Origin of the sequence: Halomonas sp. DP8Y7-1 (assembly GCF_019801685.1) — a bacterium.
Taxonomy (GTDB): domain Bacteria; phylum Pseudomonadota; class Gammaproteobacteria; order Pseudomonadales; family Halomonadaceae; genus Halomonas; species Halomonas litopenaei_A.
Window position 1 is genome coordinate 57,672 of record NZ_JAHVIN010000004.1, and the last position, 56,509, is coordinate 114,180.

Below are 56,509 nucleotides of genomic sequence, written 5' to 3' on the forward strand. Positions count from 1 at the left end.
ATTCACGGTTTTGCCAGCTTTCATGGCGGTCTCGACACCCCCGAGGGCCAGGGCTACTCTGCCGACACCCCGCCGCTGCTGATCGCCCATGGCGGCGCCGATACCTCCATCAGCATGGATCAGGTGGCCGCCCTATCACAGGAACTGGAAGCCGCCGGCGCCCCTTACGAGATTCAGGTGTATTCCGGTGCACCCCATGCCTTCACCGTGTTCGACAGCGAGCGTTACCAGCAGCGGGCTGACGAGGCATCCTGGGCCGCCTTCCACGACCTGCTCTCGCGGACATTGAGCAATGGCCAAGGCAACAGCGAAGGGTAAGACGCACACGGTAAGGTTCAGCAGCGAAAAACGGGGCTGCCCAATTCACGTCGCCGAGCGCTTGGGGTCCCAGGGATGAAAACGCGGCAGACGTTTTTTCGATAGAATCCGCATCCATCATGTCGATCGCCTGATAGGAACGGCCCAACGAGACTATCTTGCTAGGCCGTTCCGGGCGCCGATGCTCGATTCACCTTGAGGAGGCAGGCGGGTGTAGCCTCCCCCTTCCCTGGAGACGTTTCATGTCCCACACCAGCAGCTCCCCCGGCCTCTGGCGGCGCATTCCGCTGTGGCAGAAGATCCTTGTTGGTCTCGCCCTGGGCGTCCTCGTCGGCACCCTGATGGGCGAAAGTGCCAGCGTGTTCAAGCCCATCGGCGATATCTTCATCAGCGCCATCAAGATGCTGATCGTTCCGCTGGTGTTCTCCACCCTGGTGGTCGGGATCACCGCCATGCGTGATCCCCAGAAGATGGGACGCATTGGCGCCCGGACCATTGGCCTGTATCTGCTGACGACGGCCTTCGCCATCGCCATCGGCCTGGCTGCCTCCTGGCTGTTCGAGCCTGGGGTCGGCCTGGACATGTCCTTCGAGGCGAATCCTGAAGCGGCCAAGGAAGCGCCCAGCCTGATCCAGATTCTGGTCGGTCTGGTGCCCCAGAATCCCGTTGACGCCCTGGCCAGCGGCAATATTCTGCAGATCATCGTATTTGCCATCGGCCTCGGTGTGTCGCTGACCCTGATCGGCGAAAAAGGCGAGCCGGTGGTCAAGGTGTTCGAAAGCTTCGCCGAGGCCATGGTCAAGCTGACCAGCCTGGTGATGGCGCTGGCGCCCTTCGGCGTGTTCGGCCTGATCGCCCACGTCGCCGGCAGCTACGGCGCTGAGGTCCTGCTGCCGCTGGTCAAGGTGATCGGCGTGGCTTACCTTGCCAGCGTGGTCCATGTGCTGGTGGTCTACTCGGGACTGCTGTCGCTGCTCGGCCGTCTCAACCCGATGCGCTATCTGCAGGGCATACTCGACGCCCTGGTGGTGGCCTATTCCTCGGCGTCTTCTTCCGGCACGCTGCCGGTGTCGCTGCGCTGTGCGACCAAGAACCTGGGGGTCTCGGAGGGGGTTGCCGGCTTCGTACTGCCGGTGGGCGCGACCATCAACATGGACGGTACCGCCATCTATCAAGGGGTGGTCGCGGTGTTCATCGCTCAGCTGATCGGCGTGGACTTGAGCCTGGCAGACTACGGCATGATCATCGTCACCGGCACCCTGGCCTCCATTGGCACCGCCGGCGTGCCTGGCGCTGGCCTGGTCATGCTGTCCATCGTCATGGCCCAGATCGGCCTGCCCCTGGAGGCTCTGGCGGTGGTGGCAGGCGTCGACCGAATCCTCGACATGGCCCGTACCAGCGTCAATGTGGCGGGGGACCTGATGGTCACCACCCTGGTCGGCAAGAGCGAAGGCGAGCTCGACGAGGACGTCTACAACGCCGCCAACAAGACCTGAGCGTCGCCATAACCTGCTACGCTGACAGTAACCACACAGCGTCAGGACAGGGACGATGCAGCTCACTCGACTATCCGGCAGTCGGCTCGAGATCGGGCGAGAACATGGCCGTCAGCATCGCGAGGCGATCCTCGCCAGTATCGATGTGTATGATCGCCTGTTCCACGATCTGGCAGGACTGAGATGGCATGAAGCCCGGCGCGATGCCGAGCGCTTCATGCCGATGATCGAGTCACGCTTTCCCGCGATCCTCGAGGAAATGGATGGCATTGCCCAGGGGATCGGGGGAGAGCTGACAGATGTCCTGACCCTCAACTGTCGCAGCGAGATTTCGCTGACCCGTGCCAGCGGCGGCTGTTCGGCCTTCAGCCTGGCCCGGGGGGGACATCAATGGCTGGCCCAGAACTGGGACTGGCGCGCTGACCAACTCGACCACCTGGTCGTGCTGGATGTTCAGGCGCCGGGGGTACCTGCCTTCATCAGCATTGGTGAAGCTGGCATGGTCGCCAAGATCGGTCTCAACACTCAGGGCATCGGCGTCGGCCTCAATGCCATTCGCTCAGCCACCTGTGGCGAGGGACTGCCCATCCACCTGGCGCTGCGCAAGATGCTCGAGAGCGAAGACTTCGACAATGCCCTGGCCGTGGCCCAGGACGGCGTCTGCGCCCCGGCTCACCTGCTGCTGGCCGACGGCGATGGTCGCGCCCTGGGGCTTGAAGTTCATCCGGGCCCGCCGGGGCAGCTGTCTCCTCGCCGCGGTGCCATCACCCACACCAATCACCTGGTCAGCGATGCCGCGACCCACTGGGTCGAGGACTTTCCCAAGCCCGACTCCTGGTCCCGCTTGACCCGCCTTGATCAGCAGATCGACCACCTGGTAGCAGCGCAGCCGTCTGCCGATGACGATGCGCCAGGGCTCGATCCCGATCGTCTGTTTGACCTGCTGGGCGACCACTCCCCGGGGGAAGAAAGCCTGTGTCGCCACTTCGACCCCAGCGTGCCCGAGGCCGAGCGAATGGAAACCCTGTTCAGCGTGGTCATGGACCTGACCGACAAGGTGCTGTGGCTTCGTCATGGCAAGCCATGTCAGCCGCTGGCGTCCATGCAGTTGGCACCCCGTTCGCACTGAGCCGCTGCGATACTGCGCCGGGCAGACACTTCACGAAACAGATGCCTCACTTACCAGAAGCCCCCTTGCCAAGCTCACCCTTCAGATACTGTTCGGTGGTCAGCAGAAACAGTCGCCGAAACAGCTCGTGAATGGCCTCTTCGCGACGCATGGCGGCGAGCTCTGGATCGGTGTCTGCGTTCGCCATCTCCTTGGGGTACTCCCAGGCCATACGCATGGAGCCGGAGCTGACGTCGAAGATTTCCAGCGTCGGATTGGCGCCGTGAAGTGCAGTCTTGATGCGATAGGACATGACGACCTCCTGCAGACGGACAACTCAAAACAATGAGAATCATTACCGTTTGAAATATGGTCGTGTTCTTAAAGACTGTCAAGAAAGCCCTGATCTCCGTCCTGCCCACCGCCAGCAGTGAGCGATCACAACCCCCTCGCTGCTGATGGCCCCGCCATCCAAAGTCAACGCCATCCAAGGACAACGTCATCTAACGCCGCCATCCTGGGTCTCTCCCCCGGCTCTGCCATCGCCCACTCCAGCTGTGCTGAACCCACTGCCAGCTAACAGGCAAGGGAGATAGGCTTGTGCAAGGGAATGAGCATTGATATCTTATGCGAAGAATTATCATTTACAACGTATGAGATGATGAAACACCCCTTGAGACCCAGTACCACGCCCAGCCCCGCCCGGGAGTCTGCCGCCACGTCACGTCAGGTGACCGTGACCGACGACTATGTCTCGGCTGAGCGCCTGCTTGGTGCTGATGGTCGGTTGTTTATCGTTCTGGACGGGCGCCACTACCAGCTCACCAGGACACGTAACAACAAGTTGATCCTGACCTTGTAACGACCGAAGCCGCCAAGGCGGCGTAATACCGTTCACACATCGACTCACCCATTTCTCTATCCGCTATCTGCCAGCCAGGGCCATCGCCCAAGCCAGCAAACTGACCAGGAAAGCCCATGAAACTTGTCTCGACGGGCGCTGGCTGGCTCCCCGTGCTCTTGCTGGCACCTACGCTTGCCCTCGCCGACAGCGCCGACGCGCCCACGCCGACCCGATCACCGCTATCGGCTCAGCCTCTCGTTTCCCCAACGAGTGGCAACGGGGAGGATCACCCTGCCTTCGATCCCATGGTAGTCACCGGTACGCGCCTGCCTGGCGACGTCCACCGGGCGCCGATGATCATTGACGTGATCGAGCGCGATGACCCGGCACTGTCGACGGCAACCCGCTGGGAAGACGTCATTGCACAGCAGCCGGGCGTTCATGTTGCCGGGAGCGGCCGCCGCAACGGCCAGTTCCTGACCATGCGAGGCTTCGATGAAAACGGCGTTCAGATCCGGCTGGATGGGGTGCGCCAGGACATCGATACCGGCCATATTGGCAACGTCTTTCTCGATCCCGGGCTGATCCAGCAGGTACAGATTGCCCGTGGCTCACTGTCCAGCCTGTATGGGGGCAACGCCATGGGGGGTGTGGTCAGCGTCACCACCGTCGACGCCGAGGACCTGCTCGCACCAGGGGACGACAGCGGCGCTCGGCTGTCGGTCTCCGGCGCGACGGCCTCCCATGAGCTGGGCTCTCAGCTAACCCTGTTTGGACGGCAGGGTAGTGGTACAGGAGCGCGTCAGGGGCTGGTAGCCATCGGCTATTCCGACTCTGGCGACATTCGCCGTGCCGGCGGCCAGCAGGCAGAAGAAGATGCCGACTTGACCAGCCTGTTGGCCAAGGGCAGTTGGCAGTTTGCCGACCACCAGGAGCTGTCCGCCAGCTGGCAGCATTACGACGAGGACAGCCGCCAGCCATCGAATCCGCAGGTCATCGATCCTGACCCCAGCAATCCACTGATCGACCGTGAGGTCACCAGTGACAACGCCCAGCTGGCCCACCGCTGGACACCCAGCGAGACAAGCTTCCTCGAAACACGCCTCAGCCTCAGCCGCCAGGACATCGATGACGAAAGTGATCGTACCCTTGAGCGCTATGGCATCCAGAGCGATGGCGTGCACCACCTGAGCCATGGATGGCTCGATCAGACCCTGGCCTTTGGCATCGAGTTCGAGCGCGCCGAACAGGACCCGTCAGGCGGTGCGACGGGCTTCCCCGATGCCGATATCGATACGTCGTCGGTCTATCTCGACGATACCTTGACGGTCGGGCGCTATTTGCACGACGGCGGCATAGGACAGTTCGACCTGGGCCTGGGCCTGCGCTACGACAGCTATGACGCCGAGGATAATGCTGGCCGAGATAGCGACGAAGACGAGCTTTCCCCCAAGGTCCGTCTGTCCTGGCGTCCGACCGACGCCTGGGTGATCTATACCGGCTATGCCGAGGCCTTCCGCGCCCCGACACTCAATGAGCTATATGCCAACGATCGCCACTTCGCGGGCTTTTGCGGTGGTCCTTTCTTCTGCGTACCCGACAATTTCTGGATTCCCAACCCCGACCTGGACCCTGAGACCAGCGATACCTGGGAGACCGGCTTTGGCTGGCAGCAGGGTGACTGGTCGGTGCGCGGCAGCTATTTCGATATCAAGGCCGACGACTTCATCGATACCAGCGTCGACCTGTTCGCCGGGACTACCCAGGCCGTCAACGTCTCCCGCGCGCACCTGTGGGGCTACGACCTGAGACTGGGCTATCAGCCCAGCGCCCTGCCGCCCCTGGACACCTTTGTGTCGGTATCACGCGTTTCGGGCAAGGACCGTGATAGCGGCGAAGACCTGGAGCGCCAGACGCCGCTGGAGGCCACCCTCGGCGCCGACTGGCACTTTTCCGATGCTGACCTGACAGTCGGCTGGCGAGGCCGCTTTGCCCGCGACTTCGATGACACCGGAGACGGCAGTCGCCTGCCTGGCTATGGGCTCAACGACCTGCAGCTGGCCTGGCAGCCAAGTCACGCGATATCGACCTCGCTGCGTCTGGCCAACGTCGCCGACCAGCAGTGGTATCGCCCCGACGGCAGTCTCGGCGACGGCCGCAGCCTGCTCGCCAATATCAGCTATCAGTGGTAGGAGATGCGCCATGAGTGATGATCAACGCAACGCCATTCTCGATGCCTTCCGCGCACTGCGAGAGACCAACCCACGCACCCCGGCGATCAGTATGGCGGAGTGTATCGGCGTCAGCGAAGGCGCCCTGCAAGCCTCGCGTCTGGGCGAGGACGTCATGACCCTGCCCTACGCTGCGACCACCGTCGCCGGAATGCTGCACACCCTGGGCCCGGTCAAGGCGTTGACCCGCTCCCGTCTCGCGGTACTGGAACAGACCGGCGAGTACCCCCGCTTGCAGGGCGGCCCCCATGCGGGACTGCTGTTGGCGCCGCGTGGCCTCGACCTGCGCTTGATCTTCTCCCGCTGGCACTGGGCCTGCCTGATTCGTGATGAACTGCCGGAGGGTGAGCGCTGGAGCCTGCAGGTATTCGACCAATCCGGCCACGCCGTGCACAAGGCCTTCTCGGTCAGCGAACGTCATCTCTCGCGCTGGCAGGAGATATGGGAAGAAGGCACCAGCGACGCTCCCTGCTTCGTCGACGAAGCGACACCCAGCGCGAGCGAGATCCCGGCGGCCGCGCGCGAGGGCCTCAAGCAGGACTGGGGCAGCATGACCGATGTGCACCAGTTCTTTGCCTTGTTGCGTCGTCACCACCTCAGCCGCCTTGATGCCAACCGCCTGATGGAAGGGGAATTTACCCAGGCGCTGCCAACATCCTGCGTCGCTAGCCTGCTCGACCTGGCAGCGGCTGAAGCGCTGCCGCTCATGCTGTTCGTCAGCAGCCGTGGCTGTGTGCAGATTCGCACCGGCGATATTGTGCCCCCCCAACGCATGCGAGGCTGGCTGAACCTGTTCATGGATGACGCCACCCTACACCTGAACGACACCTGCATCGACCAGGTCTGGACGGTGCACAAGCCCAACCGGGACGGCGGTGTGACGAGTCTCGAAGCCTTTGACCAGCACGGTGAGCTGGCCCTGCAGATCTACGCCGAGCGCAGTGAAGGTGAGCCCGAATCTCGCCTGTGGCGCACCCTGCTTGACCGCCTTGTCCATCACCAGGCCGCCTGAAGGAGCGCATCATGTTGACGCCTGTCCTGCCCCGGCGATCCCCTGTCTTGTTTAGAGCCTTGTCGAGCGCCTTACCCAGAGCATTGCTAAGCGCAGCCCTGGTGTGTTGGCTAGGCGTTTTCAGCCAGGCCAAGGCAGAGCCCCCCGCCACCTTGGTGCTGGGAGGTGACGTGGCGGAGATCGTGGCGGCGCTGGGCGCCGAGGCGTCGATCATCGCTCGGGACGACACTGTCAGCTACCCACCCGCCCTCGCCGACCTGCCATCGGTGGGCTACCTGCGCAGGCTATCGGCGGAGAGCGTGCTCGGTCTTGGCGCCCAGCGCATCATCGCGGCACATGCCGCCGGCCCCGAGCAGGCCCTGGCTCAGCTCGACGCCAGCGGTGTCGAACTGATCCGCGTACCCGGCGAGAAGGGACTTGCCGGTATCGCCCACAAGGTAGACGCCATCGCCACGGCGCTGTCCCGGGAGGAGCAGGGTCAACAGCTGACCCAGCAACTCGACAAGGACCTTGAACAACTGGCGGCGCTGCCGCCATTAAGTGGTCTCAAGGTGATGTTTCTACTGCATCACGGCGGCATGACACCCATGGTCGGTGGCCACGATACCCTGGCCCAGACCCTGATCGAGGCGCTCGGCGCCACCAATGCCTTCGCCGCCATGTCCGGCTACAAGCCGGTCTCGGCGGAAGGCATTATCCCTGCCGCGCCGGATGTGGTCATCGTGCCCCAGGCGGGGCTCGATGCGCTGGGCGGCGACGAAGGACTATGGCAACTGCCGGGGCTCGCACAGACACCGGCCGGGCGTCAGCACCACCTCGTCGCCATCGACAGCAGTGCGCTGCTGTCGATGGGGCCGCGCACCCCTGCGGCGCTAGTGCAACTGCACGGCGCGCTTGAGTCACTCACGCCAGACCACCAGCCATGAGATCCATACCCTGGCGTACCGTCACCGGTGGTCATCGCAAGTCAGCGGTGACATCGGCCAGGAGCACCGCTGCCGTCACCCCGGCCCCGGCCCCGGCCGCCAGCGCGCCTCAACCAGGACCCCATAGAAACCCGCACCGGGCCATCACCGGCCTGGCCCTGGCCGTGCTGCTGGCCTTGGTGATCTTCTCCTGTACCGGCCCACTGGGGCTGTCACTGGACCAGCTGATACCTGCCGTCGATCAGCAGGCCCTGACCATCTGGTGGCAGCTACGGCTACCCCGGCTGCTGCTCGGGCTGGGGGTGGGCATGCTGCTGGCGGGAAGCGGCGCGGCGATGCAGGGCCTGTTTCGCAACCCCTTGGCAGATCCGACATTGCTCGGCATGGCCAGCGGCGCGGGGCTGGCGGTGTCGCTATGGATCGTGTTGCTGGAGGCTGAAGGCTCGCCCTTTGGCCTCTATGGCCATTGCATCGCGGGCTTTGTCGGTGCCTTCACCGTCGGCCTTCTGGTCTTCGCCATCAGTCAGCGTGGGTTGATGGGCGCGGCCTCCAGCAGTGCCCTGTTCACCCTGCTGCTGGCGGGCCTGGCGATCAACACCCTGGCCGCCGCCGGAGGCGGCGTGCTGGCCTTTATCGCCAACGATGAACAGCTTCGGCAGTTGAGCCTGTGGGGCATGGGCAGTCTGGCCAATGCCCTGTGGCCAGCGGTCATTGGCCTGTGGCTGGTGGCGCCGGTCGTCATCATCATACTTCTCAGAAGCGCCCGTGATCTGGACCTGTTGCAGCTGGGGGATATCACCGCCCACGCCGCTGGACTCGACAGTTCGCGCCTGCGTCGGCGGGTGGTGGTGGCCACCGCGCTGGGCGTCGGAGCCAGCGTGGCGCTGGCCGGCATCATCGGCTTCATCGGCCTGTTGATCCCCCACTGCCTGCGGCTGTGGCTGGGCCCAGGCCACCGGCTGTTGATTCCGGCCTCGATGCTGGGGGGCGCGCTGCTGCTTATCGTGTCCGACGGACTCGCGCGGGGACTGGCCAATCCGGCCGAAATTCCGGTAGGCCTGCTGACCAGCCTGATCGGCGGCCCTTACTTTCTCTGGCTACTGATCCGGGAGCGCCCCTCATGCTGACACTGCATGCTGCCAGCCTGACCACACCGCCACTGGTGGAACGCCTCAGTGACAGCGTCGCCAGCGGTGACTTTCTGGCCATTCTTGGGCCCAATGGCGCGGGCAAGAGTACCCTGCTGGGGCTGTTAAGCGGTTTTCGCAAGCCTGCCCAGGGCAGCGTGACACTGGATCAGCGCCCGCTAGATGACTGGCACCCCCACGACTTGGCCCAGCGTCGCGCCCTGGTGGCCCAGCAGGAAAGCCCGGTGTTTGCCTGGCGGGTGGATCAGCTGGCCGGCCTTGGCGCCCAATGTGACGAAGATGAGGTCGCGCGATGGCTCGAACGACTCGAGCTGAGCGACCTGGCACAGCGCAATGTGCAGACGCTGTCTGGCGGGGAGCGGCAGAGAGTGATGATTGCCCGCGCCCTGTGCCAGTTGGCGGGCCCCAGTCAGGGCACTCGCTACCTGCTGCTGGATGAACCCACCAGCGCATTGGACATTGGCCAGAGCCAGGCGCTGATGCGCTGCCTGGAGCGGCTGACGCAACAGCAGGACCTGGCAGTGATCTGCGTGCTGCACGACCTCAACCTGGCCAATGCCTACGCCGACCGGGTGTGGCTGATGGACAGGGGCACTCGCATTGCCAGTGGCGCACCGTCGGAGGTGTTGCGGGCAGACGCCCTGTCAGAGCTCTACCACGCCGAGCTGGATGAACTGGACCATAGTGGGGGCCACTGGCTGGCGCTCAAGCACTGACGTTGCACCCGGCACTCAGGGAGCCAGCAGGGCGCTGATGGCCACCCCGGTATGCATCACGTGATCGTGCATGCGCCGTCGCGCAAGATCCGGATCACGTGCGTGAAGCGCGTCGAGGATCGCGCGGTGCTCGTCGGTGGATTCCTGCCAGCGGCCAAGCTTATCCAGGGCGAGGTAGCGCGCCCGCTCCAGGCGACCGAGCAGGCGCTGATGGGTCTCCACCAGCACCGGGTTACGCGCCGCCGCGACCAGCAGTGCATGGATGCGGGTGTTGGTCGCGAAGTAGCCGTCCCGGTCCCCCTTGGCATGCTGCTTTTCGAGACGCTCCTGCAGGTTGGTCAGGCGCTTGAGCTCGGTCGCCGTCATCCGCAGGGCGGCCAGCTCGACGGCCATGGCTTCAAGCCCGGCTTCGACCTCGAACAGATGACGTAACTCGGCGCCGTCCAGCCGGGTCACCAGCGCATTACGATTACGCCGCAAGGTCACCAGTCCCTCACCGGCCAGCTGGTTCAAGGCATCGCGCAGCGGCGTGCGCGAGATACCCAGGCGACGGCACAGCGCAGGCTCCAGCAGGCGCTCACCCGGCGCCAGCTCGCCCTGAACAATCAGCCCCTTGAGCAGTTCGTAGGCTTCATCCGCCAACGATGGCGCCTGTATCCTGCGCCGGTGAAGCGCGCTTGAGCGTGCTGGCGCGGTGGAGCTGTCATCCTGGGTCGCATCCATTGACCGATGTCCGAAGCAGGTGGAGAGATTGGCCGAGCGAGGAGTATAGCGAGCGACCCGACGCCAAGGCGAATGACGTCAGGACGCCCGAGGGGCTGCTGGAAGGCAGCCGCAGTGCTGCGCGACCAGTCGGGCTGTCACGTCGGCTGCCGTCCGATCAGAGCCGTCATCGCGTCACCGAGCCCGAGGCTCGCCTTGCTCGGCGGCGGGGCATAGCTACCTGCCTTGGCGACACCACCCTTGCCCCGACCAAGCTCGACCAGCGCCTGGGCCTGGACGATGGCACAGCTCACTCCATCCAGGGCCGGCACAGGCAGTCGGTCGGCGACGTCGCGGGCCAGTCCGGCCAGCGGGGCGCCCGCCAGTATCAGGACATCGGCACCGTCGTCCCTGACCGCCCGTTCTGCCAGCTCGATCAGGCGCGTGCCCTGATCCAGCTGCACGTTGCCGATATCCGGCAGCGGCTGGTCCAGGGCGCGGATGCTGGCCAGCCGCGAAGACAGGCCGTGGCTCTCCACGGTCTCGCGATACCAGGCCTGAATGCGCTGGGAAATGGCGATGATGGAGAAGCGTCCCCCCAGCTGGCAGGCGCTCATCAATGCCGCCTCGGTCAATCCCACCACGGGCACTGGCAGCGCTTCACGCAAGGCGGCAAGCCCCGGATCACCAAAGGCCGCCACCACCACGGCGTCGTGGCCAGGGTAGCGCTCGGCGGCAACTCCCAGGGTCGCATAGCCGCCAATCAAGGCCTCTGCACGGGTTTCGATATAGGCCACGCCGAAGGGCGCGGTGGCCATGCTGAGCTGGGCGCCAGCCCGCAGGCTGAGGCGTGCTTCTCGCTCGATCAGCGTCGTGACGCTTTCGGAGATGTTGGGGTTGATGACCAGCAGTTTCATAGCAGTCTCTTGTTGTTGTCACGCATGGCCATGGCCACAGCGATCACCGGCAAGGGTGACCCAGCGTGGCCGTAGGCCGGTCAATAGCCCAGCGTTCGCGGCAGCCAGGTCACCAGGGAGGGGAAGGCGATGCAGGCCACCAGGACGACGTATTGAAAGACGATGAAAGGCCAGGCGCTCTTCATCAGCTCGTGCAGACTGATCTTGGAAATGCCGCACATCACGAACAGCAGCACGCCCACCGGTGGCGTCATCATGCCTACCACCAGGTTCATCACGAACAGAAAGCCGAACAGCAGCGGGTCGATACCGTAGGACAGGGCGATAGGCGCCAGCAGCGGTACCAGCATGATGTAGGCGGCGTTGGACTCGACGAACATGCCGACCAGGATCAATAGCCCCATCACCAGCAGCAGGAACATCAGCGGGTCGCTAGTCAGCCCCTGCAGCGCGCTGGTCAGGCGCATCGGCACCAGATCAATGGTGAAGGCAAAGGTCATGGTCGAGGCAAAGGCGATCAGCGCTCCCACCATGGCTGCCGTTACCGCGGCGTTGAACATGGCCTTGGGCAGATGCGATAGGCGTAGCTGTCGGGTGACGAAGAAGCCGATGAGCAAGGCGTAGAGCACCGCGATGCCGGCCCCTTCGGTGGGAGTGAAGGCGCCGGCCACGATGCCGCCCACCACCACGATTGGCATCAACAGGATGGGCAGCGCCCGCCAAGTCTGCACCAGCACATGTCGCAGGCCGATGACTCCCCCCGCCAGCGGATAGCCCCGTCGCATCGACAGCCAGCTGGCCAGGCCCATGAATCCCAGCGCCAGCACGACGCCAGGCACGATACCGGCCATGAACAGCCCGCCCACCGAGACGCTGGAGCCCGCCATCAAGGCGTAGACGATCATCGCGTTGCTGGGGGGAATGATGGCGCCGAGATTGGCCGCCGAGGCGACCACCGCACTGCTGTAGCCCGTGTCGTACTGCTGGCGCATGGACGGCACCAGCGAGCTGCCCAGGGCGCTGGCACTGGCGACCGCGGCGCCACTGACCGCTGCCAGTACCATACCGGCCACGATGGCCACATGGGCCAGACCGCCGTGCACCCGGCCGATCAGGGAGTTGGCGAAATCGACCAGGCGCTGGAGGATGCCTGCAGCGACCATCAGCTCCCCTGCCAGCATGAACAGCGGAATCGCCATCAGCGGAAAGCTGTCCACCGAATGCATCATGCGCTGGGGCAGCACCGCCAGGTCCATGCCGCCCACCAGCAGTCCCACCAACGAGGCCAGCCCCAGGGCAAAGGCCAGCGGCATCCGCAGTAGCGCGAGCAGCGCAAAACTCACCAGAATCGCGGTCGTCATGGGCGCGTCTCCTGATTCGGATCAGCCGATGAGCGCTGCCCATCGATCACCTGCGAGGGCTGCTCCGGCGACGCCCCTGGCAGCGCCTGCAGGGGCGTCAGTTCCAGTACCTGAGCCAGCAGGTGCAAGGCACAGTGGATCGCCGAGACCAGCACCGCGACGTAGAACACGGCTGCCGTGACCGGCATGGTGGGCATCAGCTGAGGCCACTTGTCGATCACGGCTCCCAGACTGACCACCCCCAGCACCACCATCAGCAGCACGCCGAGGGCGGCCATAAGCCGGCCCAGCCGGCGCTGTGCGCCGGTGGGGAGGTGGCTGACCAGGGCATCGATGCCGACATGCACGCCGCGCGGGATTCCATGGGGTATGGCCAGAAAGATCGCCCAGACAAAACACAGTCGCGACAGTTCATCGGCGGAGTCGATACTGGTGCCCAGCAGGTAGCGTGCCACCACCTGGGCACACACCAGGATCGTCATCAGCCCCATGGTCAACAGGATGGCGTAGTAGGAGCCCCGATCCATCCAGGCCAGCAGTTGCAGCAAGTGGCGACGGCCGGATGCAAGGGCGTGGGCCTCCGGACGTTGCCAGGCCCGTGTCATGCCCCCAGCTCCTCGATGACCTTGTCGACCAGCTCGGCGCCGATCTTGTCTCTCAACTCGTCGACTACGCCCTGGCTCGCTTCGCGCAATTGCTCACGGGTCTCGTCGCTGATGGGAGTGAACTGCATGCCCCGCTCGATCAAGGTCTCACGGGCCTGGTCGTCTTCTGCCGCGGCGGTTTCACGCTGCCAGGCGACCGCCTCGTCCATGGCGCTCATCAGCATCTCGCGCTGGTCGTCGCTGAGGCCCTCGACCTTGTCACGGTTGGCGACCACCACGATGTAGTCATAGAAGTGTCCGGTGTCGGACAGGTAGGACTGGACCTCGTCCAGACGCTTGGTCTCGATAATGCTGTAGGGGTTTTCCTGACCGTCGAGCACGCCCTGCTGCAGGGCACCGTAGACTTCCTTGATGTCCATCGACACCGGGTTGGCCCCGATAGCACGGAAGGTATCCAGATGCGTCTGATTGGGCTGCAGGCGAATCTTCAGCTCGGCAAAGTCATCGATGGAGGTCAGTGGGTGCGCGTTGTTGGTGACATGGCGAAAACCAAGCTCCATGTAACCCAGCGCCACGAAACCCGCCTCAGCCAACTTCTCGTTGAGCAGGTCTCCGACCTCACCGTCGATCAGGGCAAAGGCATCCTCGCGGCTGTCGAAGGCAAAGGGCAGGCTCAGAGCCTCAAGTTCCGGCACAGTCCGTGACAGATACGAGATACCGATCCAGCTGCCCATGATGGCGCCGGAGCTGACCTGATCAAGGTTCTCTCCGGCACCCCCTAGCTGCATGTTGGGAAACAGCTGGGCCGTCAATTCGCCATCGCTCTGCTCAGCCAGGTTTTCGGCAAAGCGCTCCATGGCGCGGCTACTGGAGTGGTCGGTGGCAAAGTTACCGCCGAAACGCAGGTTGTCGGCCTGGGCCAGCAAGGGTGTGCACAGTCCCAGCGCGAGTGCGCCAGCGGTCATCAGGGGGGAGCGGAAGATCATCGACATCAGGCAATCCTTTTTATTGGCGTTATTGGCGTTATTGGCGTCATGCAGAAGCACGCTAGCGAAGCAGAGCCACCAGGCAGGCCCACCATGGAGCCTCCCGAGCGACCATGCTTTGACCTTAGTCGAATGTTTTTGAAAATTCCAAATCTTGAATACTATTTTTTTATATTTCTATATTTTTCAATTAATTACTGTTTTAAAAAATTAACCACTACACAGAACGACCCGGTTCACGGACGCCAAAGGGCCGCCATCCCGCAGACCGAAGAGACTGTCTGCAGGAGGCAGGGCGAACGGAGGGGGCGAACGGAGCTGGCCGTGAGGAGCTGGCCGTGAGGAACCAGGAGAGGAACCAGGAAATAGGAGCAGAAAGAGACAAGAAAACAGCGGACGCGCGACGACCGCGCTCAGGGGCTGGCGGGCAGACCTTGCAGGATGGCCTGGCCTGTCTTGCGCATATGCAGGCTCAGCGCCTCCGACAGTGCCTGGGCGTCCCGCGCTTCAAGGGCCTCGACAAAGTAGGTGTGCTCCCTGGCGGATTCTTCCCAGCGGGCCGAATCCAGATTGGCCACGTAGCGTGCGCGGGTGATGCGCAGCGTCAGCGACTGCTCAAGATCCTTCAGCACGCGGTTACCCGACAGCTCGGCCAGGCGAGCGTGGATCTGCTGGTTCAGGGCAAAGTACTGCGGACGACGGTTGGCGTTGAAGTGTTCCATCATCTCATCATGCAGCGCACGCACCTGTGCGATGTCCGTATCGCTGGCGCGCACCACCAGCAGGTTGCCCGCCAGGGATTCCAGCGCCGCCATCACTTCGAACAGGTCCCTCACTTCCTCCCTGTCCACCGTGGTCACCCGGGCGCCTCGATGGGGCAGCATCTCGACCAGTCCTTCACTTGCCAGCACCTTGAGCGCCTGTCGCAGTGGGGTTGGTGACACCCCGAACGCCTCGCACAAGGACTTCTCGGCAATGCGACTGCCCGGCGCCAGCTCGCCTTCCATGACCATGTCACGCAGGCGTTCTGCAACGGCCTCGTACAGGCTGGAACGCTTGAGTGGTGCGGCTCTTGGCGCCGACAGCACCTCCTTTTTCGCGGGCTCGTTCATGCTTACTCCTTGCATTGACAGCGGTCGACGTCACACATCACTTACGCCAGGACATCGCAGTGTACTTGCAAAAACTTGGCGTTGTGCAATGCTGAAAAGGTCGTAGAAATTTGGAATTCCGAATTCCTTAATGACTCTGAGTGTAGCATGTCGCGTCCTGACGGGAGCGTAACGCCAGATGCCAGACCGCATCCGCTGCTGCACGACAATAACAACACCTGGCAATCGCCACTCCCGGCAAGGAACCACCGCCCATGCACCGCACACTCCTGGGGATGCTGACCCCGTCGTCGAATACCGTACTGGAACCCTATACCAGCGCGATTCTTCACGACCTGATGCCCCATGTCAGCGCGCACTTTCAGCGCTTCACGGTCAAGGAAATCTCGCTGAGCGAAGCGGCCCTCGCTCAGTTCGACCCACAGCCGCAGCTGGACGCCGCCCGCCTTCTGCATGACGCCCACATGGACGTCATCGCCTGGAACGGCACGTCATCGAGCTGGCTGGGCTTCGACGCCGATCGTCGGCTATGCGAGGCCATCACCCATGCCACCGGCGTTGCGGCAACGAGCAGCGTGCTGGCACTCAACGAGGTGCTCCAGCGCACCGGCGTCACGCGGCTAGGCCTCGTCACCCCCTACCTGGACGATATCCAGGCGGCGATCGTCGCCAACTATCGGCAGGAAGGCATCGAGGTGGTTGCCGAGCGCCACTTGAACGATCGCGGCAACTTCTCATTTTCCGAGTACAGCGAAGACACCCTTGCCGACATGGTGCGCGACGTCGCCAGGGCCAAGCCCGATGCCATCACCATTCTCTGCACCAATCTGCGTGGTGCCGGCATTGTCGAAGCGCTGGAGGCCGAGATCGGCATTCCGATCTATGACTCGGTCAGCGTCACGGTATGGAAATGCCTGGCGCTGGCTGGCCGCAACCCCGCCGACATCCGCGGCTGGGGCCAGCTGTTCCACGACCCTCGACTGCGCTGACGCCCGTCCTGCGAACCACCCAACACCCTATCCAACAACAACATTGAGGTGCTCCGATGATGACATTTCCCCTGGCAACACGAACCGGCCGGTTGGCGCTTGGTGCGCTCGTCGCCGCCCCCCTATGGATCGCCACCAGTCAGGCTCAGGCCGACACCCTGCTGCGTGTCGCCGGCAACTTTTCCGGCAACAAGCTTCACGTCGACAGCGTGGAGCGCCCCTTCTTCGCCGAGCTGGACGCGCGTGACGACCTGACGGTCAGCTACAACCCGATGGATGCCATCGGAGTGGAAGCCGCCGACGCCCTGCGCAACATCCGCTCAGGCGCCTTTGACGTGATGTCGGTGCAGATCGGCATGGCCTCACGAGACGAGCCTTTCTTCGAAGGTATCGACCTGGCCGGCGTCACCGCCGATCTGGATCAGCAACGCGAGGCGGTGGACGCCTTCCGTGCCGACTTCGACGCCCGCCTGCAGGAACGCTTCAACGCCAAGCTAATGACATTGTGGCCATTCGGCCCGCAGATGATGTTCTGCAATGGCGACATCGACAGCGCCGACGACCTGGCTGGCAAGAAGGTGCGGGTATTCACCCCGTCGATGTCACGCCTGGTGGAAGGGCTCGGCGCGGTGCCGGTGACGCTGCAATTCAGCGAGGTCTACCTGGCCCTCCAGCGCGGCGTGGCCGACTGTGGCGTCACCGCACCCTCCGCCGGCAGCAACGGCAAATGGCCAGAGGTGACCGACCACTTCGTGCCGCTGCCGCTGTCCTACTCGGTCCAGGGGCATTTCATGAACCTGGATACCTGGAACGGCTTCGACGCCGAGCAGCAGGCTTCCCTGACCGAGGCCTTCGCACGCCTGGAGGACCAGATGTGGGAGCTGGCCTATAGCGTCAATGACGATGCCATCGCCTGCAACACCGGCCAGCCGAGCTGCGAAAATCACACCGCCTACGACATGACCCTGGTGGAGATCGACGAGGACTCCCGCACGCGTATCGAGCAGATCACCACCGAGGCGGTACTGCCGGTGTGGGCGGACACCTGTGATGCGCGCTACCCCGAATGTACTGCGCTCTGGAACGCAAGCGTTGGCGAGGTCACCGGACTGACCGCTGAAGCCCCCTGACGCCGTCTCGTCATTGTCCTTTCCTGGTGGTGGGGCCGCCTGGCGGCCCCCAAGGAGCTCCCATGCCTCACCTTCGTCATGCTGATGCGCCAGCGTCGGACAGGTCCCAGGGCCTCGATGCACGCCTTGCCCGCCTGTCTCGTGGTGCCGCCCTGGCGGCCGGATACGGTGCCTTGGTGTTATCCGGACTGATCACCTTCGAGGTGCTGGCCCGCAAGTTCTTCGCCTTCTCGCTACAAGGGGTCGATGAGATAGGCGGCTATGTGCTGGCCATCGGCGTCGCCGCCAGTTTCGCCTTTGCCCTGACTCAGCGTGCTCACACCCGGGTCGACGTGCTGTTGACCCGGCTGCCCCAGGGCATGCGGGCGCTGCTCAACGCCGTCGCGCAGCTGCTGTTATGTGGCTTTTCGCTGTTCATGCTGTGGCGCGGGGCCGCTACCCTGGGCGAAACCATCGAGTTCTCGAGCCTCGCCAGTACACCGCTGCAGACGCCGCTGTGGATTCCGCAGTCGCTGTGGCTCATCGGGCTCTCGATCTTCGCCCTGGTCACGCTGCGCGCCGCCGGAAAGGCGCTGTCCCAGCTGTGTCGCGGACGCTTCTCTCAGCTGAATGCGGACTGCGACCCGCCCAGCGCCGATGACGAGCTCGACCAGGCGAAGCGCCACTACGTGGACGCTGGGTCCGCCAGCAGTGTCGCCGCAGCAGGACAGGCTCGGCACAAAGGGCATTCCCCCCAGATCCATGACCGGGGGACACCGTCATGATATCCATCACCGAAGTGCTGCTGGGCTTTGCCCTGATGATCACCATGATGGCAGTAGGTATCCATGTCGCCGTGGCCATCTTTGTCACCGCTGCCCTCGGTGCCCTGCTCTACCTGGGCACCCCGCTCCTCTATTCCTTCGGCGATCTGCTCTGGGGCACCCTCAACGACTTTATTCTTACCGCGATTCCGCTGTTCATCCTGCTGGGAGAACTGTTGTTGCGTGCGGGCATTACCGAACGCATGTACTCGGCCTTGTCGGTATGGCTCAACCGTCTGCCCGGAGGCCTGCTCCACACCAATATCGGCGCCTCTTCCGTGTTTGCCGCGATGTCCGGCTCGTCGGTGGCCACCGCAGCCACCATCGGCACCGTGGCGCTACCGGCCTTCAATGAGCGCGGCTACAGCGAGCGACTAGCGCTGGGCACCCTGGCGGCCGGGGCAACGCTGGGCATCCTGATTCCTCCCAGCATCAACATGATCATCTACGGGGCCATCACCAATACCTCCATCGGCGCCCTGTTCATTGCCGGTATCGTGCCGGGACTCGCCCTGGCCGCCGCCTTCATGCTGGTGATCATGGCCATCAGCCTGCTGCGTCCTGGCGTGGCAGGCAGCCGCGAGGAACGGGTGCCGCTGGCCCAGCGGCTACGCTCGCTGGTCGATCTACTGCCGCCGGCCTTCGTCTTTGCCATCGTCATCGGCAGCATCTACAGCGGCTGGGCGACCCCTACCGAGGCGGCGGCCCTGGGGGTCATCGCGGCCCTCGTACTGGCAGCGATCAATCGCAAGCTATCGCTCACCATGCTGCACGAGTGCTTTCTCTCGATGGCCCGTACCACCGCCATGATCATGCTGATCATCGCTGCGGCCTTCTTTCTCAACTACATCGTCGGCATCCTGGGCATTCCCTTCGCCCTGACCCAATGGGTGTCTGAGCTAGGTCTGACCTCGCTTGGGCTGATCCTGGCCCTGGTGGTGTTCTACCTGGTACTGGGCTGCTTCCTCGAGACGCTATCGATGATGATCGCCACCGTACCCATCGTGGTGCCCATGGTGGTGCAGTTCGGGATCGACCCGGTGTGGTTTGGCGTCTTTCTGGTGATCATGATGGAAATCTCGCTGATCACTCCGCCCATCGGCATGAACCTCTACGTGGTGCAGGGAGTACGCGGGCGCGGCTCCATCGTCGACGTGATGCTGGGCAGCCTGCCCTTCCTGGCCGTCATGCTCGGCTTTGTTGCCCTGATCACCGCCTGGCCGGCCATCGTACTGTGGTTGCCAGGGGTAATGGGGTAGCGATTTACACCAACAACAATGACCTTTGCCGACCCCGTCGGCCTCGGGAGAACGCAAGATGCAACGCCTCGATACCTTGATCACCAATGCCAACGTGATCACCGCCGCCGACCGTTTCAGCGCCGATATCGGCATTCGCGACGGACGCATCGTCGCCCTGGGCGAAGGGCTCGCCGCCACCGCTGAGGTGACCGGTGACACCATCGATGCTGCCGGGCTGTGGGTCATGCCTGGCGGCATCGACGCCCACTGCCACCTGGCCCAGCCCCTGGGCGACGGCGCGGTAATGGCCGATGGCTTCGCGTCGGGAACTCGCTCGGCCGCGGCGGGCGGGACCACCACGGTGATTCCCTTCGCCGCCCAGTTCAAGGGCCAGTCGCTGCGTGCCGCGGTGGACGACTATCACCGAGAGAGCGATGGCCAGGCGATGATCGACTACGCCTTTCACATGATCGTCACCGACCCCAGCGAGACAGTACTGCGCGACGAGCTGCCGGCGCTGATCAAGGAAGGCTACAGCTCCTTCAAGATCTACCTGACCTACGATGATCTGAAGCTCAACGACCGCGAAGTGCTGGAAGTGCTGGCGCTGGCCCGTCGCGAGGGCGCCATGGTGATGGTGCATGCCGAGAATGCCGACTGCATCGCCTATCTGACCGAGCTGCTGGAAACCCAGGGCCACACCGCCCCGCGCTATCATGCCGAGGCCCACTCTTCCATTGCCGAGCGTGAGGCCACCCACCGTGCGATTTCCCTGGCGGAGCTGATCGACGTCCCGGTGCTGATCGTGCACGTCTCCGGCCCCCAGGCCATCGAGCAGATCCGCTGGGCCCAGAGCCGAGGCCTCAGGGTCTATGGCGAGACCTGCCCCCAGTATCTGATGTTGACCGCCGACGACCTGGACCAGGATGGCTTCGAGGGCGCCAAGTGCGTGTGCAGCCCACCACCGCGCGACCCAGCCGCACAGCAGGCGGTGTGGGAGGCGCTGGAAAGCGGGGTCTTTCAGGTCTTTTCCTCGGACCACGCGCCCTTCCGCTACGAAGACGACAAAGGCAAGAAGCTGAACGGCGAGGATGCCAGCTTTTCCTGCATCCCCAACGGTATTCCCGGGCTCGAGACGCGCCTGTCGATCCTGTTTTCCGAGGGCGTCATCAAACAGCGCATCGACGCCACCCGCTTCGTCGCGCTGACCGCCACCAACCCGGCCAAGATCTATGGACTGTATCCGCGCAAGGGCACCATCGCCGTGGGCAGTGACGCCGACCTGACCCTGTGGGATCCCGATGCCCGCGTCACCGTTCGCAACGCCGACCTGCACCACGCCGTGGACTACACCCCTTACGAAGGGCTCGAACTCACCGGCAAGGTCGTCATGACATTGAACCGGGGCCGGATCGTGGCCCGCGATGGCAAACCCTGTGGCCCGCCGGATGGCGGCGAGTTCCTGCGCTGCGACACTCCCACCCCGGCGCGACCCAGAGGCCAGGCCAAGGGGTTTTGAGGGGGACGCGAAGCAACAGCCCTGGGCGTGTAGATGCGCTCCTGGGGCCTGTCACCGCTGCCGCACGTCGGCACGAGTCATCCGCCTCCTAGCCCAGCGCTTCCTCGACGATGGCGCGGGCTTCGTCGCTCATGGGCAGGCCCAGCGCCAGCTGATGGGCGGCGGGGGACATCTTCTTCCAGGTCATCTGGACGATGCGGATCAGGTGGTCGTGGTCGACCTGGCGGGAAAAGTCTGCGAAGTAATTCTCGAGAAAGACCAGGCAGGCACAGTCCTCTACTGCCTGGGTACCAGGATCACGTCCCAGTCCCTGCTTGCGGATCATCCGCGCCACTTCGTCGGCATCGGCGTCGCTGTAACCGCTGCTGCGCATAACCTCGGCCGCCAGCAGACCTGCACGCTTGCCCTGGTCGCGGCGCCAGGTCAGGTAGCCGATACGACCTTCTTCGTAGTCGCTGCGCGGGACTTCCCAGCGTTTGAGGTGCTGGTTGCGAACCGCTAGCCGGACCAGCTCGGGGGCTTTGGGATCGAGGCGCTCGAGCCACGCCGACATGCGACCGGCGTGCCACAGCTCCTGCGGCTGCTGCTGACCGTCGACCTCGATGCGGCGAGGATCATCGGCATGCATGGCATCGAGTCTGGAACAGGCTAGGTCAAAGGGTGCAGGGCTCATGGGCTACCTCGGGTGACGTCACGACATTGCCCTATGGTAACGACGATGTGCCGATCTCAGTAGCCCTTGTGGCAGGACTGACCGCGCAAGTGGCGGCAGGCCAGCGCCAGTGGCAGCAGGAAGATGGCAAATACCCACATGACCACGGCTACCATCACCGCCAGCAAGGTCCGTAGCCATGACCGTTCCGTCACCGCCGACGAGATACCCAGGCTCTCCAGCAACAGCCCCAACACCGCATCCATGCCGAACAGCAGCATGGCATTGCACATCCCTACCCAGATCGCCACATCGACGACCTCTCCATGGGGGATCAGACCGATGATCGCCAGGAGCAAGAGAGCGCCGAGAGCCACCCGCACACAGACGGCGCGCAGCCGAGGCGCCCCAGTAAAGGAAGAGGGTGAGACAAGGAGCAGGCTAGCCATAAGGACACCAAGTGTGACGAGATACACACTGTATACTGAACGCTACCTACCCCTTTTGACTTAGACATTTGTGCGCGATCACCTACGCGGCTGTCAGCTTGATCCAGATCAAGGTTTTTTGCTGCTTGCTGCTTCCCCAACGCTCTCGCTGCGCCGTACAAGGCCCGCAGTGACGACCAACTACGGCGAAGGGCCGACGCTTTCGCGCCGGCCCTTCGTCAATTTACCGCTCGCCAGGCAGACAAGATGTGTCTGTCAGAACGTGTAGACCACGCTTCCGGTCAGCGTATCCACATGCCCGATACGATCCGCGTCGATGCGTTCCACCTCGAGTCGACCGGTCACATCGAACAGTTGAACCCTGGCGCCAAACCCATACACAGGGTCAGTACCGGAGTAATCCTTGCTCACCCCGCGGCCATTACGGTCGGCATCCCAGTCGGCCATGCCTGCCTTGCCGTAGACGCCGAAGGGGCCAAAGCTGAAGCCTGCGATACCCATGGCCTGCAGGCTTTCAATATCCAACGTGGCGGAGGTGCCATCGACATCGCCGTCGAGCTCGCTGCCGTTCAGGTACGACAGCTCCGCACCAAGGTCCAGGAAAGGCAGCCAGCCAAAGTTGTAGCCCGCAAATACCTTTGCCGCTGACGCTTCATCGTCAAAATCATCGTCGCCCTGAATCTGGCCTGCACCTATCCCCACGTAGAGGCCTGTACTGCCGCCCGCTACACAGTGAGTCGATGCCATCAGTGCCAGTCCCATGACCACCCCTGCCAGCATCATTCGCCGCATGATCCGTGACATGTCATACACTCCCTGGAACCCTCGCCACCCCAGGAGCACAGCGCGTGCGTGCTCGACCAGGTCTGCAGTGCGTCCTTTGTGCGAGGTTTCTCGCACATGACACCTTGTACAAGTTTATCGTGAGACGACATTCTTTGCAGTATCGATTCAGGGAAAGTTCCCTGCGCGGGTGTCGTCGAGGTGCCGGCATCCGGCGATCCAACGCGGTGAAGTCATGGAAACCGCGGTAGTGTTATGTTATACCCTCCAGCCGATTCCGCACGCCCGTCACCACTCCGGAGTTCCGCATGTCCCATCGCCATCGTCCCGAGGGGCCTTGCCATTTCTCATTGATGTCGCTGTCCATGAAGCGTCGCCTCGGCCTGGTCGCCATCCCCTTGCTGCCGCTGTGGCTGGCCGTTAGCTGGTCAGCAGGGTGGTGGCACTGATGTCGCGCCTGACCCTCCATGACCTGCAGCTGGCACGCGGCGGCCGAACGGTGCTCGAGCACCTGGAAGGCCGCTTCCAAGACGGTGCCATCACCGCGCTGATAGGCGCCAACGGTGCCGGCAAGAGCACCCTGATTCAGGCCATCATGGGCACACTGACGCCGGTCGCCGGACGAGTGGAATGTGACGTGCCCGCCGCCCGGCGCGCCTGGCTGCCCCAGCAGCTGGCACTGGACCTCAGCTTCCCGATGAGTGTCGAAGAACTGATCATGACCGGCACCTGGCCGAGCCACGGGGCCTTCAAGGGCTACTGTGGTGCGCACTACCGCAGGGGCCGGGACATCATGGAGCGACTGGGCATCTCTCACCTCGCACACCGTCCCCTCGGCGAGCTATCCGGCGGTCAGCGCCAGCGCGCCTTGATCGGGCGCACGCTGATGCAGGAAGCCGAGCTGCTGCTGCTCGACGAGCCGTTTGCCAACGTCGACGTCGACACCGTGGAAATGCTGATGACGGTGCTTCGCGAAATGGCCGACGCGGGAGCCACGCTGGTCATCGTCCTGCACGACATGACGCAGCTATCGCGCCTGGCCGATGACGTGCTGGTGCTGACCGAGGGACATGGCCGCTGGGCCACCCCCGACGCTCTGGTCGAGCGCCACACCGGCCAGCTGACGCGCCCACCGCGCCTTCCCCTGACGTTTCCTGGATCTGTCTGAATGTTTGACGCACTTGTATCGACCCTGCACGCCTGGATGATTGCGCCGTTTGACTATGCATTCATGAGCCGCGCCCTGGTCGCCAGCCTGGCCCTGTCGCTGGCCGCACCGCCACTGGGGGTCTTCCTGATGCTGCGGGGCATGAGCCTGATCGGCGACGCCATGTCCCACGCCATTCTTCCCGGCGTTGCCCTGGGCTTTCTCATGGCGGGTTTCTCGCTGCCGATCATGAGCCTTGGCGGCATGCTGTCAGGATTGTTGATAGCACTGCTGGCGGGCAGCGTGTCTCAATTGACCGGCCATCGCGAAGACTCAGCCATGGCCAGTTTCTTCCTTATCTCCCTGGCAGCAGGGGTCATGCTGGTCGCCCTGGGCGGCAGCAGCGTCGACCTCACCCATGTCCTGTTCGGCTCCATCCTGGCGGTGGACACTACCGCTCTGGTGCTGATCGCCAGTATCAGTAGCCTGATCGTGATCACCCTGGCCGTCATCTTTCGTGCGCTGGTGGTGGAATGCCTCGACCCGCTGTTTCTACGCAGCCAGGGAGTCAAGGGCGGCCTGGTGCACGGGATCTTCCTGGGCCTGGTGGTGCTCAATCTCACCGCCGGGTTCCAGACCCTGGGCACTCTGATGGCGGTTGGCCTGATGATGCTGCCGGCCACCACGGCGCGCTTCTGGAGCACTCGCCTGGAAGGCCTGATGGGCCTGTCGGTGATCATTGCACTGGGTGCAAGCCTTGGTGGATTGCTGCTGTCGTACCACCTCAGCCTACCTTCAGGCCCTGCCATCATACTGCTGGCGGGGGTCGCCTACCTGCTGTCTGCGGTGTTTGGACGCCAGCACAGCCTTGCCGCGCGACTGCGACGCCGCGCCATGCCGCTGGGTGCCGACGATCGCGCCTGACCTGACCACGCCCATCCAACCGCCACCGGAGAACGACACTCATGCCCCTGTCACTGCCTCACGCTCTCATCAAACGCCACGCCTGGATGGCGTTGGCGGGACTCGCCCTTGGCCCCCAGGCCTTGGCGGCCGAACCTACGCAGGTGGTCACCAGCTTCAGTGTACTGGCCGATATGGTTCGCAACGTCGGTGGTGACAGGGTTGAGGTCACCTCCCTGGTCGGGACCGATAGCGACCCCCACGTCTACTCTCCTCGCCCCACCGATGCCAGAGCCCTGGCAGAGGCCGACCTTGTGGTGCTCAACGGCCTGCAGTTCGAGGGTTGGATGACACGCCTGCTGGACGCCAGTGGCTACCAAGGCACGACCGTTATCGCCACTGAGGGCGTACCAGTGCTGGCCTATGGCGGCCAGTCGCTGCATCAACAGAGCGACCACAGCGAACACCAGGGTCATGACGACCACGCTGAGCATGCAGGCCATGACGGCCATGACGGCCATGACGAGCATGACCATGCAGAGCACGCTGGCCATGACAGCCACGACGAGCATGATCACGCGGATCACGACGACCACGCTGGCCATGACAGCCACGACGAGCATGATCACGCGGATCATGACGGCCACGACCATGGACAGTATGATCCCCACGCCTGGCTCGACTTGTCGGCAGGGCTGATCTACGTCGCCAATATCCGCGATGGCCTGATCGCCGTAGATCCCGACAACAGCGCCCACTACACCGCCAGGGCCGATAGCTACATGGCGGACATCAAGGCGGCTCATCAACAGGTGCTGACGCTGCTGGACGACCTGCCAGACCATGCTCAGGTCATTGTCGGCCACGACGCCTTCGGTCACTTTTCGCGTGCCTACGGGATCGACTTCCTGTCGCCGGTGGGCCTTTCCACCGAAGCGGAACCATCAGCCGCCGATATCGCCCAAATGGTGGACATCATTCGCGAGCGCCAGATCCCCGCGCTGTTCATTGAAAACATGTCCAGTCCGGCGCTGATGGAACAGCTGTCCGAGGAAACGGGGGTGCCCATCGCCGGTACGCTGTATAACGGAGCGCTGTCGGAAAACGGCATGACCTCCCACTACGTGGGGATGATCCTGCACAACGCCGAGGTGCTGCACCAAGGCCTGCTGCACCAGGATGCCTCCGAATCATCAGACCATGACCACGATCATGATCATGATCATGATCATGCAGCGCATGACGACCATCAGCACTGATCACTCTTGCGCATCCGCTAGCATGCAAAGGACCGCCCGAGGGCGGTCCTTTAGCGAGGCACTGAACGCATCAGCGAAGCGCTGAACACATCAGCCGGGCTTGCCGAGACGCCAGGCGCCCGCAGTCCAGCCAGCGCTATCAGGCGTCAGGAATCTCCAGCGCCTGCTGAATCACCGGCCAGGCTTCTTCGCCATCTCGCGTGGTCACTCCCTCGACGAACGACCGGGTCTGCTCGGGATGTTGCTGTAGCCACTCCAGCGCCACCTGCTCCGGCTCACGCTCTTCGTAGCTGAATCCACGAATCATCGCGCTCTGGTCGTCTGCGCTGAAGACCAGTTGGTCCAGCAGGCGTGTGGCATTGGGATGGCTCTGCGCGAACTCGCGACGGACCAGTGTCCGCACGTCGCTGCGACCGCCCTCCGGCCCCCACATGTCGTTCGGATCATCCAGGTAGCGAACGTCGAACTCAATGTTCATCCAGTGCGGCGTCCAGCCCGCGAACACAATCCACTCTTCACGATCGATGGCCGCATCCACGGCACTGAGCATGCCGGGGGTGGAGGTTTCCGACAGCTCCCAGTCGCCCAGACCATAGCTGTCGTCGTCCACTGCGGCATTCAGCGAGTCGCTCATGCCGGAGCCGACTTCGATGGAGTAGATCGTGCGATCCAGACGCTCGGCAAACTCTTCCTTGTCCAGGTCTTCCGCCGATGTCAGACCCGCGTCGTACACATACGCCGGAACGGCGAACCCCAGCCGGGCGCCATCAACGTTGTTGCCGAGATCCTCAAGGGTGGGCTCGTCGCCCTCGAAGCTGGCGTCGTACATCCCCTGCTGGGCAGGCAGCCAGGCCGCCAGAAAGGCATCCAGCTCGCCTTGGCGCAGGGCCTGGTAGGTAATGGTAGAGCCAAGCTCTTCCTGTACGGGTTGATAGCCGAGCGTCTCCAGCAGGGTGGATGCCAGGGCCGTCTTGACCGTCACTCCCGGCCAGGCGGGAACGGAAAAACGAACCTGGGCATCTTCCTGAGTCGAGCGCTCTGCTTCCGCCTGGGCGGCCAATGGTGTAGCGGCCATCAAGGCGGCCAGCACAGCAGCAGACATCGTGTAATACGGCATGAAGCACCTGTAGATTGCGATAGAGGTCTCTACCATACCCTCTCAGCGCTGTGCCTCAAGGCGGCGCCTTCAACGGCTCCTTTGCTGAAGTTTGCCAAGAATGCCGGGCTGATCCAGTCTTAAGAGGAAACGGCACACTGGTGAAACGCCCCTCACCAAGAGCCCCGCCGGTCCCCTATATCCCCCCGTGGGAGGAGGCAAGTAGATGGCTGATATCGACTACACTCTCGAGCGCCAGATCACCATCAAGGCGCTAGCCAGGGCGCTGGCCCACGGTTTTTCTCCGATCGTCGAAGTCGAGTCCATGGATGGCATCTACACGGTGCGCTTCCACCATGCCAACGGAGCATCGGAGCTGGCCGACGACAAGGGCCGCACACGCACCTTCCTCGGCACCGGAGAAATTCGTGAGCTGCTGGGCGGCGTCGGCCTTACCCACGGCGTGCTGACCTGGTCGGATCAATGCGGCGATGAAATGATCGGGGTGGAAGGCAAGGCCATGACACCGGATGAGATGCTGGCCAACGGCACTCGTATTGCCTTCCGCTGAGGCGAGGCGTTGTCCGAGACGTCGAAGAGCGACGGTGAGGCAAGGAAAAAATCGTTGAGAAATAGCAGCTTACGCTATGCCAATGAGCACGTTAAGCCGATATTAAACGCCGTATCACCAGGTGCAGGCCCTTTTCAGACCAGCCCTGGACTATTGGCCTGCACGTCATGACAGAGTACCGTAAGCCTCATCATGCCTGTGCAGAGCACGCCGCAATGAGCGCATTGACGCCTTACCTGGCCAGATGGTCCCTGATGTGCACGCTGCTGTTGATGCTGGCCGGCTGTGCGTCGCCCCAGCTGGATACCAGCGGCGGCAACAAGGGGCTGTCCATGGAGCGTGCCCTGATCCTGTCGGAAGCCAGGGGCTCCCTGGGCACCCCCTATCGCTTTGGCGGCAATGACCCTCGCGGACTCGACTGTTCCGGCCTGGTGCAGATGGCTTACTCCCGGGCCGGCATCAGTGTCCCCCGGTCCTCACGGGAGCAATATCACCAATTGCCGGCGATTGACCAGCCACGCCCGGGCGACCTGCTGTTCTTCGCCACCGGCAAGGGCTCCGAGGTCAGCCATGTCGGCATCTTCGCCGGTAACGACGTCATGATTCATGCGCCGGGCCGGGGCCGCCAGGTCACCACGACATCGCTGACCCTCGACTACTGGCAAGAGCGTTTCGTCGGCGCCGCCGCCGCCGCGCCTTGAACGGGGCGCTGCGCTGATCTCTCTCTTTCTCTCCTTCTCTCCTTCTCGCGTTCTTGCGTTCTGCGCCGTCCGCCGCCCTGTTGCATGCGCCACCATCCGACTTTATCGACCAAGGTCGCATCAAGACGAATGAACGCTATGCTGTTTCGAGCATCAGAATATGTCACATAGTCGTCAACAAAGCTTAAGCACTCGTTAAGGTGGCGCCGCTACGATGGCATCGACCCTTTACCCAGCAACGATAAGGAACCGTCTTCATGCCTTTCCTGCAACAGGTCAGCAGATCTCACGCCCGCCTCTCCCTGCGCGGATGGCTGTCGGTCAGCGTTGCCATACTCGGCGGCATGGCCCTGATGGCATTCTGGTCGCCGATCAGCCTGTCGCTTGGCACGCTCAGCCTGATTCTGGGCAGCATGGCGCTGTGGCCGCGTTCCAGCGCCGCCCACACAGAGGCAGACCTGGATCGTGAGGCTCGCGTTGCCGAGACAGCCCACGCCAAGACAGCATTCTCGCTGACGCACCTGGCCCTCGCGGCGGTGGGTGTACTGGTCGCCCTGCAACTGCTGGCCTGATGACGCTCCATCCAGCGGCGTAAGAACATCGTGGCTTTACAGCTGCGCGCCATGCCCGGATCATGAGGCCCTGGTTATCTGATTGCCGCAGCGTGCCCTGCATCCGCTGCGCAGCCGAGACAAAGGCCTCACATGACATCCGCCCTTGCCGGCGCCGATATTGGCGCCACGCTGACGCGACTGCGCCAGTCCACGCCACTGGTACATAGCATTACCAACTACGTGGCCATGAACCCCGCCGCCAATGTGCTGCTGGCCCTGGGCGCATCGCCCGCCATGGTGCACGCCGCCGAAGAGGCAGCCGAGTTCGCGGCGCTCGCCGATGCTCTGGTCATCAACATCGGTACCCTTTCTGCCCCCTGGGTCGATGCCATGTTGAGCGCTGCCGAGTCCGCTCAACAACAACAGACCCCCTGGGTGCTGGATCCTGTGGCGATTGGCGCTACACGCTTTCGACGTGACGCCTGTGCCCGCCTGCTCGAGTTTTCTCCGACTATCATCCGCGGCAACGCCTCAGAGATCATCGCCCTCGCCGGCGACGCCCTGGGCGGGCGAGGCGTCGATTCCACCGCAACCAGTGACGACGCGCTCACGGCGGCGGTGGCCCTGGCCAGACGTCAGCAGGCAGTGGTCGCCGTCACCGGCGAGGTCGACCTGGTCACGGATGGCCAGCGATGCGTCCGCATTGCGGGAGGCCATGCCCTGATGCCGCGAGTCACGGCCCTTGGCTGCGCTCTTTCCGGAGTGATAGCGGCCTTCGCGGCCTGTGAGGAGGACCCACTATTGGCTACGGCCTGCGCCCTCACCTGCTACGCTGAGGCGGGAGCTCAGGCCGGGCAGACGGCGCCGGGGCCTGGTAGTTTTGCGGTAGCCTTCATTGACGCACTGCACCAGCTGTCTGCCGATGCACTGGCCAACCGCACGCCCCTGGAGATCAGCACTCTCCCATGACCCGCTGTTCCCGCCTGCCCCTTCACTCTTTTCAAGGATGCTGCACGTGACGCGATCTCCCCGCCGATTCGACCGACAGGCCCTGCGCCTCTATCTGGTGACAGACCCCGAGCTGTGCGCTGAGAGGGGAATCGAGGACACCGTGATACAGGCCGTCAACGGCGGCGTGACCCTGGTCCAGCTTCGCGACAAGGGGGCCAGCGATGAGGAACTGGTAGCCCTGGCACTGCGCTTGAAACCTCTGCTTGCCGAGCACCGCATCCCTCTGGTCATCAATGATCGGGTTCAGGTCGCCGTTGCCGCCAAGGTCGACGGCGTACACCTTGGCCAGGACGATGGCGATGTGAGCGAGGCTCGCCGCCTGCTGGGCGACGAGGCGATCATTGGGCTGTCGGTTCAGCGTCCCGAACAGCTGACACAGCTGGATGTGCGGGCGCTGGACTATCTCGGCCTGGGCCCGGTATTCGCTACCTCCACAAAGCGCGACCACGCGACCCCGCTAGGCGTTGATGGCCTGTCCTCGCTGGTGGCGGCCAGCCCGCTGCCCAGCGTGGCGATTGGGGGGCTGAAGCGAGAACATGCCGCCGCCATACGGGCAAGCGGTGCCGATGGCATGGCCGTGGTCTCCGCCATCTGCGGCCAACCCGACCCGAGCCAGGCCGCCCAGGACCTGCTGGCGGCCTGGGAAGGGTAAGTCGCCCAGGGATCCGGCACGCCGCAACCACTAAGGTTGCGGTCGCCGACGCCCATGGACCATCGCCGCGATCAGGTTATCGCCTTGTTTGCGGCCTTCCAGCACCGCACCAAGCACATGCACGGGCACCAGGCAGAGAACGGCGGTCGCCAGCCCTTCATGCAGCTCCTCCATCCAATGCAGGTCGTGGAAGCGTTCGGTGTGCACCATCAGCATGCCCGTCGTTCCTAGCCCCAGCAGCAAGGCGAGCAGGCTGATCATCATCAGCGCCCCCAGCGGCGTGTGGGTGATGCGACCGCCTTCTGCCGCGTGACCGCGAATCGCTGCCTTGAGTCGCGCTGGCGTCGGCCAGAAACTCGTCCAGCGCACTGACCAGGGGCCCACCAGGCCCCACAGGATACGAAGGCCGATCAACCCCACCAGGGTATAGCCGATATAGCGGTGAGGGCCAATCTCTGCGTAGTTGAGCGCAAATCCGAGCACCAGTGCCCAATGAAAGACTCGCACCAGCGGATCCCACACCATGATGCGCTGCGGGGTCGGGGTCCTTGCTGCCGTTGTCATCTCGCTACTCCCGTCGAAGGTACGCGACATCGCGCGGAAGTAGGCTGGCATTCAACCCTTAAGCCTCGCTTACGCGAGACGCCCTCGCGCGAGTGGGAGCAGACGAGTCGCTACCGATCGTTTTATGCCGTAGGGCGACGCTTGAGGCCGGTGCGCCCTTCCTGGTAGGCAATCGCCAGGCCGCTGGCGATGATCAAGGTGCCGCCGACCCATACGCCCCAATCCGGCAGCTCTCCCCAGAACAGCCAGCCCAGCAGCACCGCCCATAGCATGGCGGTGTAGTCGAAGGGCGCGGCGATGGCCGCAGGGGCGTGACGAAATGCCAGCGTGATGAACGCCGTGGCACCCACCCCAAGCACACCCGCCATCAGAAAGGCCGGCCAGTGCGCCGCTTCCGGCGCCTGCCAAACCAACGGCAATGCGAGCCCGGTGATCACAAAAGGCACCAGGGTCATGTAGAACACCATCGCCCAGAGATGCTCGCGAGCGCCGTAGCGACGTGCGGTGATCATCATCAGGGCGTAGAACACCGCTGCCCCCAACATGGCCAGCGCGCCCAGAGAGATGCCGTCGCTACCTGGCCGGACCACCACCAGAACGCCGACAAAACCCACCAGAGAGGCACACAATACGGGCATGCTGACCTTCTCACCCAGCAGCGGCACCGACAGTAGACTCACGAACAGCGGAGCCGCGAAGGCAATGGCGGTACCTTCCGCCAGCGGCATCAGGGTCAGCCCCAGCACAAAGCAACCCATCGTGCCGGTATAGATCAGCCCTCGCACCAGGTGCACACCAGGGCGACGGGTGGCCAGCGTGCGAAGTCCGCTTCCCCTCCACGCCAGCAGCATGATCATCGGCAGCGATACCAGGGTTCGGAAGAAGATGATCTGGACCGGCGAATGCACCTCTCCCAGCCACTTCGAGATGGCATCCCCCAATGCCAGGCACAATACCCCCAGGCACATGAACCCGATTCCCTTCACTGACGATGCCATTCGACCTCCCTGCTGGACTGAAAAATGCGACGCTTGGATACCCGCCTGGATAGCACCCGTCACTCGTCACAAGCCGCCGGTCAGTCATCGCCAGTCACTCGCTGTCCGTCACCAACTGTCCGGTGCTCACTTTCCGGTACTGGCTTTCCGGTGCTGACGTTTTGTTACTACGGCGGCCCCCGACCCGGTGGCCGGCGGAGTGCTTATGGAAGAACGGGTAGAAGAACGGACAACAGTACGTAACGCCGTTCAGGCAGTGCTCAATAACGTTAGGGGGATAACGCTTTTGAGGCAAGCATCTTGCACCATGACTGTGCAAGTGCGTAGACACCGGGGTCACACGCCATGCAAAAGGCCCGCCGAAGCGGGCCTCACAGGACAGGCGGGGCTGGCATCAAGGTGCTTACAGACTCGCCTGCACCACCATGCAGTCCATGCCCTGCTCCATCAGGCGACGGCAGGCCGAACGCGCCTGCCCCTCCTGAAGGTCCAGGACCTGCGCGCGATAGATGTTGGCGTTATCCGCCCTGGCGACAGCCACGCGAGCATGGGACATCTCGCTTGCCAGGCGATTGGCCGCCTGGCTGGCCTGGCTGCGGGCGCTGTCCATGTCGCTGAACGCGCCCACCTGAACCCCCCAGTCGCCGGTCTGCGCAACGCTGGGTGCCGACGACGCCGTCGCCCTGGGCTCTGGGCGAGTCGCGGTCGGCACCGAGGCGGCGACAGGAATGGACGCCACCGCAGGGGCCGAGCTAGGGGCATCATCCATCAGTCGACGCAGCGGGTCCGTCTGGGGCCGGGTGCCAGAGATCACCGGCGTCGACGACTCGAAGCGCACGGGCGTCCCTGCACTCTGGCGACTGGCAACCTGGGCAGGCGGCACGATGGTCTCGACCCGCGACGGCTGCACCGCAGTGGACGAGGTCTGGGCCAGGCGTGATGACGTTGGCACAGGGGCTGAGATCAATCCGCGCTGACGTGGTGCCATCAACTCGCCGCCAGATACATCGGTGCTGGCAAGAAAGCCGCGGCCATCCGACAGGGAAGCACGCAGAAAGCCACGATCCAGCACGCTCATCATTTGTTCATCCCGGGACGCGGCGGTATACCCCCCCATGACCACGGCCACCATGCGGCGTCCGTTGCGGGTCGCCGACGTCGCCACATTGAAGCCTGACGCACGGATGAAACCGGTCTTCAGGCCATCGGTTCCGGGGTACTTGGTCAACAGCCGGTTATGGCCGGTATGCCGTGTGCCGCGCCAGGTAAATTCCGTCAGCGAGAAGTAGGGGTAGTACTGGGGGAAGTCCAGCATCAAGCGCCGGGCCAGGATCACCATGTCCCGGGCGGTAGTCACCTGCCCTGAATCCGGCAGGCCCGAGGCGTTGCGGAAGGTGGTGTTGTTCATCCCGAGACTACGCGCCTTGCGCGTCATCATTTCCGCAAAGTGTGACTCGGTGCCGCCCAGCGACTCCGCCACCACCACGGCCACGTCATTGGCCGAGCGCACGATCAGCGCCTGGATGGCCTTTTCCACGGGAATGGTATCCCCGGGCTTGAGCCATAGCTTGGTCGCTGGCATTGACGCCGCATGGGACGACACGGGCAGCGGTTGCCCCAGACTCATGGACCGCCCCTCGAGCGACTCGAACAGCATGTAGAGCGTCATCATCTTGGTCAGCGAGGCGGGGTAACGCGACTCGTCGGCATGTTCTGCATAGAGGATCTCATGCGTCTCGGCGTCTACCACGATACCGGCGTAGCGCGGATTGCCGGCGTGAGCCGACTGTACCATCAGGCACGTCACCACCAGCGCTATCAGCATGGTCAGCGACCGCCACACGGAATACCTTGTGGTCACCATTATCCAAAACCCCTGCGATTTATCCGACTGCACTGACGGCATTATGACCCACTTACACCGACTGTACAGGCCCAATTAACGTGGCTTTGCCATCAATAGCGGTATGACATTGCCGATTTTGTGCAGGCGCCTTCGCCAGCCCTCAATCCGCAGCGTCTCCCTCGAGGCCCGCGCGCACCAGCAGCGCCTGTGGATCCACCTTGTCCCACTGCCCCGGCTTGAGGAAACGCTTGGCAAAATCCCGATAGACTCGCTGCTCCAGCAGCAGCCGGTACAGGTCGGGGTCCAGATGGCCATCGCGCACCATGTCCGCCAGCAGCGCCAACGCCCGCGACAGCGTCATGGCGGCCTTGTAGGGACGGTCTGCAGCGGTCAGCGCCTCGAACACATCGGCCATCACCATCACTTTTTCCTCGAGGCTCGCTTCCTTCAGCTTCAGGCGCCGAGGATACCCCGTACCATCCATGCGCTCATGATGATTGCCGGCAATCGAGGGCACCTGGCGCAGATGCGCCGGCCACGGCAGCGCCTCGAGCATCATGATCGTCTGGATCACATGCTCCTGAATGCGAAAGCGTTCGACATCATTGAGCGTACCGCGGCGAACCGACAGGTTGTAAAGCTCGCCGTGATGACCCGCCAGCGGACAGGGTGACATGTCAAACTGCCAACGATTGTCCGGATCGCCGCGTTCCACCGCGGGCCGCGAGCGATGCCAGGGAATCTCGTGGCGCGGCAGATCAGCAAGCAGGCGCTCCTCAGCGGGCAGACGACGTACCGGCTCCCGCGCCATGCGTGCCAGCTCATCCCGAGACAGCCCCAGGCGATCGTCAAAGTGGCGCCACCAGCGCCACTCGGCGATCGTGGCCAGTTGCTCGAGCAAGGCGTCACTGATGGCTTCGCCGCCACGATTGGCCTCGGCTACGCACTCGAAGGCGGCAGTAAGCTCTTGCTGGCGGGCATGCCGCCGCCGTTCGAGAATGACCGGATCACCACCGTGAGCCCGGCCCTGCCAATAGGCCACGTCGGCATCTCGCCACAACACGTCGAAGCGAGTGCGGATTTCATGAATGCGATCATATCGGGCTTCCAGCTTGGTGGCCTTTTCCATCACCTCATCGGGAATGGCCAGCTTGCCGCAATCATGCAGCCATGCGGCCAGATGAAAGGCACTGCGCTGGCGCTGATCAAAGTGGACCTCGGCAAAGGCCCCCGAATCCGCTCGCTCTATGGCATTGACGATCAACTCCGCCAGGGCGGGGACCCGCGAGCAATGACTGCCGGTATGCGGTGACTTGGCATCGATGGCACGGGCCACCAGCTTGACGATGCCGTCCAGCAGACGCGCCTCGCCCTGGAGCAACCTGCGCAGGTCGATGGCCACCGCCGCCGCGGACGACACCTCCTTCACAAAGGCACGCCAGTGCAGGTCATCGTCGTCGGTCGAACGCAAGGCCACCGCCAGCAGTCCCAGAATCGCCCCCTCTCGATTGCACAGCGGCTGCAGCAGATAGCCGTGCTGATCAAAGTCAGCCTCAAGCCTTGCCAGGGCACCTTCGGGGGACCCTTCAAGTGCCAGCGCAGGTGCCCTGGGGTCGCTGTCCGGGTCACGGGCCTCACCCGACTGCGCCACGCGCTCAAAGCGCCTCTCGTTATGTTCATCGGCCAGATAGATGGCGCCGGAGCGGCTGCCAGCACCCTGCAGCAAGTCTTCGAGGATGCTGGTCAGCATCGGTGCCAGCTGCGGCTCGCTGTTGAGTACGCGGGTGATGCGCCCAAACCCTTCCACTCCCCGGGACAAGCGCCCCAGGGCCAGACTCAGCCCCCTGACCTCCGCCACTCGCGAGCTCACTCCGTGGCAACCGGCGAAGTCGTAGCGGCCCAGCGCTTCCACCTGCTCGGACAACCGCTGCAGCGGCCGGCCAAGACGCCGTCCCAGAACCAGCCCCAGCGGCAGTAGCGCTAGCGTCACCATGCCGGCCAGCACCGAGCTTTCGATGATCATCTGCCCCGCACCGGCGGAGAGCTCATCCTCCGGCACCACCGCCAATAGCTGGGTGGGCTGGTCCCCCAGACGCGCAAACGGCAGCATCAGCCCCCACCAATGACGCCCTTCGTGCTCTAGTCGCACAGGGCTTTGCTCGCCCGACGGTAGGTGCTCTCTCGTGTGTTCCAGCGCTCTCAACTTTCGTAGCACGGGAAAATTCAGCTCGTCGATCGATGCCAGGCGGCCATCCGTGACCGCCCTGCTCGACCCTGGCTGATCGAGCAGGGCAGTGCCAGGCGTCGCGTTCAAGGTCGAGCTGGAGGTCGTGGGTGCGCTGGAGGAGGAGCTGGCTGGGTTGCTGGCTGGGTTGCTGGCTGAGGCACTGACAGTGTCGTCTCCAGCGCTGTGGGTGGTGGTCGCCAGCGCCTGCCCCGTGTCCGTCACGATCGCCATGCGGGTGCCCGGAGTCAGCCGCAGGCTGTCCATTCCCAGGCCGAGGTCCTGGGAGGCCACATCGAGCCCCACCACCACCTCGCCATGACGTCGTGCCATGCTGATGCCGATCTCGCCTGTGTAGTAGAACGCGTAGGGCGCCGTCAGGTAAGACGTTCCTTCCCTGCTGGCCCGCTGAAACCAGGGACGTGTACGCGGATCAAAGAAGTACTGAGCCAGAGGCTCTCGCCCAAGCGGACTCAGCCGCTGATCGTACAGTCGCCATTCGCTGGCGTCCGCGGCGCTGGTATCCCCCGGCACGACCAACGCCAGGTAAGCGGCGTCGGGGTGATGGGCAAGCTCCGGCCGCACGCTCTCCATCATCCGCTCCACGGACCGAAACATCACGAAATCGCCGTCACCATTGGCCATGTAGACGGCGTCAATCAGGCGGTGGGCGGCCAGCGCAGACGCCATCAGCGGACGTTGCTCCAGCCAGTCGCTGGCGCTACCGGTGGTACCACTTGCCAGCATGTCGATGGCGACCTGGGACGGCCTGACCAGCGCCTGGGTATGTGCCTCCAGGGTGCTGACCAGCTGATGCGACGTTTCTTCCAGGGTCGCGCCCAGGGTGCGCTGGGACTGATGCCAGGAAAACCACAGCAGCGCGACCGCCATGACCGTCATGACGGCCGCGATGACGACGCCGATCAGCCACTGCATCGAGACGACGAAACGCTGACGGTGCATGATCGAGCCTCGTATGTACGCCGGGGCGGCTGCCTAGGGGGAATCCTCGCGCGCAAGGGCGCAACGGGCTCCTACAACTATATGCAGCATCGATACTTTTTGCCTGCTTACACCGCCATGAAGGGGAGGCTAGGGGGTCAGCACCCCAGGTGGGAGGGCGCCGACCGTGTGGCACGCGCCTTGATCGCCGCCAGATCGACATCATCGCGCTGTCGGCTGGCGACAAAGCTGTCGGCGTAGCGACGCCATACGCCGCTATCCAGCAGCAGCAGGAAGAGCTGGGCATCCAGGTGTCCCTCGCTGACCATGTCCGCCAGGATCTCCAGCGCGCGGGACAGGGAAAGCCCGACCTTGTAGGGACGATCAGAGGCGGTCAGCGCCTCGAACACGTCGGCCAGCGCCATGACGCGCTCTTCAATGCTGGCCTCGCTGAGCTTGACCTGGCGCGGGTAGCCGCGGCCGTCCATGCGCTCATGATGATTGCCGGCGATTTCCGGCACCCGCCGCAGGTGGGCCGGCCACGGCAGCGACTCGAGCATGATGATGGTCTGGATCACATGCTCCTGCATACGAAAGCGTTCGACATCATTGAGGGTGCCGCGAGGCACGCTCAGGTTGTATAACTCGCCCTGGTGCTCGGCCAGGGCTGGGGGCTGCATGGCAAAGCCCCAGCGGTTGAGGGGGTCTTCCGGGTGCACCGGCGGACAGGCGCGCTGCCAGGCCAGGCGATGACGGGGCTGATCAGCGAGCAGCTGCTCCTGGGCTGGCAGCGGGTGCACCGGCTCATCGACCAGCTGGGCCAGCTCGGCCTTGGACAGCCCCAGCCGATCATCGAAATGCCGCTGCCAGCACCAGCTGCCGATCTCCACCAGGCGCTGCTGCAACGCTGCTCCCATCGTCTCGCCGCCCTGGTTGGCCCTGGCGACACAGGCGAAGGCATCGCTAAGCTCCTGGCGGCGCTGTAAACGCGTCGCTGCCAGGGTTGTCGCATCACGGCCCTCGGCCAGCCCCCGCCAATAGTCCACATCGGCGTCCCGCCACAGCACTTCAAAGCGGGTCCGCACTTCATGAATCCGGTTATAGCGGGTCTCCAGCTTGGTGGCTTTTTCCATGATGTGGTCAGGGGTGGTCAGCTTGCCACAGTCATGCAGCCAGGCGGCCAGATGAAAGGTCGCCCGCTGGTCATCGCTCAGACTGATGGCGGCGAAAGGCCCCTGGGTAGCCTTGTCCACCTCGTCGATCAGCATCTCGGCCAGCTGCGGCACTCGTGAACAGTGGCCTCCCGTATGGGGAGACTTGGCATCCGTGGCCTTGGCCACCAGCTGGATCATCGCATCCAACAGGCGAGCCTCGGCTTCCAGCAGGCGCCGCATGTCGATTGCCACCGCCGCCACCGAGGAGACTTCGGCGACAAAGTTGCGCCAGCGGCCAGCATTGTGATCGCGCCGCGGGCGAGCCAGCAACAGCACGCCCAGGCGCTTGTCGGCACGGTCCCGCAGCGACTGCACCAGATACCCTCTCGCCTCCAGCTGTTCGCGCACCTCGGCCAGTGGGCCACTGGCAGTGGCAATCTCGAGGGCCTCGGGCAGCGGCTCCGATGCGTCAGCGCATCCTGCTTCGGCGGTGGCCACGAAGCGATCAGCCCGTGCCTCGTCGGCCAGATAGATCATGCCATGGTGGCTACCGGTCACGCTGAGCAGCTCCCCGAGTATCGCCTCGAGCATGGCATCAAGGCCCTGCTCGCGCCCCAGTATCCGGTTGATCTGCTGAAACTTGCCCGCTCGGTGCACCAGGGTGTCCAGAGCCCGGGACAGGTGCGATACCTCACTCACCCATGACTCCACGCCACGATAGGCCTCCAGGTTGAAATCCGAGATAGTGCGCACCTGCTGGGCCAGGGCCCGTAGCGGTCGTCCCAGGCGATGAGCCAACAGGATGCCCATCGGCACCATCAGCGTGACCAGACCGAGAGACAGCAACAGGCGATGCCACAGTGATTCCCGCATGCTGGCCATCAGCTCGGCCTCTGGAGTGGCCACCAGCAGCCAGGCCAGGCGACTGCCCAGCATGTCGAATGACAGCGCCAGCCCCCACCATTGCTGGTCGCCGTGAGCAAAGCGCACTGGCCGCTCAATGACATTCAGCGATCTCAGCGTCACCAACGGGGTATCGCCAAGATCGCTGAGCGTGGTACCCGGCAGCGGCGCCTGGCCCTGGTCGATGTCATGCGCCAACAAGAGCCCATCCGGCGTGGTGATGGCCAGACGAGACCCGGGCTCGGTGGAAAATCGCTGAATCTCGTGGCCCAGGTCCTCTGAGGTCATGTCGATACCCAGCACGGCCCGGCCACTGTGGGAACGTTGCGACAGGGTGACTCCCTGCTCGCCGTTGGTGAAGAAGGTATAAGGGTCCGACAGGTGCGGCAGAAAATCGGTTTCCGCGTCGCGATACCAGGGGCGCGTCCTCGGGTCGAAGCCGTAGTCGACCACCGGATACCGACGCATCTCACGCAGCTGGCCATCCAGCACCTGCCAGTAGCCCTCCTCCTGCCGGCGACTGGCCAACCCCTGCGGGGCCCCGGAGTCGCCGTGCAGGACCAGGGTCAGGTAGATACCGCCGGTCAGGTCAACCTCGGCAGGAATGGCCGTGGGAGAAATACGCTCGATCAGCCGCACCATCAAGAAGTCGCCGGTGTCGCTGCCGATGTAGGCGCTGCCGAGTACCTCCTGGGCCCCTACCGCGGCCGCCAGCAGCTGCAGCATATTGGCGCCGCTGGTGCTGTGGAACTTGTCCACGTCCGCTTCGCTGACCAGCACCCCGAGCATGGCGCGAGCGGGCTCCAGCAGAGCCTGCGTTCGCACTTCCACCATCGTCGACAGCTGCTGACTGGTCCGCTCCAGCGACTGCACCAGCGAGGCTCTCGCCTGGTACCACGACTGCCACAGCAACAGCCCCGCCAGCACCAGCATCATGCCGACGATGGAGGCAGCGATCAGTAGCTGTATGGGCTGTTCTCGATGGAAAGGCAGGCGCATCAAGACGACTCGAAAGAGGCTGTGGCTGGGTGACAGGAATCTATCACTCTATGCCAATTCGCCGTCCTGGGGGCCTGGAGAGACTACCTACTCGGCGGTATATCGCTCGCTTCTTTTGTCCTTGCAGGCACTGGGACAGAGCGCCCCAAGGGCCCCCTGAGCGCCTTCATCGCTCACGCCAGCAGGCGTGACAGACCTAACCACACCAGGCGCAGAGACAGCGCCGTCAGCACCAGTCGAAAGCCATGATCGAAGCGATGCTCAGAGAGCCGGTTGAGCAGGCGCAGTCCCAGCCAGGTACCGACCACGCCCATGGCAACCATCGCGACGATCAACGCCAGCCAATCGGCAAACAGAAAGCCAGCCGCCCCGAAGACGAATGCCTTGGTGAGGTGCTGGAAGGTCATGCAGGCCGCAAAGGTGGCCACGGTGGTCTGGCGAGGATTGCCATGCTGCTTGATGAAGGCCGCCACCATCGGGCCGCTGGCGCCGACAAAGCTGGACAACAAGGTCGTAACAGCGCCAGCGATGCCGGTACCCCAGCGCCCTAGCGCCCGCTTGGGCAGGCCGGGTCCCCACAGGGTATAGAGGACGAAGGCGGCGATGGTCAGTTCCAGCAGGCCTGTCGGCAAGCGAATCAGCAGCCAGCTCGCGACCAGGGCCCCCACCACCGCACCCGGGAGAAACGCCAGCAGCAGCGGCCAGTGGAGGTGACGCCAGCTCATGACCAGGCGCCCCCCATTGGAACCGAGCTGGACCATGCCGTGGACGGGAATCAGCGCAGCTGCCGGCATCACCTGCGCCATGGTCACGATCAGCAGCGTGCCTCCGCCTACCCCGAGGGAGGCGCTGATCAGCGAAGTGAACCCTGACAGCAGAATCAGCCCCAGGCTGACGAGCGGCGGCAAGGGCGACAGGACGGCAAGCCAATCCATGGCAAGGGACTCCAGCAAGATGAGGCAGGGTCCCTTAGCCTACCTTATATCGCAGGGTCGTGGCGCAAGCCTCGCGAGTCAGCTCACGGCACGCCCATACATCGAACAGACATCGTGCAGGCACATCAAACGGCCAGATATCGATCGCTCAGGCATCAACGCCCAGGGCAGCCAAGGACGCACGCTCCCGGCGAGCATACTGGTCGAGCTCATCGATGACCGATGCCCCCAGCGCCAGCTCGAACGCCTCGCGATTGGCATTGCCCTGGGTCACGGCGCTAGCTTCACCGCCCAGGTTGGACTGGAAGATGCCGGCCGCCGACACCGGCAGGAAGTCCTCGTAGGTCAAGGGGTCGGCCACGACCTTGCCGGCAGCGATCCACTGCTCGAGACCGGCTCCGTCGTCAAGCTCCGCCACGGCACGGTAGTGAAAGTAGGCCAGCCCCTCCCGGCGCAGCACGCTGTCATCGTCGGGGAAGTCCGCAAAGACCTCGGCAAGGCGACGCTGGTGGGCCTCGTTGTCCAATCCTTTTGTGGCCTCGCGAGACTCGGCCAACAGCCGGTCGTAGAGCGCCCTGCCCTTTGGCGTCAGGGCAATGCCTCGCTGCTCGATCTCGCCAAACCGCGCCGTATGCGCCCCTTGATCAGCGCCGAGAAAGTGGGTGGTTTCCTCCAGCGCCTTGAAACTGGTCTGGCGCAGCAGGATCGGCACCTGGCGCCGAGGCGGTCCCTCGATCACCGCCTTGGGTGTCATGCCATGGGCGGGCATCCGCCGCTGCGCCTCATCGATATCCAGGGTGCGGGGCGTCAGATGGTTGATGTGCGGGCCGCGGAAACACACCACGTCTGCGATCAGACGATGTGCCGCGTGCAGGCGATCATAGGTAGCGCGATCCACCGTCGCGTCATGATGCCAACGAAACGTCTCCAGCGCCTCAGCCACGAAGCGGTCAGCCTGGGCATCGGTCAGCCCGCCCTCGGCCTCGTGGATGGCGATCAGCTCACGCACGCCAGGGGTGAAGATATCTCGCTGGCTCAGGATATCGCTGGCCAAGTCCCTCAGTTCGGCGTCTTCGATCAGATCCAGGCGCAGCAGCGAGGTGAACAAGCGAAACGGGTTGTGGCTCAGGGCGGATTCGTCAATCGGCCGGAAAGCGGTGGAATGTACCGGCACCCCGGCCTCGGACAGATCGTAGTAGCCCACCGGGAACATGCCCATCACCGCGAAAAGCCGCCTCAACGTTGCCAGTTCCTCGGCGGTACCCACCCGAATGGCGCCATGCCGCTCCACGTCCAGGCGCGACAGCTCACCGCTGGCCTCAAGTCTTGCGGCCAGTGCCGGGTCGGCGGCCAGGGTGTCCCGGTTCACCTCGGCCACCAGGGTCAGCAGGGCGCCATACTGTGGTACCTCTGCCTGATACATGTCCGACATGGCGCTGGCAAAGCGCTGGCGAATCTCGTTGGCGGTCACGATATCGGCTGACATTCCGGCAAGTCTCCTGACTAGAGCGATGGACCCTGCGATGAGACCAGAGACAAATAGCCGCGACAAACGAAAAAAAACGCTGCTAGCATGAAAAAAAGGAATGCGAAAAACCGCGCCGAACCCCTGACAGGGCAGTTGGCGGGCCATATCGACCGCGGCCATCGTCATGCTCGGCCTTGTCAGTCCAGAAACTTATGAAACCCAGACACCTTCCCTCTACCACGACCCTGCTGTGCTTTGAAGCGGCGGCCCGCCATCTGAGCTTTACCCGGGCAGCCCAGGAGCTGGCGATGACCCAGAGCGCCGTGAGCAAACAGGTCGCCCAGCTGGAAACCCTGTTACAGCACGCCCTGTTCCGCCGTCTGCGACGTCAGCTGGTGCTGACGCCGGAGGGCTCGCTGTACCTCTCAGAGGTGCGCAAGATCCTGGCGCAGATGGAAATGTCGACCAACACCATCCTGACCTACCACGGTGCCGGTGACGTGCTGAAAGTCGCGACCCTGCCCACCTTCGGCAGTCGCTGGCTGGCGCCGAGATTACCTGACTTTCTACAGGCTCATCCCGACATCACCCTGCATCTGAGCGACCGTAGCGAAGCCTTCGACCTGACCGGCGACGGTATCGATGTGGCCGTGTTTCACGGCCACGGGCGCTGGCCGGGGCTGGACTGCCACTGGCTCTGCGATGAGGAGGTGGTAGCGGTTGGGGCACCATCGCGCTTGCCGCGTACCCCACAGCTGGATCAGGCTCGGCTGTTGCACCTGACGACGCGGCCTGACGCCTGGCATCGCTGGTTCGCTGACCAGGGCATCCACCGTCAGCGCAGCTACCACGGCGTACGCGTCGACACCTTTCATACCTTGATTCGGTTGGCCATCGAGGGCGCGGGCCTGGCGCTTATTCCACGCCTCTTGATCGAGCCGGAGCTCGCCGATGGACGCCTCGCCCTCGCCTCGCCACGGGTCATGAGCAGTGCCGACGCCTACTACCTGGTGACGCCGGAACCACTGGGCGAACTGGCCCGCGTTCGGTGCTTCATCGAGCACCTGACGACCGCCGCCGGCGGCCGCCAGGACCACGCGGTGGGCGACCCCGTCAGTGACCCAGAATCTGGCTGAGAAACAGCTGGGTGCGCTCCGACCGGGGGTTGTTGAAGAACTCCTCGGGAGGTGCCTGTTCGATGATCTGCCCCTGATCCATGAAGATGACCCGATCCGCCACGGTCTTGGCGAATCCCATCTCGTGGGTCACGCAGAGCATGGTCATGCCCTCCCGGGCCAGCTCGATCATCACATCCAGCACTTCCTTGATCATCTCCGGGTCCAGCGCCGAGGTGGGCTCATCAAACAGCATCACCTCCGGGCGCAGGCACAGGGCACGGGCGATGGCAACGCGCTGCTGCTGGCCGCCGGACAGCTGACCGGGATACTTGTGGGCCTGGTTGGCGATCTGCACCCGTTCGAGAAACTCCATCGCGGTCGCCTCGGCCTCGCGCCGGGGTTTCTTCTGTACCCAGGTCTGAGCGATGCAGCAGTTGTCGAGCACCGACAAATGGGGAAACAGATTGAAGTGCTGGAACACCATGCCCACGTGGCGGCGAATCTGCTCGATACGCTTGACGTCCTGGGTCATGTGAACCCCACCCACCGTGATGCTGCCCTGCTGGTGCTCCTCCAGATGATTGATGCAGCGAATCAACGTCGACTTGCCGGACCCGGAAGGGCCGCAGATCACGATGCGCTCACCGGGTTTGACGCTCAGGTCGATATCCCTGAGCACGTGAAAATCTCCATACCACTTGTTGAGTCCGCTGATCTCGATCATCGGCGCATCGTTGGTGGCTGCACTGGTCGCTTGGGCCGTCATGGCGGCGTCCCCCTGTCACTTGTCTTGGTATCGGCCAGGAGACACCCCACACGGTGCCTCCGGCCCGCTGTTGTCAGTGCCCGGTATGCAGGCGACGTTCGATGTACTGGCTGTACCTGGACATGCCGAAGCAGAAGATCCAGAACATCAACGCAGCGAACACATAGCCTTCGGTGGCAAAACCCAGCCAGTTGGTATCGGTGAGCCCGGCGCGAATGATCGCGAGCAGGTCGAACAAACCGATGATCAACACCAGGGACGTGTCCTTGAACAGGGCGATGAAGGTGTTGACGATGCCGGGAATCACCAGCTTCAGCGCCTGGGGCAGGATGATCAGCCCCATCCGCCGCCAGTAGCCAAGCCCCAGCGCCTTGGCCGCCTCTTCCTGGCCGCGTGGAATGGCCTGCAGGCCACCTCGCACCACCTCGGCCATGTAGGCGCTCCAGAAGAACATGATGCCGATCAGCGCCCGCAGCAGCTTGTCGAACTCCACCTCGCTGGGCACGAACAGCGGCAACATCACCGAGGCCATGAACAGTACGGTGATCAACGGCACGCCTCGCCAGAACTCGATGAACACCACCGACAGGCTGCGCACCAGAGGCATCTGCGAGCGACGCCCAAGCGCCAGGATCACGCCCAGGGGCAAGGAGCCGACAATCCCCACGATGGCCACCGTCAGGGTCAGCATCAGGCCGCCCCACTGCCGGGTAGGGACGGCAGGCAGACCGAAGCTGCCGCCCAGCAGCAGCACCCAGGCGACCAACGGAAAGCCGACCAGGGCAAAGATCACGACCCAGCGCTTGGCCGGCATCCGCGGGATCACAAGCCAAGCAATGGTCGCCACCAGCAGCGCCAGGGTGATATCCACCCGATAACGTTCCGCCACGGGATAGAACCCATAGACGATGGTCTCGAAGCGAGCGCTGATGAAGACCCAGCAGGCGCCCTCACCGGTACAGGCGTCGCGGGTAGTGCCGATCCAGTCGGCGTCGATGATGGCCCACTGCACCAGCGGCGCCAGTGCCCACAGCATCACCACCAGGGTGATCAGCGAGACGACGGAATTCAGCGGCGTGGAGAACAGCCGACTGCGCAGCCAACCGCTGACACCGTGCCGCGACACGGGGGCTGGCCGGGCCGCGATCATGGTGTGCTCGGTGGAGAGCGCTCCCGGCACGAGCGAATCGTCGCTCGGCGGATGGATCGGCGACTGGGAAGGAGGCTTGGGGTGGTCCGTCATCTTAGCGCTCCTTCAACAGGGTGCGGGCGTTGTAGACGTTCATCAACGCCGACACCACCAGGCTGATGGTCAGGTAGACCGCCATGGTCATGGCAATGATCTCGATGGCCTGGCCGGTCTGGTTCAGGCTGGTCCCGGCGAACACTGCCACCAGGTCGGGATAGCCGATGGCGGTGGCCAGCGACGAGTTCTTGATCAGGTTCAGGTACTGACTGGTCAACTGCGGCACGATCACCCGCATGGCCTGGGGAATCACCACCTTGCGCAGGGTGATATTGCCTGGCAGGCCGATGGCCCGGGACGCCTCGACCTGCCCCTTGGGTACCGACTGGATGCCGGAACGCACGATTTCCGCGATGAACGATGCGGTGTAGATCGATAGTGCCAGCCACAGCGCCATCAACTCAGGAATGATGGTGACACCACCGGCGAAGTTGAAGCCCTTGAGAGCAGGCGTCTCCCAGCCGAGCGGCATACCGCTGGCGACAAATACCACCAGAGGCAGGCCGATGATCAACCCGGCACCGAGCCAGTAGACGGGCAGAGCCTTGCCGGTGCGCTGCTGCAGGCGTTTGGCGTAGCGTCCCAGCACCACGACCGCAACCACTGCCACCAGCACAGCCAGCTGGGTCAGTCCAAAGCCCGGCTCCGGCACCGGTGCCGGCACGATCAGCCCTCTCACGTTGAGAAAGAAGGCCTCGAACAGCGACAGGCTTTGACGTGGGCTGGGCAAGGCCTGAAGCACCGCGAAGTACCAGAACAGGATCTGTACCAGCAGGGGGATGTTACGAAAGATCTCGACAAAGGCAGCGGCCAGACGGGCCAAAAGCCAATTGGGCGACAGCCTGGCGATGCCCACGGCAAAGCCGATAAGGGTGGCCGCAATGATCCCGAGCGCCGACACCAGCAGCGTATTCAAAAGCCCCACCACGAAGGTACGGGCATAGCTGCTGTCGCCGGAATAGTCGATCAGCGTCTGGGGAATCGAGAAGCCGGAGCGCTCGCCAAGAAACGCAAAGCCAGTGGTGATACCCCTGGCCTCCAGATTGGTCAGGGCGTTGCCAATCATCATCGCGATCAGTGCCACAAGGCCTGCCAGCAGCAGCGCCTGAATGATCAGCGCACGAAAGGCGGGGCGCCGCCACAGCGGCGTCCGTTCAATAGGGGGGGTGGACATGGTGGCATCACTCGATCCGCAGGAACTCGGACGGCCCCGGCACTCGCCAGGGCCGCGTCGTACGGGGGGCTGAGCGAGGCCGTTCACCGCCCTCGCTCAGGGCGCTAGCAACCCCGCTGGGTCAAGACGGGCCTGGTCAGGCCCGCCCTGGTCTCAGCGGATCGGCGGCGCGTAGAGGATGCCACCCTCGTTCCACAGCGCATTCATGCCACGGCTGATGCCCAACGGAGAGTTCTCGCCGACGGTATCGGCAAACACTTCACCGTAGTTCCCGACCTGAGACACGATGTTGTAGGCCCAGTCATTGGACAGGCCAAGCTGCTCACCGTAGGTGCCATCAACGCCGAGCAGACGCGCCACCTGGGGGTTGGGCGGATCATTTTTCATTTGCTCGACGTTGTCGCGGGTGATCCCCAGCTCCTCGGCATTGACCATGGCGAAGACCGTCCACTTGACGATATCGAACCACTGATCGTCACCCTGGGCGACAACCGGGCCCAGCGGTTCCTTGGAGATCAGCTCGGTCAGAATTTCGACGCTGTCAGGCTCCGGCAGCTGCAGGCGCAGGGCGCTGAGCTGAGAGGTGTCCGAAGTGAGCACGTCACAGCGGCCGCTGGCAAAGCCCGACGCGGTCTGGTCCGGGGTATCGAAGGTCACGGTGTTGATGTCGATGCCCTTGGCCGGGAAGTAATCCGCCAGGTTGAGCTCGTGGGTGGTGCCGGACTGGATGCAGATAGAGGCGCCGTTCAGGTCCTCGAGGCTGCTGATACCCAGATCCTTGGCCACCATGAAGCCCTGACCGTCATAGAAGGTGGTGGTGGTGAAATTGAGTCCCAGCGAGTTGTCACGGGTCGCGGTCCAGGTGGTATTGCGCGAGAGCACATCGATTTCGCCGGACTGCAGCGCGGTAAAGCGCTCCTTGGCAGTCAGCGGGGTGTAGACCACCTTGTCGGCGTCACCGAATACCGCAGCGGAAATCGCTCGGCAGGTTTCTACGTCGAGACCCTGCCACTTGCCGTTTTCATCCGGCGAGGAAAAACCCGACAGGCCCACGTTGACGCCACAGTGCAGCTCACCGCGAGAGGACACGTCGTCCAGGGTGGCCGCAGAGGCACTGCTGGCAGCGCCAAGCGCCATTGCAGCAGCTGCAGCAAGAGAGAGGTTCAGCAACGTCTTGTTATTGTGTCGCATGGATTCAGCTCCAGAGGTGTATGGAAGCCCGGCGTGAGCCGATGCACTGGTCACGCGGGGTCTCCGTGTGGGCGTAATGCACCTTTCCACTATCCGAGCCCGACCCTGGCGGGTCAATCCTGACTGCGACGATTGTTTTAAACGTTGGATTGAAGCAGGCGCCTTTCGGCCAAGCCTGTCAGCCATCCGATCGCCGGCCCAGCGGCGCCGCCTGGCGCCGGCGGAGGGCCTGGCCAGTCAATGCGAGGTGCCCTCTTCGTAGTGGGTCTTGTTCCACACGTTGTACTTGCCCGATGGCTTGTCCATGGGAATGCGGGTGATTTCCTCCAGGGTGTCGGCGTCGTAGGCGATCACCGCGCCATCGCGCTCCCACAGGCTCAGCAGCAGCGTCTCGCCGTTGCGGTCGAATTCCACGTGGGCAGAGGTCTTGCCGGGCTCAGGGATCAGCGTCTCGACGATCTCGAGGCGATCCTTGTCGATCACGTGGACGCGGTCCCGGTTCGGGCCAAAGAAGACATCGGTCCAGGCGTAGCGGGAGTTGGCGTGACTGCGCATGAAAAAGCCGGGGCCGTCGGTATGCAGCGTCTTCACCAGGGAGTAGTCGTCCATATCAATGATCGACACTTCTGCCTTGGCCAGGTGGGGAATCGCCATCACCCGGCGACCGCCGGTCTCCCAGGTAATCCCGGAGCCCAGGTGCGGCATCCCTGACAGCGGCAGGTCGGCGAGCTTGGCGCCACTGTTCAGATCGATGACCATGGCGCCGCTGCCGCCCCGGGAGGCACCAATCAGGCGCCGATACTCAGGGTCAAAGAAGAAGTCGTCCAGGTAGTCCGGCACGGGAATCCGGCGCACCTCGAAGCTGTCCGTCTCGGGTAGGCCAGCATCACTGAGCGGTTCGGCCATATGGCCGGTAGCCACCACCGGCTCCGGAGCGACCGGCCAGGGGATTTCCCAGGCTTCCTTCACGTCCTTGAGCGCGGCGATGAAACTATGACGAGGCGGTGCAGCGTAGACGGCGCTGACCCGGGAGCCATGACCCTCGCTATCGACGGCGGGATAGACCCGCAACGGGTCAAGCTCGTGGGCATCGAACAGCACCAGATTGCCCGGCAGGGTGTTGGCGGCCATCACATAAAGGCCGTCGGCAGATACCGCGATATTGCGCATATTGATGCCTGCGCGCACTTCTGCCACCACCTCAAAGTGGTAGAGGTCGAACTTGGTGATCCAGCCATCGCGAGAGCCGAAATAGACATAGCGACCATCCGGGCTGTACTTGGGGCCGCCGTGCAGGGCAAAGCGGGTAGGAAAGCGGGCCAGACGTTCAAAGCTGTCACCGTCCAGCACGCTGGCATGGTGATCGCCGGTCTCCACCACCACAAACAGATTCTGGGGATCAGCATCGAACTCGGGGCTGTCGTCGAGGCTCCCCAAGGGCTGCGTCACCACCTGACTGGCACGGATGTCGTCCAGCGTCCAGTCCGGCGTTACCGGCGGATCACTGAGTACCCAGTCGCTCAGGGTATCGACCTGTACGGCGTCCAGAACATCGGCAAACCCCGGCATCTGGGTGGCCGGGCGTCCATCGGCAATCACCTGCCGCACTTCCTCGGGCTTGATCCGCCCCAGGTTCTGAGGCAATAGCGCCGGCCCCATGGCACCCAGGCGGTCGGCCCCATGGCAACTGGCACAGTGTTCCTGATAGAGCGGCGACGGTGCCACACTGCCGGCGGTGGTCGCCGCCATGGCCAGCCCAGGCATCACACCCATGAGCGCCACACCGAGCAACCCGGCAAGCTTCATGCCACCGCCTCCGTCAGACAGCCTGCGTCGAGGCGTGCAGCCAGTGACACCACTTCACCCACCACGATCAGCGTAGGCGGCGTCAGCGACTCGTCGCGGATAGTATCCGGCAGGCGGTCCAGGGTCGTGATGATCCGTCGCTGCTGGGGCGTGGTGCCGCGTTCGATCAACGCCACCGGGAGCCGTGACGGCATGCCGTTGGCCAGCAGCTCTTGGCGAATCAGCTCGGCATTGGTCAGCCCCATATAGAACACCAGGGTATGCCGACGCCTGGCCAGCGCGGGCCAGTCCAGGTGCAGGCTGCCATCGGCACGGGCATGCCCAGTGACAAAGGTCACACCCTGCGCGTAGTCGCGATGGGTCAATGGAAAGCCCGCGTAGGCACTGCAGCCCTGGGCCGAAGTGATGCCCGGCACGACGCGAAACGGAATACCGTTGTCCACCAGCATCTCGGCCTCTTCACCGCCGCGACCGAAGATGAAGGGGTCGCCACCCTTGAGACGCACCACGCGCTTGCCGGTCACCGCCAGGCGTACCAGCAGCTGGTTGGTCTCGTCCTGGGTCAGGGCATGACAGCGCGACGCCTTGCCGACATAGAAGCGCTGGGCCGCCTGCGGCGCCAAGGTCATGATGTCGGGTGACACCAGGCGGTCGTAGACCAGGCAGTCGGCCTGGTTGAGCAGGCAAAGAGCTCGCAGGGTGAGAAGCCCAGGGTCGCCGGGGCCTGCGCCCACGATAGCGACTTCTCCCGGGGAGAGTGGCGCTTCACCGAGTTGCTCCTTGAGGGCTTGGATAAACATGGTGGTCTCCCGTTCAGGCGGACGTCAGAATCATCGAGGAAGAGGCGTCAGCCACGCCGATCTCGTCGTTGCTGAGGTAGCAGCCCGGATCCTCGGCCCAGGCATCCCCCTGAGTCTTGAAGGCACGTACCCGCGTGTTGCCATTGCAGATGGCCAGATAACGGCAAGCGCCGCATCGCCCCTTGAGCGGGCGTGGTCGGGTGCGGAACCCCAGCATCAAGGGGTCATCGGCCTGGCGCCATATCTCGGAGAAGGGACGGCTGCGGACATTGCCGAGGTGGTGATCCCACCAGAAGGAGTCAGGATGAACGTTGCCGAGGTTGTCGATATTGGCGATGTGTTCACCGCTGGCGTTGCCGCCCCAGGCGCGCAGGCGCGCCTCGAGATCGGCCACTCGGTCCGGGTAGTGCTGGCTGGCCCAGCGCAGCAGGAAGGGCCCATCGGCATCGTTGTTACCGGTGACGTACTCGCGGGTGATACCGGCGACCAGCTCATCCCGGCAGCGCTCGAACAGCCGCGTCATGGCATCCCGAGTCATGTCGTGCCAGGCATCGTGCTTGCGATGACGATGCCCGCGGCCCCCGTAGTTGAGGTGGGACAGGTAGAACTTGTCCACATCGTGATCGGCGGTCAGCGCCAGAATGTCATCGAACTGGGCATGGTTGTCCCGGGTCAGGGTAAAGCGCAGCCCCACCTTGATGCCGCGATCCTTGCACAGCCGCACCGCGGCCAGGGAATCGCGGAAGGCGCCCTTGCGCTGGCGAATCTGGTCGTGGGTCGCCTCAAGCCCATCGATGCTGATGCCGACGTAGTCGTAGCCGGCGTTCTGGATGGCGTCGATATTGTCTTCAGTGATCAGGGTGCCGTTGGTGGATAGCCCGATATAGAGCCCCAGCGCCTTGGCATGGCGGGACAGGGTGAAGATATCCGGCCGCATCAACGGCTCGCCCCCGGACAGAATCAGCGCGGGCACATGGAACGCCTTGAGGTCATCGAGCACCCCCAGCGCCTCGTTGGTGGTCAGCTCGCCGGCGAAGTCGATATCCGCCGATACGGTGTAGCAGTGACGACATGTCAGGTTGCAGCGGCGAATCAGATTCCAGATCACCACCGGCCCCGGCGGCTGGCGCGCGGGAGGCAACGGTGCCGGATGCAGCAGGCTGTCGATGTAGCGGGTTACTCGGAACATGATGCCTCCCGTTGCCGACGCGTCAGCCTCAGTCCCGTCTTCTTGAGAATGCGGGTGCTGAACAGGATCTGATGGTCACGGCAGGCGTCTCCCATCAGCTCGCGCAGTTGCTCGGCCTTGCGCTCGACCTCGTCACGCTGATGGCCATGCAGCATCACGAACAGGTTGTAGGGCCAGTCGGGGCCGCGGCGGGGTCGACGGTAGCAGTGGCTGACGCCGGGCCACTGCGCCAGACGACGACCGATATCAGCTATCCGCGCGTCATCGATGTCCCACACCGTCATGCCGTTGGCCAGGTAGCCCAGCCGGTAGTGGTTGGGCACCGCCGCCATGCGCCGCAGCACTCCCGTGAGCAGCAGTCGCTGAAAGCGCGCCAGCACTTCCTCGCCACACATGCCGATACGCTCGCCGACTGCGGTCCAGGGGTCGGCCACCAGGGGCAAGCCGTCCTGGGTCGCCTCGATCAGGGCAAGGTCAGCATCGTCCAGACGCCGGCCTGCGCTGGCCGCCGTGCGATCCTCAGACCGGTAGATGGAGATGGACATGGAACTCCTCCTCCTTGGGCAGATGAATGACCTCGTAACCGCTGGCACCTTCGATTCCCGTGATCACCTCGGCGGTACGCCCGGGCTCGTCACTGGCGATCACGAACCACAGGTTGAAGCGGTGTTCGCGCTGGTAGTTGTGCGCCACCTCAGGGCAGGCATTGACGATCGCTGCCACCCGCTCGACATCGTGCTCGGGCACCGCCATGGCGGCCAAGCTCAGCGCGCCGCCCATGCGTTCAGCCTGAAACATCGGCCCGAAACGACTGAGCACGCCGCGTTCGAGCAAGTCGCGCAGGCTGTCAAGCAGTTGCCGAGAGGTGATGCCAAGCTCCTGGGCCAGGTCACCGTAGGGGTCTGGCGTCAGCGGTACGCCCCGCTGCAGCCGGTTGATGATGTCGCGCTCTTGCTGGGTCAGCTTGGCCACCACATCAACGTGGGCACTGGTGGTTCCGTCCGTGGAGCCGTGATTCGAGGCAGTCATCTTCATGGCTCCTCCGGTAGTGGATGGGGCGATACCGCTCAGGGCATCTCTGGGGTAAAGCGACCGCCACGCTGGCAATAGGCGCGGCGGCTAAAAAGTATCTGGTGCTCGACGTGCTCAAGCGCGTGGCGCTGGATCAGAGCAGCGATCTGGGCCTCGACGCGCTCGCGACGGACCCCGTGAATCATGCAGTACAGGTTGTAGGGCCAGTCCGGACGGCGCAGGCGCTGGTAACACAGCGTGACCTGGGGCTCACTGGCCAGGCGGCGACCTACCTCATTGACGCGTTCGTCCGGCAGACTCCACACCACCATGGCATTGGCGGTGAGGCCCAGGCTGCGGTGGCGCACCACCAGGCCGACACGCTTGATCAGGCCACTGTGCTGCCAATAGTCGATCAGCGCGCGCACTTCGCCGACGCTCAGTCCCGTTTCCTCGGCCAGCGCCTTGAACGGCTCAGGCACCAGCGGCAGGCCCTGCTCCAGACAGGCTCGCAGCCTGGTGTGACGCCAGTCCTGCTCGTGTGGCGCCCCCGCCAGGGCATGTTCGCTTAGCCCTTCCAGCAGTTCTCGGGATAGCCCTTGGGATAGCCCTTGAGACAGCCCCTGGAATCGCCCTGCCGTGACCTCCGTCATGCGTCCTCCAGTTCTGTCCAGGGCAGAGCAAACGCCAGATCGATATGAAAGCTCTGCACCATGGGTAAGCGCAGCAGCGGCGTGTGCAGCTGGGCCTCGAGCCGCGTCAGTCTGAGCTCGAGGCTGGTGTCATCCGGTGCGGTGACCACGAACCACAGGTTGTAGCGGTGCTCGCGCCAGTAGTTGTGGTTGACCCCGGGGCAGGCGCTGATGATGGCGGCCACCGCCTCGCGGCGATGGTCTGGCACGGACACGGCCACCAGCTCACTGGCACCGGCCTGACGGTGATTGAATACCGCTCCTACGCGTCCGATGATGCCCATCTCGGTCAGCCGGGCCAGACGCTCGATCAGCGCCTGTTCCGTCACCCCCAGGGACTCGGCCATGGCCGCATAGGGTCGCTCCACCAGGGGCAGCCCGCGTTGATAACGATCAAGCAGTCGGCGATCGACGTCGTCCAGACATGCCACCAGGCCGTCGGATGTCATGGTCACCTCCCGAGCTAGGCTCAATGACAGGCGGGCCGCCATCACGGCGGCCCACCCTGACGTCAGTAGACGTCGTGCTGGGTGTTGTAGACGTTGAACTTGCCGGTCGGCGTGACCAGTCGCTCGTCCTTGATGACCGCCTCAAGCTCAAGCGTTTCATCGTCCACCACCACCAGAGCAGATGTCTGATCGGCGGTGTTCCACACCGAGAACCAGACCTCGTCGCCAGCGCGGTTGTATTCCGGCTGAACCACCCGCTTGGGCCCCTCACCCAGATCGGCCCATTCGGCGATGGGCAGCACGCTAAAGCCCTCCTCCAACGCATTGACGTCATACACGGCAACGCTCTGGCTGATCGCTTCGGCCGGGTTCAGCGCGGTGTCCACATACAGATGCTCGGACTCAGGATGGGTCTTGATGAACAGCGAACCACCGCCCTGTCCTTCCAGGGTGCGCACCACCTGCCAGGCCTGATCAGGGTGACCCTCCGGGTCGGTGCCGATCAGCGAGATAGTGTTGTCGCCCAGGTGGCTGGTCGCCCACACCGGCCCAAACTCGGGGTCGACAAAGTTGGCACCGCGTCCTGGATGCGGGGTCTTGCCCACGTCGACGATGGCTTCAAGCTCGCGCTCCTTGGCGTCGATCACCACGATCTGGTTGGATTGGTTGGCGGCGGTCAGGAAGTAACGACCGGTGCTGTCCCAGCCCCCATCGTGCAGGAAGCGAGAGGTCTCGATCTCGACACTGGAAAGGGCGTCCAGATTCTCGTAGTTGACCAGGCGAACCTTGCCGGTTTCCTTGACGTTGACGATGAACTCCGGGTGCTGATGGGAGGCGACGATGGCGGCAACACGAGGCTCCGGATGGTACTCCTGGGTACCCACGGTCATGCCCCGGGTACTGACGATCTTCATCGGTTCCAGGGTCTCGCCGTCCATGATCACGTACTGGGGCGGCCAGTAGGTGCCGGCGATGGCGTAGCGGTCTTCGAAGCCTTCGAACTTGGAGGTCTCGACCGACCGGGCTTCCAGGCCCACCTTGATTTCGGCAACGGTGGTGGGCTCTTCCATCCACAGGTCGATCATGTCGACCTTGGCATCCCGGCCGATCACGAACAGGTAGCGCCCCGAGGCAGAGATCCTGGAAATGTGCACCGCATAGCCGGTATCGATGACCTTGACGATCTCCTTGCTGTCACCGTCGATCAGGGCGATCTGGCCGGCATCACGCAGGGTGACCGAGAACAGATTTTCGAGGTTCAGGTCGTTCAGCTGCTCGGTGGGACGATCTTCCGGTGCGACGAATACCGTCCAGGTGTCCTTCATGTCCTGCAGGCCATACTCCGGGGGCACCGGTGGCTCGTGCATGACATAGCGGGCCATCATGTCGATCTCGCCGTCGCTGAGCTCGCCTGACGTGCCCCAGTTGGGCATGCCGGCGGGCGAGCCGTAGGTGATGAAGGTCTTGAGATAGTCGACGCCCCGTTCCCGGGTGATATCCGTCGTCAGCGGCTTGCCCGTGGCCCCCTTGCGCAAGACACCGTGGCAACCGGCACAGCGCTCGAAGTAGATCTCCTTGGCGTGTTCGAATTCCTCCCGCGACATGGCGGGGGCGCCCTCCTCGTCGGGCATCATCACCGCAGCAGGGTCGATACCCGATGGGCTGCCCTGATAAGCGGACTCCTCCGGGGACAGGGTCTTGTCGGCGCCGTAGGCGCTGCCCAGGCCGGCGATCACTATGGCGATCGCTGCGGCCAGGGGCTTGAGAGTCGTGACGCTGCTGGTCATCGTTTCACCTCGAGTCATGATCCACGTGTCTTTCACCCGGGGCCTCGGCTGAGCCACAAGGTGAAAATGTCGCCAGGTGTTTGCCACTCTTTTTGTGCGCGCTATTGCTCTTTTCTCGCAAAACTCTTGTCATCATTTGGTGCTATCAACACGCCGGACGATAGCCCTAAGGGCATCCGCCATCGGCGATGTTTCTCCTTGCCATTATGGAAACGCGCATTCCCGACAATTTCACTTGGTCTCTCGCTGACTCTTGATCCTCATCAACTATTTCCACCCCTTATGGCAGTCAGCCATATTTATAT

54 protein-coding genes (1 of these 54 running past the window's edge) are annotated in these 56,509 nt (G+C 63.7%); 24 read left to right on the forward strand and 30 right to left on the reverse strand.

Annotated features, from left to right (window positions below):
* From KUV41_RS04850 to KUV41_RS04860, 3 genes are all read left to right on the forward strand, one after another.
* Window positions 1-318, forward strand: partial view of a dienelactone hydrolase family protein gene (locus tag KUV41_RS04850; RefSeq protein WP_222484653.1) — the final stretch only. It extends 474 nt beyond the left edge of the window; only the last 318 of its 792 coding nucleotides appear in the window; its start codon lies beyond the left edge, outside the window; it ends in the stop codon at window positions 316-318.
* Window positions 319-560: 242 nt separating this feature from the next.
* A complete protein-coding gene (locus KUV41_RS04855) occupies window positions 561-1,814 on the forward strand; it encodes a dicarboxylate/amino acid:cation symporter (protein ID WP_206943851.1) in 1,254 nt (417 codons plus the stop codon).
* A gap of 55 nt (window positions 1,815-1,869) precedes the next feature.
* Window positions 1,870-2,943: a C45 family autoproteolytic acyltransferase/hydolase gene (locus KUV41_RS04860; protein ID WP_206943849.1), complete on the forward strand. Its 1,074-nt coding sequence runs from the start codon at window positions 1,870-1,872 to the stop codon at window positions 2,941-2,943.
* 46 nt (window positions 2,944-2,989) lie between these two features.
* Here the strand turns inward: KUV41_RS04860 and KUV41_RS04865 are convergent, their stop codons facing one another.
* Window positions 2,990-3,235 carry a hypothetical protein gene (locus tag KUV41_RS04865; protein WP_206943848.1) on the reverse strand — a complete coding sequence of 82 codons (246 nt, stop codon included), beginning with the start codon at window positions 3,233-3,235 and terminating at the stop codon, window positions 2,990-2,992.
* A gap of 360 nt (window positions 3,236-3,595) precedes the next feature.
* Here KUV41_RS04865 and hemP point away from each other — a divergent pair, with 360 nt between their 5' ends.
* The 6 genes from hemP (at window position 3,596) to KUV41_RS04895 (ending at window position 9,799) form a co-directional block, all read left to right on the forward strand.
* Window positions 3,596-3,784: a hemin uptake protein HemP gene (gene hemP / locus KUV41_RS04870; RefSeq protein WP_206943846.1), complete on the forward strand. Its 189-nt coding sequence runs from the start codon at window positions 3,596-3,598 to the stop codon at window positions 3,782-3,784.
* 116 nt (window positions 3,785-3,900) lie between these two features.
* Window positions 3,901-5,958 (forward strand): TonB-dependent receptor domain-containing protein, encoded by a 2,058-nt coding sequence (locus tag KUV41_RS04875; RefSeq protein ID WP_261395914.1) that lies wholly within the window; start codon window positions 3,901-3,903, stop codon window positions 5,956-5,958.
* A 10-nt stretch (window positions 5,959-5,968) separates the two neighbouring features.
* Window positions 5,969-7,009, forward strand: a complete 1,041-nt coding sequence (locus KUV41_RS04880; protein WP_222484660.1) for a ChuX/HutX family heme-like substrate-binding protein — start codon at window positions 5,969-5,971, stop codon at window positions 7,007-7,009.
* 11 nt (window positions 7,010-7,020) lie between these two features.
* A complete protein-coding gene (locus tag KUV41_RS04885) occupies window positions 7,021-7,935 on the forward strand; it encodes a hemin ABC transporter substrate-binding protein (RefSeq protein WP_222484662.1) in 915 nt (304 codons plus the stop codon).
* A complete protein-coding gene (locus tag KUV41_RS04890; RefSeq protein WP_222484663.1) occupies window positions 7,932-9,062 on the forward strand; it encodes a FecCD family ABC transporter permease in 1,131 nt (376 codons plus the stop codon). Before KUV41_RS04885 ends, KUV41_RS04890 begins: the two co-directional genes overlap by 4 nt.
* A complete protein-coding gene (locus KUV41_RS04895; RefSeq protein ID WP_222483966.1) occupies window positions 9,056-9,799 on the forward strand; it encodes an ABC transporter ATP-binding protein in 744 nt (247 codons plus the stop codon). The genes KUV41_RS04890 and KUV41_RS04895 overlap by 7 nt, the downstream gene beginning before the upstream one ends.
* Window positions 9,800-9,814: 15 nt before the next feature.
* Here the strand turns inward: KUV41_RS04895 and KUV41_RS04900 are convergent, their stop codons facing one another.
* The 6 genes from KUV41_RS04900 to KUV41_RS04925 all read right to left on the reverse strand — a co-directional run bounded on the left by KUV41_RS04900 (window position 9,815) and on the right by KUV41_RS04925 (window position 15,482).
* Window positions 9,815-10,522 carry a GntR family transcriptional regulator gene (locus KUV41_RS04900; RefSeq protein ID WP_222483968.1) on the reverse strand — a complete coding sequence of 236 codons (708 nt, stop codon included), beginning with the start codon at window positions 10,520-10,522 and terminating at the stop codon, window positions 9,815-9,817.
* 137 nt (window positions 10,523-10,659) lie between these two features.
* The gene (locus KUV41_RS04905; protein WP_206943838.1) at window positions 10,660-11,418 is read right to left on the reverse strand and encodes an aspartate/glutamate racemase family protein; all 759 of its coding nucleotides are present in this window, start codon (window positions 11,416-11,418) and stop codon (window positions 10,660-10,662) included.
* A gap of 80 nt (window positions 11,419-11,498) precedes the next feature.
* On the reverse strand, window positions 11,499-12,779 hold the full coding sequence (locus KUV41_RS04910; RefSeq protein WP_206943837.1) for a TRAP transporter large permease: 1,281 nt from the start codon (window positions 12,777-12,779) through the stop codon (window positions 11,499-11,501).
* Entirely contained in the window at window positions 12,776-13,384 is a 609-nt protein-coding gene (locus KUV41_RS04915) for a TRAP transporter small permease (RefSeq protein ID WP_222484666.1), read from the reverse strand. The genes KUV41_RS04910 and KUV41_RS04915 overlap by 4 nt, the downstream gene beginning before the upstream one ends.
* Entirely contained in the window at window positions 13,381-14,376 is a 996-nt protein-coding gene (locus KUV41_RS04920) for a TRAP transporter substrate-binding protein (protein ID WP_206943835.1), read from the reverse strand. The genes KUV41_RS04915 and KUV41_RS04920 overlap by 4 nt, the downstream gene beginning before the upstream one ends.
* Window positions 14,377-14,783: 407 nt before the next feature.
* Window positions 14,784-15,482: a GntR family transcriptional regulator gene (locus tag KUV41_RS04925; protein ID WP_206943834.1), complete on the reverse strand. Its 699-nt coding sequence runs from the start codon at window positions 15,480-15,482 to the stop codon at window positions 14,784-14,786.
* A 254-nt stretch (window positions 15,483-15,736) separates the two neighbouring features.
* Here KUV41_RS04925 and KUV41_RS04930 point away from each other — a divergent pair, with 254 nt between their 5' ends.
* From KUV41_RS04930 to hydA, 5 genes are all read left to right on the forward strand, one after another.
* Entirely contained in the window at window positions 15,737-16,471 is a 735-nt protein-coding gene (locus KUV41_RS04930; protein WP_222162453.1) for an aspartate/glutamate racemase family protein, read from the forward strand.
* Between the two features lie 56 nt (window positions 16,472-16,527).
* Window positions 16,528-17,601, forward strand: a complete 1,074-nt coding sequence (locus KUV41_RS04935; RefSeq protein WP_206943831.1) for a TRAP transporter substrate-binding protein — start codon at window positions 16,528-16,530, stop codon at window positions 17,599-17,601.
* A 62-nt stretch (window positions 17,602-17,663) separates the two neighbouring features.
* Entirely contained in the window at window positions 17,664-18,365 is a 702-nt protein-coding gene (locus KUV41_RS04940) for a TRAP transporter small permease subunit (RefSeq protein WP_222162452.1), read from the forward strand.
* A complete protein-coding gene (locus KUV41_RS04945) occupies window positions 18,362-19,663 on the forward strand; it encodes a TRAP transporter large permease (protein WP_222484668.1) in 1,302 nt (433 codons plus the stop codon). The genes KUV41_RS04940 and KUV41_RS04945 overlap by 4 nt, the downstream gene beginning before the upstream one ends.
* A 58-nt stretch (window positions 19,664-19,721) precedes the next feature.
* Window positions 19,722-21,164: a dihydropyrimidinase gene (gene hydA, locus KUV41_RS04950; RefSeq protein ID WP_206943826.1), complete on the forward strand. Its 1,443-nt coding sequence runs from the start codon at window positions 19,722-19,724 to the stop codon at window positions 21,162-21,164.
* An 88-nt stretch (window positions 21,165-21,252) separates the two neighbouring features.
* Here hydA and KUV41_RS04955 read toward each other — a convergent pair whose 3' ends face one another.
* The 3 genes from KUV41_RS04955 to KUV41_RS04965 all read right to left on the reverse strand — a co-directional run bounded on the left by KUV41_RS04955 (window position 21,253) and on the right by KUV41_RS04965 (window position 23,069).
* Entirely contained in the window at window positions 21,253-21,837 is a 585-nt protein-coding gene (locus KUV41_RS04955; protein ID WP_222162449.1) for a DUF4202 domain-containing protein, read from the reverse strand.
* Between the two features lie 56 nt (window positions 21,838-21,893).
* The gene (locus KUV41_RS04960) at window positions 21,894-22,265 is read right to left on the reverse strand and encodes a hypothetical protein (protein WP_222483975.1); all 372 of its coding nucleotides are present in this window, start codon (window positions 22,263-22,265) and stop codon (window positions 21,894-21,896) included.
* 255 nt (window positions 22,266-22,520) lie between these two features.
* Entirely contained in the window at window positions 22,521-23,069 is a 549-nt protein-coding gene (locus KUV41_RS04965) for a porin family protein (RefSeq protein WP_206943820.1), read from the reverse strand.
* A gap of 287 nt (window positions 23,070-23,356) precedes the next feature.
* Here KUV41_RS04965 and KUV41_RS04970 point away from each other — a divergent pair, with 287 nt between their 5' ends.
* From KUV41_RS04970 to KUV41_RS04985, 4 genes are read left to right on the forward strand one after another with little or no spacing between them, the layout of a single operon-like run.
* Window positions 23,357-23,497 (forward strand): hypothetical protein, encoded by a 141-nt coding sequence (locus tag KUV41_RS04970; RefSeq protein ID WP_206943818.1) that lies wholly within the window; start codon window positions 23,357-23,359, stop codon window positions 23,495-23,497.
* Window positions 23,497-24,216, forward strand: coding sequence for a metal ABC transporter ATP-binding protein (locus KUV41_RS04975; protein ID WP_206943816.1), 720 nt, complete (start codon window positions 23,497-23,499; stop codon window positions 24,214-24,216). The genes KUV41_RS04970 and KUV41_RS04975 overlap by 1 nt, the downstream gene beginning before the upstream one ends.
* Window positions 24,217-25,119, forward strand: coding sequence for a metal ABC transporter permease (locus tag KUV41_RS04980; RefSeq protein WP_222484670.1), 903 nt, complete (start codon window positions 24,217-24,219; stop codon window positions 25,117-25,119).
* 41 nt (window positions 25,120-25,160) lie between these two features.
* Window positions 25,161-26,357 (forward strand): metal ABC transporter solute-binding protein, Zn/Mn family, encoded by a 1,197-nt coding sequence (locus KUV41_RS04985; protein ID WP_222484672.1) that lies wholly within the window; start codon window positions 25,161-25,163, stop codon window positions 26,355-26,357.
* Between the two features lie 139 nt (window positions 26,358-26,496).
* Here the strand turns inward: KUV41_RS04985 and KUV41_RS04990 are convergent, their stop codons facing one another.
* Window positions 26,497-27,474 (reverse strand): ABC transporter substrate-binding protein, encoded by a 978-nt coding sequence (locus tag KUV41_RS04990; protein WP_206943810.1) that lies wholly within the window; start codon window positions 27,472-27,474, stop codon window positions 26,497-26,499.
* A gap of 205 nt (window positions 27,475-27,679) precedes the next feature.
* On the opposite strand from KUV41_RS04990, the gene KUV41_RS04995 reads away from it, so the two are divergent.
* The 5 genes from KUV41_RS04995 (at window position 27,680) to thiE (ending at window position 30,942) form a co-directional block, all read left to right on the forward strand.
* Window positions 27,680-28,024 carry a hypothetical protein gene (locus KUV41_RS04995; protein WP_206943808.1) on the forward strand — a complete coding sequence of 115 codons (345 nt, stop codon included), beginning with the start codon at window positions 27,680-27,682 and terminating at the stop codon, window positions 28,022-28,024.
* A gap of 215 nt (window positions 28,025-28,239) precedes the next feature.
* A complete protein-coding gene (locus KUV41_RS05000; protein ID WP_222484674.1) occupies window positions 28,240-28,725 on the forward strand; it encodes a C40 family peptidase in 486 nt (161 codons plus the stop codon).
* Between the two features lie 257 nt (window positions 28,726-28,982).
* Window positions 28,983-29,297, forward strand: coding sequence for a hypothetical protein (locus tag KUV41_RS05005; protein WP_222484676.1), 315 nt, complete (start codon window positions 28,983-28,985; stop codon window positions 29,295-29,297).
* Between the two features lie 132 nt (window positions 29,298-29,429).
* On the forward strand, window positions 29,430-30,248 hold the full coding sequence (gene thiM / locus KUV41_RS05010) for a hydroxyethylthiazole kinase (protein ID WP_222484678.1): 819 nt from the start codon (window positions 29,430-29,432) through the stop codon (window positions 30,246-30,248).
* Window positions 30,249-30,294: 46 nt separating this feature from the next.
* Window positions 30,295-30,942, forward strand: coding sequence for a thiamine phosphate synthase (gene thiE, locus KUV41_RS05015; RefSeq protein WP_315900546.1), 648 nt, complete (start codon window positions 30,295-30,297; stop codon window positions 30,940-30,942).
* A 30-nt stretch (window positions 30,943-30,972) separates the two neighbouring features.
* On the opposite strand, the gene KUV41_RS05020 is transcribed toward thiE, so the two are convergent.
* From KUV41_RS05020 to KUV41_RS05050, 7 genes are all read right to left on the reverse strand, one after another.
* On the reverse strand, window positions 30,973-31,506 hold the full coding sequence (locus KUV41_RS05020) for a cytochrome b/b6 domain-containing protein (protein WP_222162440.1): 534 nt from the start codon (window positions 31,504-31,506) through the stop codon (window positions 30,973-30,975).
* Window positions 31,507-31,628: 122 nt separating this feature from the next.
* Entirely contained in the window at window positions 31,629-32,504 is an 876-nt protein-coding gene (locus KUV41_RS05025; protein ID WP_222484686.1) for a DMT family transporter, read from the reverse strand.
* 403 nt (window positions 32,505-32,907) lie between these two features.
* Complete coding sequence (locus KUV41_RS05030) at window positions 32,908-34,329, reverse strand: serine hydrolase (RefSeq protein WP_224851957.1); 1,422 nt, start codon at window positions 34,327-34,329, stop codon at window positions 32,908-32,910.
* A 181-nt stretch (window positions 34,330-34,510) separates the two neighbouring features.
* A complete protein-coding gene (locus KUV41_RS19480; protein ID WP_261395915.1) occupies window positions 34,511-37,537 on the reverse strand; it encodes an HD domain-containing phosphohydrolase in 3,027 nt (1,008 codons plus the stop codon).
* A 137-nt stretch (window positions 37,538-37,674) separates the two neighbouring features.
* A complete protein-coding gene (locus tag KUV41_RS19485) occupies window positions 37,675-40,572 on the reverse strand; it encodes an HD domain-containing phosphohydrolase (protein WP_261395916.1) in 2,898 nt (965 codons plus the stop codon).
* Between the two features lie 173 nt (window positions 40,573-40,745).
* A complete protein-coding gene (locus KUV41_RS05045) occupies window positions 40,746-41,507 on the reverse strand; it encodes a sulfite exporter TauE/SafE family protein (RefSeq protein WP_222484688.1) in 762 nt (253 codons plus the stop codon).
* Between the two features lie 148 nt (window positions 41,508-41,655).
* Window positions 41,656-42,993, reverse strand: a complete 1,338-nt coding sequence (locus KUV41_RS05050) for a VOC family protein (RefSeq protein ID WP_222484690.1) — start codon at window positions 42,991-42,993, stop codon at window positions 41,656-41,658.
* A 194-nt stretch (window positions 42,994-43,187) separates the two neighbouring features.
* Between KUV41_RS05050 and KUV41_RS05055 the strand changes: the two genes are divergently transcribed.
* On the forward strand, window positions 43,188-44,111 hold the full coding sequence (locus tag KUV41_RS05055; RefSeq protein WP_222483990.1) for a LysR substrate-binding domain-containing protein: 924 nt from the start codon (window positions 43,188-43,190) through the stop codon (window positions 44,109-44,111).
* On the opposite strand, the gene KUV41_RS05060 is transcribed toward KUV41_RS05055, so the two are convergent.
* The 12 genes from KUV41_RS05060 to KUV41_RS05115 all read right to left on the reverse strand — a co-directional run bounded on the left by KUV41_RS05060 (window position 44,089) and on the right by KUV41_RS05115 (window position 56,204).
* Window positions 44,089-44,817 carry an amino acid ABC transporter ATP-binding protein gene (locus KUV41_RS05060; RefSeq protein WP_206943953.1) on the reverse strand — a complete coding sequence of 243 codons (729 nt, stop codon included), beginning with the start codon at window positions 44,815-44,817 and terminating at the stop codon, window positions 44,089-44,091. The two genes, KUV41_RS05055 and KUV41_RS05060, sit on opposite strands and share 23 nt — an antisense overlap.
* 115 nt (window positions 44,818-44,932) lie before the next feature.
* The gene (locus KUV41_RS05065; protein WP_222162534.1) at window positions 44,933-46,009 is read right to left on the reverse strand and encodes an amino acid ABC transporter permease; all 1,077 of its coding nucleotides are present in this window, start codon (window positions 46,007-46,009) and stop codon (window positions 44,933-44,935) included.
* Window positions 46,010-46,103: 94 nt separating this feature from the next.
* Window positions 46,104-47,279, reverse strand: a complete 1,176-nt coding sequence (locus KUV41_RS05070; RefSeq protein ID WP_206943792.1) for an amino acid ABC transporter permease — start codon at window positions 47,277-47,279, stop codon at window positions 46,104-46,106.
* A gap of 153 nt (window positions 47,280-47,432) precedes the next feature.
* The gene (locus KUV41_RS05075; RefSeq protein ID WP_222238975.1) at window positions 47,433-48,470 is read right to left on the reverse strand and encodes an amino acid ABC transporter substrate-binding protein; all 1,038 of its coding nucleotides are present in this window, start codon (window positions 48,468-48,470) and stop codon (window positions 47,433-47,435) included.
* 237 nt (window positions 48,471-48,707) lie between these two features.
* Entirely contained in the window at window positions 48,708-50,276 is a 1,569-nt protein-coding gene (locus tag KUV41_RS05080) for a nitrite reductase (RefSeq protein ID WP_261395917.1), read from the reverse strand.
* Window positions 50,273-51,076, reverse strand: a complete 804-nt coding sequence (gene cobA, locus KUV41_RS05085; RefSeq protein WP_222484692.1) for a uroporphyrinogen-III C-methyltransferase — start codon at window positions 51,074-51,076, stop codon at window positions 50,273-50,275. Before cobA ends, KUV41_RS05080 begins: the two co-directional genes overlap by 4 nt.
* A 13-nt stretch (window positions 51,077-51,089) precedes the next feature.
* The gene (nirJ, locus tag KUV41_RS05090; protein WP_222484694.1) at window positions 51,090-52,265 is read right to left on the reverse strand and encodes a heme d1 biosynthesis radical SAM protein NirJ; all 1,176 of its coding nucleotides are present in this window, start codon (window positions 52,263-52,265) and stop codon (window positions 51,090-51,092) included.
* The gene (locus KUV41_RS05095; RefSeq protein ID WP_222484696.1) at window positions 52,253-52,810 is read right to left on the reverse strand and encodes an Lrp/AsnC family transcriptional regulator; all 558 of its coding nucleotides are present in this window, start codon (window positions 52,808-52,810) and stop codon (window positions 52,253-52,255) included. Before KUV41_RS05095 ends, nirJ begins: the two co-directional genes overlap by 13 nt.
* Window positions 52,785-53,300 carry an Lrp/AsnC family transcriptional regulator gene (locus KUV41_RS05100; RefSeq protein WP_261395918.1) on the reverse strand — a complete coding sequence of 172 codons (516 nt, stop codon included), beginning with the start codon at window positions 53,298-53,300 and terminating at the stop codon, window positions 52,785-52,787. The genes KUV41_RS05095 and KUV41_RS05100 overlap by 26 nt, the downstream gene beginning before the upstream one ends.
* 32 nt (window positions 53,301-53,332) lie before the next feature.
* Window positions 53,333-53,929 (reverse strand): AsnC family protein, encoded by a 597-nt coding sequence (locus KUV41_RS05105; RefSeq protein ID WP_222484698.1) that lies wholly within the window; start codon window positions 53,927-53,929, stop codon window positions 53,333-53,335.
* Window positions 53,926-54,417 (reverse strand): Lrp/AsnC family transcriptional regulator, encoded by a 492-nt coding sequence (locus KUV41_RS05110; RefSeq protein WP_224851949.1) that lies wholly within the window; start codon window positions 54,415-54,417, stop codon window positions 53,926-53,928. The genes KUV41_RS05105 and KUV41_RS05110 overlap by 4 nt, the downstream gene beginning before the upstream one ends.
* A 62-nt stretch (window positions 54,418-54,479) precedes the next feature.
* Entirely contained in the window at window positions 54,480-56,204 is a 1,725-nt protein-coding gene (locus KUV41_RS05115) for a nitrite reductase (RefSeq protein WP_206943782.1), read from the reverse strand.
* Window positions 56,205-56,509 lie beyond the last annotated feature (305 nt).

Coding starts and splice junctions, on each gene's coding strand:
- KUV41_RS04855 (WP_206943851.1), top strand. CDS start 561: ATGTCCCACACCAGCAGCTCCCCCGGCCTCTGGCGGCGCATTCCGCTG.
- KUV41_RS04860 (WP_206943849.1), top strand. CDS start 1,870: ATGCAGCTCACTCGACTATCCGGCAGTCGGCTCGAGATCGGGCGAGAA.
- KUV41_RS04865 (WP_206943848.1), bottom strand. CDS start 3,235: ATGTCCTATCGCATCAAGACTGCACTTCACGGCGCCAATCCGACGCTG.
- KUV41_RS04875 (WP_261395914.1), top strand. CDS start 3,901: ATGAAACTTGTCTCGACGGGCGCTGGCTGGCTCCCCGTGCTCTTGCTG.
- KUV41_RS04880 (WP_222484660.1), top strand. CDS start 5,969: ATGAGTGATGATCAACGCAACGCCATTCTCGATGCCTTCCGCGCACTG.
- KUV41_RS04885 (WP_222484662.1), top strand. CDS start 7,021: ATGTTGACGCCTGTCCTGCCCCGGCGATCCCCTGTCTTGTTTAGAGCC.
- KUV41_RS04890 (WP_222484663.1), top strand. CDS start 7,932: ATGAGATCCATACCCTGGCGTACCGTCACCGGTGGTCATCGCAAGTCA.
- KUV41_RS04895 (WP_222483966.1), top strand. CDS start 9,056: ATGCTGACACTGCATGCTGCCAGCCTGACCACACCGCCACTGGTGGAA.
- KUV41_RS04900 (WP_222483968.1), bottom strand. CDS start 10,522: ATGGATGCGACCCAGGATGACAGCTCCACCGCGCCAGCACGCTCAAGC.
- KUV41_RS04905 (WP_206943838.1), bottom strand. CDS start 11,418: ATGAAACTGCTGGTCATCAACCCCAACATCTCCGAAAGCGTCACGACG.
- KUV41_RS04910 (WP_206943837.1), bottom strand. CDS start 12,779: ATGACGACCGCGATTCTGGTGAGTTTTGCGCTGCTCGCGCTACTGCGG.
- KUV41_RS04915 (WP_222484666.1), bottom strand. CDS start 13,384: ATGACACGGGCCTGGCAACGTCCGGAGGCCCACGCCCTTGCATCCGGC.
- KUV41_RS04920 (WP_206943835.1), bottom strand. CDS start 14,376: ATGTCGATGATCTTCCGCTCCCCCCTGATGACCGCTGGCGCACTCGCG.
- KUV41_RS04925 (WP_206943834.1), bottom strand. CDS start 15,482: ATGAACGAGCCCGCGAAAAAGGAGGTGCTGTCGGCGCCAAGAGCCGCA.
- KUV41_RS04930 (WP_222162453.1), top strand. CDS start 15,737: ATGCACCGCACACTCCTGGGGATGCTGACCCCGTCGTCGAATACCGTA.
- KUV41_RS04935 (WP_206943831.1), top strand. CDS start 16,528: ATGATGACATTTCCCCTGGCAACACGAACCGGCCGGTTGGCGCTTGGT.
- KUV41_RS04940 (WP_222162452.1), top strand. CDS start 17,664: ATGCCTCACCTTCGTCATGCTGATGCGCCAGCGTCGGACAGGTCCCAG.
- KUV41_RS04945 (WP_222484668.1), top strand. CDS start 18,362: ATGATATCCATCACCGAAGTGCTGCTGGGCTTTGCCCTGATGATCACC.
- hydA (WP_206943826.1), top strand. CDS start 19,722: ATGCAACGCCTCGATACCTTGATCACCAATGCCAACGTGATCACCGCC.
- KUV41_RS04955 (WP_222162449.1), bottom strand. CDS start 21,837: ATGAGCCCTGCACCCTTTGACCTAGCCTGTTCCAGACTCGATGCCATG.
- KUV41_RS04960 (WP_222483975.1), bottom strand. CDS start 22,265: ATGGCTAGCCTGCTCCTTGTCTCACCCTCTTCCTTTACTGGGGCGCCT.
- KUV41_RS04965 (WP_206943820.1), bottom strand. CDS start 23,069: ATGTCACGGATCATGCGGCGAATGATGCTGGCAGGGGTGGTCATGGGA.
- KUV41_RS04970 (WP_206943818.1), top strand. CDS start 23,357: ATGTCCCATCGCCATCGTCCCGAGGGGCCTTGCCATTTCTCATTGATG.
- KUV41_RS04975 (WP_206943816.1), top strand. CDS start 23,497: ATGTCGCGCCTGACCCTCCATGACCTGCAGCTGGCACGCGGCGGCCGA.
- KUV41_RS04980 (WP_222484670.1), top strand. CDS start 24,217: ATGTTTGACGCACTTGTATCGACCCTGCACGCCTGGATGATTGCGCCG.
- KUV41_RS04985 (WP_222484672.1), top strand. CDS start 25,161: ATGCCCCTGTCACTGCCTCACGCTCTCATCAAACGCCACGCCTGGATG.
- KUV41_RS04990 (WP_206943810.1), bottom strand. CDS start 27,474: ATGCCGTATTACACGATGTCTGCTGCTGTGCTGGCCGCCTTGATGGCC.
- KUV41_RS04995 (WP_206943808.1), top strand. CDS start 27,680: ATGGCTGATATCGACTACACTCTCGAGCGCCAGATCACCATCAAGGCG.
- KUV41_RS05000 (WP_222484674.1), top strand. CDS start 28,240: ATGAGCGCATTGACGCCTTACCTGGCCAGATGGTCCCTGATGTGCACG.
- KUV41_RS05005 (WP_222484676.1), top strand. CDS start 28,983: ATGCCTTTCCTGCAACAGGTCAGCAGATCTCACGCCCGCCTCTCCCTG.
- thiM (WP_222484678.1), top strand. CDS start 29,430: ATGACATCCGCCCTTGCCGGCGCCGATATTGGCGCCACGCTGACGCGA.
- KUV41_RS05020 (WP_222162440.1), bottom strand. CDS start 31,506: ATGACAACGGCAGCAAGGACCCCGACCCCGCAGCGCATCATGGTGTGG.
- KUV41_RS05025 (WP_222484686.1), bottom strand. CDS start 32,504: ATGGCATCGTCAGTGAAGGGAATCGGGTTCATGTGCCTGGGGGTATTG.
- KUV41_RS05030 (WP_224851957.1), bottom strand. CDS start 34,329: ATGCTGATAGCGCTGGTGGTGACGTGCCTGATGGTACAGTCGGCTCAC.
- KUV41_RS19480 (WP_261395915.1), bottom strand. CDS start 37,537: ATGCACCGTCAGCGTTTCGTCGTCTCGATGCAGTGGCTGATCGGCGTC.
- KUV41_RS19485 (WP_261395916.1), bottom strand. CDS start 40,572: ATGCGCCTGCCTTTCCATCGAGAACAGCCCATACAGCTACTGATCGCT.
- KUV41_RS05045 (WP_222484688.1), bottom strand. CDS start 41,507: ATGGATTGGCTTGCCGTCCTGTCGCCCTTGCCGCCGCTCGTCAGCCTG.
- KUV41_RS05050 (WP_222484690.1), bottom strand. CDS start 42,993: ATGTCAGCCGATATCGTGACCGCCAACGAGATTCGCCAGCGCTTTGCC.
- KUV41_RS05055 (WP_222483990.1), top strand. CDS start 43,188: ATGAAACCCAGACACCTTCCCTCTACCACGACCCTGCTGTGCTTTGAA.
- KUV41_RS05060 (WP_206943953.1), bottom strand. CDS start 44,817: ATGATCGAGATCAGCGGACTCAACAAGTGGTATGGAGATTTTCACGTG.
- KUV41_RS05065 (WP_222162534.1), bottom strand. CDS start 46,009: ATGATCGCGGCCCGGCCAGCCCCCGTGTCGCGGCACGGTGTCAGCGGT.
- KUV41_RS05070 (WP_206943792.1), bottom strand. CDS start 47,279: ATGTCCACCCCCCCTATTGAACGGACGCCGCTGTGGCGGCGCCCCGCC.
- KUV41_RS05075 (WP_222238975.1), bottom strand. CDS start 48,470: ATGCGACACAATAACAAGACGTTGCTGAACCTCTCTCTTGCTGCAGCT.
- KUV41_RS05080 (WP_261395917.1), bottom strand. CDS start 50,276: ATGAAGCTTGCCGGGTTGCTCGGTGTGGCGCTCATGGGTGTGATGCCT.
- cobA (WP_222484692.1), bottom strand. CDS start 51,076: ATGTTTATCCAAGCCCTCAAGGAGCAACTCGGTGAAGCGCCACTCTCC.
- nirJ (WP_222484694.1), bottom strand. CDS start 52,265: ATGTTCCGAGTAACCCGCTACATCGACAGCCTGCTGCATCCGGCACCG.
- KUV41_RS05095 (WP_222484696.1), bottom strand. CDS start 52,810: ATGTCCATCTCCATCTACCGGTCTGAGGATCGCACGGCGGCCAGCGCA.
- KUV41_RS05100 (WP_261395918.1), bottom strand. CDS start 53,300: ATGAAGATGACTGCCTCGAATCACGGCTCCACGGACGGAACCACCAGT.
- KUV41_RS05105 (WP_222484698.1), bottom strand. CDS start 53,929: ATGACGGAGGTCACGGCAGGGCGATTCCAGGGGCTGTCTCAAGGGCTA.
- KUV41_RS05110 (WP_224851949.1), bottom strand. CDS start 54,417: ATGACATCCGACGGCCTGGTGGCATGTCTGGACGACGTCGATCGCCGA.
- KUV41_RS05115 (WP_206943782.1), bottom strand. CDS start 56,204: ATGACCAGCAGCGTCACGACTCTCAAGCCCCTGGCCGCAGCGATCGCC.